This window comes from Amycolatopsis minnesotensis, from assembly GCF_039529815.1.
Lineage (GTDB): Bacteria > Actinomycetota > Actinomycetes > Mycobacteriales > Pseudonocardiaceae > Amycolatopsis > Amycolatopsis minnesotensis.
Genome location: NZ_BAAANN010000033.1, coordinates 1 through 54,767 on the forward strand (window position 1 = coordinate 1; position 54,767 = coordinate 54,767).

Below are 54,767 nucleotides of genomic sequence, written 5' to 3' on the forward strand. Positions count from 1 at the left end.
CTGGAACACCCGCTGCCACCCGTTCACCTGGACCAAGACCGCCGATCAGATCCTGCCCCACGCCACCCGTCAACGAACCTCAGACGCGCGACACTAGCCGCGGAAGACGCCTTCTCGCCGGGAGAGCCGCTGGTAGAGGGTGTGCTGGATGGACTCGCGCACCTGGTCGGTCAGCGTGAACACCAGCATCGGGTCGTCGACGTCCTCGGGGGCGAACTGGTCGGTGCGGATCGGCTCGCCGAACTCGATGTGCCACTTCGTCGGCAACGGGACCGCGCCGAGCGGGCCCAGCAGCGGGAAGAACGGCGTCACCGGGAAGTACGGCAGGCCGAGCAGCCTGGCGAGCGGCTTGATGTCGCCGATCTTCGGGTAGATCTCCTCGGCGCCGACGATCGAACACGGGATGATCGGCACGCCGGTGCGCAGCGCGGCCGAGACGAAGCCGCCGCGGCCGAACCGCTGCAGCTTGTACCGCGACGAAAACGGCTTCCCGATCCCCTTGAAGCCCTCCGGCCACACGCCGACCAGCTCGCCGGAGCGCAGCAGGCGCTCCGCGTCGGCGTTGCAGGCGAGGGTCTGGCCGGACTTGCGGGCGAGCGCCCCGACGAACGGGACCCGGAACACCAGGTCGGCACCGAGCCCGCGCAGGTGGCGCTGACCGGGGTGCTCGTCGTGCACGGCGACCGCGGTCATCAGCGCGTCGAGCGGGATCGTGCCGGAGTGGTTGGCGACGATCAGCGCGCCGCCCTCGGACGGCAGGTTCCCGACACCGTGCGCGCTGACCCGGAACCACTTCTCGTACAGCGCGCGCAGCGGCGGCAGGACCAGCGTCTCGGTCAGCTCGCGGTCGAAGCCGAACTCGTCGACGGTGTAGTCGCCGGTGAGCCTGCTCTTGATGAACGACAGCGCGGAAACGAGCGCTTCGGGGAGGGTGTCGGCACTCAGCGCCGACGGGACCTCGGCAGGCCGCTCCCGCTCGCTCGGCGCGCTGGGGAAGGCGACCACCGGGGCGTCGGCGCGAGGTTCGTCGGCGACCGGCTCGGCCGCCTTCTCCCTCCCCGGTCCGTGCAACGGGATGATCTGGGCTTCGGCGCTGCCTGACACGTCTTCCGCTCCCACGTTCCAGCTGCGGCTCACCGGGCGGCCGCCTGCCCGGTCGCCGCGGCGACCAGTACCTTCCCGGCCAGACCGGCGAGCCGGTCCCCGTCGAGCACCGGGTGCAGCCCGCGACCGGAGATGTAGTCGTCGAAGGCCGCCTTCGTCGTCCACCTCGGCGTGTAGCCGAAGGTCTCCGTGAGCCGGGTCGTGTCGACCACGCGCCCGAAGTTCAGCAGCCGCACCTGGTCGGCCGAGAAGTCGACCACCCGTGCGCCGCGGAGCAGTTTCGCGACCGACGGCACGACCCCCTTCGGCACCGGCAGCTCCACCCGGCCCGCGCGGCGGATCGCCTGTGACAGCGTCAGCACCCCGTCGGCGGCCACGTTGAACACCCCGGCCCGCTCGGTCAGCACCGCGCGTTCGAGCACGTCGAGCGCGTCCGACGAGTGCAGGAGCTGCAGGCGGGCGTCGTAGCCCAGCACGGACGGGACGACGGGCAGCGCGAAGTACCTGGTGAGCACGGTGTCCACGGCGGGCCCGATGAGATTGCCGCAGCGCAGCGTGGTGATCGTGATGTCGGGACGGCGGCGGGCGAGGCCGCGCACGTACCCCTCCATCTCGACGGCGTCCTTCGCGTATCCGCTCGACGACGCCGGGATGAGCTCGGAGTCCTCGGTGAACACCGCCTGCGAGCGGGCGCCCGCGCCGTAGACCGCGGCGCTGGACTTGACCACGAGCTTGCCCACCCGCGGCGAGCGCTGGCACGCGGCGAGCAGCCGCATGGTGCCGATGACGTTGACTTCCTTGATCGCCGTCCGGCCGCTGGGGCCGGCGGGGTGGCAGGTCGTCGCGGCGTGCACGACGGTGTCGACGTTCGCGGTGCTGATCACCTTCGCGATGAGCGGGTTCCGGATGTCGGCTCGCACGAACTCCGCGCGGCCCATCCGCTGCAGCACCGGCCTGCCCGGCGGCACCGTGTCCACCCCGATGACGCGTTCGAACCCGGGGTTGTTGCCCAGTCGTGCCAGCAGCTTGCCCCCCAGCTCACCCCCGACTCCGGTGACGAGCACGATGTTGGACGGCATGCGACCCCCTGAGGGCGGTGGAAAGGCGGGTTGCGGCGGCGACAGCTCTGTCACGCGGGGTGGACGAGCCGGTACCGAAAAAGGGAATCGTGCCGGCCCCTGCGAAATGTTACCTCGGGGCAGGGGTAGTGCCGCCGGGCCTTACATGCTATTAACCCGCGACCGGGGAACTCACCCGAATGCCTGAGAGCCCGCCCACACCAGTGGACGGGCTCTCAAGAAGGCGCAGTCTCAAGACGACGCTTCGTGCGGACGCTGTCACGCGAAGTGCGCGGCGCGCCGAAGCGTCACTTGCCCTGCTTGCGCCGCTGCATCCGCGTGCGGCGCAACAGCTTGCGGTGCTTCTTCTTCGACATGCGCTTGCGGCGCTTCTTGATCACCGAGCCCACAGGTGCTCCTTAAGTCTCGTCGTCTTCTCACGCGGCCCTGCGCGGATTCCAACGGATGGAGCGCTTCAGGCACGAGCGGTGTACCAGGTTACCCGCGCCTTCGCGCCCCAACCCGATGGGGTGGGCCTAACCGACGTCGAAATAGGCGCCCTGGAGGTATTCGTGCACCACCTTTTCGGGCACTCTGAATGATTTGCCGACGCGAACGGCCGGCAGTTCACCCGAGTGCACCAGGCGGTAGACGGTCATCTTGGAGACCCGCATCATCGTGGCCACCTCGGCGACCGTCAAGAACTGGACCTGCCCTAGTGCGGGCACGTCCTCCTTCTTGTTCGGCGGCATAGTTCACCGTGCCTTCTCCACGTGCCGCGCCGCTCGGCTTCCCCACCGGCGGTATCGACACGCACGTGCTCTACGTGAGGGTAGCGGGACATACGTGACTCGTGCGACGCCTGTCACCAAGATGAGCCCCTACCAGCACAATTGAACGCTCAACCACCACGCTCAGCGCTTGTCCGGCTGGTCTTCGTGCGCCTTCCCGAGTTCGACCGACCGGTCGCGGGCCGCCTCGATCGCGGCGATCAGCGCGGCGCGGACGCCGTGGTTCTCCAGCTCGCGGATCGCGTTGATGGTGGTGCCCGCCGGCGACGTGACGGCTTCGCGCAGCGTGACCGGGTGCTCACCGGTGTCGGCGAGCATCTTGCTGGCCCCGACCGCCGACTGGATGATCAGCTTCTCCGCGACCGCACGCGGCAGGCCCAGCAGGATACCGGCGTCGATCATGGCCTCGACCAGGAAGAAGAAGTACGCCGGACCCGATCCGGACAACGCCGTGACGGCGTCCTGCTGCGACTCCGGCACCCGCACGACCTTGCCGACGCAGGCGAGCAGCTCTTCGACCAGTGCGAGGTGCTCCGCGGTCGCGTAGCGGCCGGGAGAGATCGCGCTCATCGCCTCGCCGACCACCATCGGGGTGTTCGGCATCACCCGGACGACGGGCACGCCGTCCGCCAGCCTGCGCTCGTACAGCGCCGTCGGCAGGCCCGCGCACAGCGACACGACCAGCGACGACGGCCCGAGCAGCGGCGCCAGCTCGACGAGCACCGGGTCGATGTCCTGCGGCTTCACCGCGACCACCAGCACGTCCGCCCGCTTGGCCGCTTCGTCGACCTCGACGGCCTCGACGCCGTACCGGCTCGTCAGCTCGGCCGCCCGTTCGGGATGCCGCTCGGTGAACAGCAGGTCGCCGGGGCGCCTGCCGCCGTGCAGCAGCCCGGACAGCAGCGCCTCGCCGATCTTGCCCGCTCCCATGACCGCGATCACGCTCACGGCGTTCTCCTTTCCCTCGCATTCCGGTGCGGAACGACGCGCCGGGCGCGCCCGGCGCGCTCCGGCGCGGCCAGTGTCCTACTCGCGTCCGGCGCGTTACGGCGCGGGTGCCAGCGCGAGCTGGCGCGCCTGGCAGACCAGGCGGCCCGCCGAGTCGACGACCGTGGCGTCGGAGTCGAACCACGACTCCTGCACCGAGCGGCAGTCGATCCGCACCCGCAGCCAGCCCGGCGCGGGCCTGGCGCGCAGGATCGCGCTCAGGTGCACCGTCGGCGACCAGCCGACCCGGCCGAGGTTGAACACCACCGGCGGGTTGACGTCGCTCGCGACGAGCGCGAAGTACGGGTCGGGCTCGCCCTGCCGCGGGCGCGCCCACAACCGGATCATCGGCTCGGCGGAACGCCCGTTGAGATATCCGGCCGTGGCCGCGTCGATCCGGATGTCGCAGCCGTTGGCGAGGTTGAACGCGGCCGCTCCCGCGTCGGCCCGCGCGGTGATCGCCGAAACCGGCGGCTCCGCGGGCATCTGCGGCAGGTCGCTCCAGTCCGGGCGGCGGACGGGCAGCCTGCCCGCGGTGACCCGCCCCTCGACGCAGCTGCGGCCGCGCTGCTCCAGCCGCACGGACACCACGGTGGCGCGCCTGCCGAGCTTGCGGACGTCGGTGCGCAGCAGCACCGGCCCGACCGCGGGCGGGTGCAGGAACTCCGCGCTGACCACCAGCGGGTCCGCGGTGGGCTCGCCGCGTTCGGTCAGCAGCGTCAGCGCGGCCTTCGCGAGCAGCGACATCAGGAACCCGCCGTGCGGGTGCCCGCCGATGGACCATTCCGGGCGCAGGTCGGCGGTGAGCGTGCCGTCGCCGAGCGACCGGACCCGGCACGCCGTGGCGAACGGCAGCGGGCCGCTGTTCAACGCGCTCACGAACGGCTGGCCAGTGCGCGGAGGAAGAACGCGGTGTTCGCGGGCCGTTCGGCGAGCCTGCGCATCAGGTACCCGTACCACTGGTCGCCATACGGAACGTAGATTCTCACTGTCTCACCATTCGTTGCCAGCCTGAGCTGCTCTTCCGGCCGGATGCCGTACAGCATCTGGAATTCGTAGCTGCCCGGTTCGCGCCCGTACCAGCGGGCGCGCTCGCCGACGATCTCGACCAGCCGCGGGTCGTGCGTGGCGAACATGGGGTAACCGCGGCCGGCGAGAAGTGTGTTGGCGCAGCGCACGTACGACCTGTCGACCGCGTGCGCGTGGTCGAACGCCACGTTCACGGGCTCCGCGTAGGCGCCCTTGCACAGGCGGACCCGCGCCCCTTCGGCGGCGAGCGCGGCGGCGTCGTCCTCGGTCCGGCGCAGATACGCCTGCAGGACACCGCCGGTGGACGGCCAGGTGTGGCGAAGCTCGGCGAGGACGCGCAACGTCGCGTCGGTCGTCGTGTGGTCCTCCATGTCGAGGGTCACGGTGGTGGCGCACTGCTCCGCGGCGGCGCAGACCCGCCAGGCGTTGTCGAGCGCGAGCTTTTCGCCGAGCCGCAGGCCGAGCGACGAGAGCTTGACGCTCACCTCCACACGGCCGGAAAGCCCCTCCGAGTGCAGCCGGTCGAGCATCCGGAGGTTCGCCTGCACGTTCTTCTCGGCGTGTGCCCTGCCGTGCACGTCCTCGCCGAGGTGGTCGAGCGTGGCGTGCAGGCCGGAGGCCGCGAGCTCGCGCACCGCCGCCACCGCGTCGTCGCCCGTCTCCCCCGCGACGAACCGGCGGACGAGGTCCCTGCTGCCCGGCGTGGCCGACACCACCTGCCGGATCACCTCGTTCCCTGCGGCGGCGAGGATCAGTGATCGCAGCGGGTTCACGGGCTCCAACCTTACGTGTTCACAGACCGGAAAAGCAGGCGCCCATCCCCAGTATCGGGCGCTAAATGATCTTGAGACAGCCTACTGCCCGAGGTGCAGGCGCGCGAAGAGCAGAGCCTCGGCGAGATCCTTCACACGGCGTGCCGCCTGCGCGGCGCGGCGCGTGTTGACCTCGAGCACGATCTGGCCGTCGAACCCGCGCGCGGCGAGGCGCTCCAGCAACTCGGCGCACGGCTGGTCGCCGCGGCCCGGCACGAGGTGCTCGTCGGACGGGATGCCGCTGCCGTCGGCGAGGTGCACGTGCGCGAGTCGCTCGCCCATGCGGTCCGCGAGCGCGAGCGCGTCCATCCTGGCCGCGGAGGTGTGCGAAAGGTCGAGCGTGTAGTTCGCGTACCCGACGTCGGTCGGGTCGATCGAGGGCCGGAACGCGGACACGCGCGCGTTGCGCCCGCCGCCGGGCGGCCGCACCTTGAACATGTTCTCCACCGCGACCGCGACCCCGCTGGCCGCTTCCAGCTCGGCGACGAGGTCCGCGAACCCTTCGCCGTAGCGGCGCTGCCAGCGGAACGGCGGGTGCACGACGACCGTCTTGGCACCGAGGTCGACCGCCGCGTCCACGCTGCGGCGCAGCCGGACGACCGGGTCCGGCGACCACACGCGCTGGGTGATCAGCAGTGACGGCGAATGCACCGACAGCACCGGCATCCCGGTGCGCCGCGACCACCTGCGCAGCTCGGCGACGTCCTGGCTGACCGGGTCCGCCCAGACCATCACCTCGACGCCGTCGTAGCCGAGCTGCGCGGCGAGCTCGAAGCCCGATCCGGCACGCAGCGGCCAGACGGACGCGGTGGACAGGCCGACCGGGACCGGTGCGTGTGCGTTCACCCGCGCATTATCGGGCCAGCAGGAGCAACGCGGCCGGGGAGACCGTCACCACCAGGCCCACGAGCACCGCGAACACGGTGGTCTGGATGTCGTCGGCGCGCCGGATCTTCCGCACGATCCACACCAGTGCGACCACCACGAGCAGCGCGGCGACCAGCGCGGCCGCGGGAAGCTGGCCCCACAGCCAGTTGAACCCGAGCCACACCGCGGCACCGCCGACGACGCCGACGGCGAGCTGCGCGGCCATCGCGAGCCACTGCTTCGCGGGAGAAGCCTCGTCCTCTTCGACCGGCTCCTCGTCTTCGGCGTAGTCGTCGGCGTACTCGCCGTCGTAATCCGCGTTCTCGCCCTCGTACTCGAGGTCGTCCTCGGCGTAGTCGCCTTCGTAGGCGTACTCGCCCTCGTACGGTGCCGCGTCCTGGTCGTCCGCGAGATCTCGGACGTCGTCGGCGAGGGAGTCGTGGTAACCGGTCGGCGGCAGGCCGTCCTCGTCGGCGAGGTCGTCCTCGTCCGGGTACGCGGGTTCACGCGGCGCGGGGCGCGCGGGCGCGAACGGCGGCGGCGCGACGTACTTCGTCGACGGCCCCAGCCCGGCGGGCGGATCGTCCTCGTCCGGCTCCGCGGCCGGCCCCGGTGGCGCCACCGGGGCGATACCGACCTCGGTGTCCTCCGCCTGGACCTTCTGACGGCGCTGCCGCCAGCCGGCCAGACCCGCGGGCGCTTCGCGAGGCGGCGCCGCCTCGACGGCCCCCGCTTCGTCTTCGGGGAGCGCGGGGAACTGCTCGGTGTGCGGCTCCGGCGCGTGCGGAGGCTGCGGGCGCCGGTTCAGCCGCTGCATGCGCGACCGGGCGGCGCCGCCCGCGCCGGGGTCGATCGGCGGCGCGGGGAACAGCCCGCTCTGGTGCTCCGGGGGCGGCACCGCGAACTGCCCGCTCTGCTGGTCCGCGGGGGGCGCCGGGAAGTGCCCACTCGCGTGCTCGACCGCGGGCGGCGCGGGGAACAGCCCGCTGGGGTGGCGCTCACCGGGCGCGGGGGCCTGCTCGTCGCCGTCGAGCCCGTCCAGGCGTGCGGCGAGGCCACCGGACGGCGGCGCGGGCGGGGGTTCCGGCGACGTCTGCCGCGGGCGGGGGTTCGGGCCGCGGCGGTTCTCCTGCGGGCCGCCGGGCGGGGGCGGCGGCTGCCTGCGGCCGCGCGGCGGCACCGGCAGCTGCTGCGAAGTCCGCGCGCCGGGGGGCGGCGGCGGTGGCGGGGCCGGTTCGTCCGCGGGATCGGGCATCGGCATCGCCGCCGAGTCCTGCGGGCGCTGCGGCGGGCGCTGCGGCCTGCGCAGCGGGCCGGATTCCTGCGGCTGCGGGCGCGGCATCGGCGCCATCGGCGCCGAGTGCTGCTGGCCCGCGGCGGGCGGGGCCGGGGGCGGCGGCGGTGCCGACTGGGCCGACTGGGGCGGCTGTTCGCGGGGCGGCATGCGGCGCGGACCGCCGTTGCGGCGGTTCGGCGGCGGCGGTGTGTCGCCGTCGCGGGCCACCCTGTCGATGATCGCCTGCGGCGCGGTGTCACCGATGTCACGCGGGCGGCTGGGCGGGGCGTCCTGGCCCTCCCGGGCGTCATCGTCATCGGCTGCCCTGCGGCGACGACGGCGTCCTCCGCTGTCGACCTGCCCACCGTGCTGCGCGAGCAGCTCGGCGACGGTCTTCTGGGGTTCGCCTCCGTTGTCTTCAGTCATGCGTCTGTCCAAAACACGTGATCAGCGTGGAACTCCCGGGCCGGGAGCACAGCGGCACCGGCCGGACGGCTGCCCGGCTCGTGAGGTCTCGCATTACTGCCACCCTTTCACCGTGCCCGCTGCGTATCGGTCGCGTCCAGTCCCGTGCTGCCACCGGTCTGATTCCGCGATGAGTTGCCGCGGGCGCCCACAGCGGCTTCCCCCGCACCGTTCGAATGGTCCAGTCGCCGAAGAATGACACCCTCTCGTAGCGCCCAGGGGCAAATTTCGAGCTCGTGGAGTGACAACGCTCGCATGGTGGCCTGAGCCACCAGCGCCCCACCCGTGAGCTGCCCCGCGCGGCTCGCGCTGACGCCTTCGAGCTGCGCGAGGTCGCCGGACGGCATGCGCGAGATGAACGCGATCAGCTGGCGCAACGCGGTGTCGGTGAGCACGCGGCGCACCCGCGGCCCCGAGGCCGACGGCGCGGCGCCGGTCAGCCTGGCGAGTGACCGGAACGTCTTCGACGTGGCCACGACGCGGTCCGGCTGGCCGAGCCTCGCCACCTTCTTCGCGAGCCCGGCGAGCTGCTCTTCGAGCCACGACGACGTGGCGATCAGCTCGGACCTGGTCGGCGGGTCGTGCCGGAACCGGGTCCTGGTGGTGCGCCCGGCACCGAGCGGGAGCGACTCGGCGAGCGCGGGCTCCTCGTCCATACCCATCGCGACCTCGAGCGAGCCGCCGCCGATGTCGAGCACCAGCAGCTGGCCGGCGGACCAGCCGTACCAGCGGCGCACCGCGAGGAAGGTGTGCCGCGCCTCGTCCACGCCGGACAGCACCTTGAGCTCGACGCCCGTTTCGTCGGCGACCTTCCTCAGCACCTTCGCGGAGTTGTCGGCCTCGCGGACCGCGGAGGTCGCGAACGCCATGAGCTCCTCGCAGCCCAGCCTTGCCGCCGAGACCTTGGCCGCCTCCACGGCGCGGACGAGCTGGTCCGCGCCGTGCTTGCTCAGCTCGTTCGACTTGGTGATCTGCTCGGCGAGCCGCAGCACGGTCTTCTCGGAGTGCATCGGCGTCGGGTGCGCACCGCGGTGCGCGTCCACCACGAGCAGGTGGACGGTGTTGGAACCGACGTCGAGGACCCCTAGGCGCACAGGGGGCTACGGTACCCGCCGCCCGTGGAGGGCGGAAAAGCCTGGGATCACGTCTCGAACTTGTAGCCGAGACCGCGCACCGTGACGAGGTGGCGCGGCGATCCCGGATCGGGCTCGATCTTCGACCGCAGCCGCTTGACGTGCACGTCCAGCGTCTTGGTGTCGCCGACGTAGTCCGCGCCCCACACCCGGTCGATGAGCTGGCCGCGGGTGAGCACCCTGCCGACGTTGCGCAGCAGGTACTCGAGCAGGTCGAACTCCTTGAGCGGGAGCGAGACGTCCGCGCCGTCGACCGTGACGACGTGCCGCTCGACGTCCATCCGCACCGGGCCCGCCGCGAGCACGAGCGGTGCCAGCTCGCCCTCGGTGCCCGGTTCGCCGCCGCGCCGCAGGACGGCGCGGACGCGCGCGATCAGCTCGCGCGCGGAGTACGGCTTGGTGACGTAGTCGTCGGCGCCCAGTTCCAGGCCGACGACCTTGTCGATCTCGCTGTCGCGCGCGGTCACCATGATGACCGGGACCGCGGACCGCTGGCGGAGCTGCTTGCACACGTCGGTGCCGCTCATCCCGGGCAGCATGAGGTCGAGCAGGACGATGTCGGCGCCGTTGCGGTCGAACTCCTCGAGCGCCTGCTGGCCGGTCGCCGCGACGGCGGCGGTGAAGCCCTCCTTGCGCAGCAGGAACGCGAGCGGGTCGGCGAACGACTCCTCGTCCTCGACGATGAGCACCCTGGTCACAGCTTTCCTCCATCTGTGCTGTCCGGTCCCGAGCCAACGAGCCGGGATGTCCGGTCGGGCGTCTTCTCCTGCCTTGGCGCAGGGGGGATCTGCTTGCCGGTTGCGGAGCGGGTGGTGCCCGCCTCGCCTGCTTCGGACCCCAGGTGGGCCGGGATCCGGAGAGTGAACGTGGAGCCGGTCCCCTGCTTGCTCCACAGCCGCACCTCGCCGCCGTGGTTCGCGGCGACGTGCTTGACGATCGCGAGACCGAGGCCGGTGCCGCCGGTCGCGCGGGAGCGGGCCTTGTCGGCGCGGTAGAAGCGCTCGAAGACGCGCTGCTGGTCTTCCTCGGCGATGCCGATGCCGCGGTCGGTGACCGCGATTTCGACGCCGGGAACAACACCGTCGACGAACCGCCTGCTGATCGAGACGGGACTGCCCGCCTGCGAGTAGGCGACGGCGTTTTCCAACAGGTTCGACAGCGCGGTGACGAGAAGTGTCCGGTCGCCCTCCACGAGCAGGCCGCTCGGGCCGTCGGTGGTGACGGTGATCTCGGCGGACTCGGCGGAGATCCGGGCGCGCCCGAGCGCTTCGCGGACCACGGCGTCGACTTCGACGACGTTCAAGTCCGGCAGGCGCTCGGCGCCCTGCAGCCGCGACAGCGCGATGAGCTCGGTGACGAGCTGGCCGAGCCGCGTGGACTCGCGGAGGATCTTGCCGCCGAAACGGCGGACCTCTTCGACGTCCTCGGCGGCGTCCAGCACGGCCTCGGTGAGCAGCGCGATGGCACCGACCGGGGTCTTCAACTCGTGGCTGACGTTGGCGACGAAGTCGCGGCGGGTCGCTTCGAGCCGGACGGCGTCGGAGTGGTCGACCGCCTCGACGACAGTGAATCCCTCGCCGAGGGGTCGGACCTCTGCCAGCACGGCCTCCGGCTGGCGGCCCCGAGCTTCGAGGGGTGAAAGGTCGATTTCGAGTGCGTCGTCGGTTTCGACCACCTGCTCCGCCGCCTTGCGGGCCCGTCCGTCGGCCTGGTTGTCGCGGACCATCCCGAGCGTCTCGGCGCGCGGGTTGTGGACCACGACGTCGCCGAACCGGTTCAGCACGGCCACGCCGTTGTTGGACGACCGGATGAGCCGGTGTAGGAGCTCGGCCACGGTCGGCCCCGCGGGCTGGTGCCGGTCGGCGCGGCGGCGGAGCTTCGCGATCAGGAGCCCGGCGACCACACCGACCACCAATGATCCGATGGCCAATGCGAGTGAGGCAGGCACGGTCACGGGGGAATCGTAAGCGCGGGGGTAGCCTGTTGGCCTAGTCCTGGAAGCGTTCTCGTGATGGCCGTGACACCTTCGAAGGACTTGTTCTTCCCCGATTCAGGCCCCGTTCACGTTCCGGTCGCTCTGCGTCGACATCGGACGGTGTGCCTTCATCAGATCGAGTCGAGCCGCGCGAACTCCTCGTCACTGAGTTCGAGCCCCGCGGCGGCCACGTTCTGCACGAGGTGCGCCGGGTCGCCGGTGCCCGGGATGGCCAGCACGTTGGGTCCCTTCGCCAGCGTCCAGGCCAGCCTGACCTGCGCCGGGGTGACACCGCGCGCACGGGCGACCGCGGCCACCTCGGGATGCTCTTCGCCGCTCGCGATGGCGAAGAACGGCACGAACGCGATACCGAGCCTGCCGCATTCGGCGAGCAGGGCGTCGTCCTCGCGCCGCGCCTGCAGGCCGTACTGGTTCTGCACGCACACCACGGGCGCGATGGCGCGCGCCTCGGCCAGGTGCTCCGGACCGACGTTCGAGATGCCGAGGTGCCGAACGAGGCCCTCGCGCTGGAGGTCGGCCAGCGCGCCGAACCGGTCGGCCAGCGAGCCCGCGCCCCGGTCGAGACCGGTCCCGATCCGCAGGTTGACCACGTCGAGGTGATCGCGGCCGAGCTGGCGCAGGTTCTCCTCGACCTGGCCGCGCAACTGCTCCGGCCGCGCCTCCGGCAGGAACGCACCCGACGGGTCGCGACCGGGGCCGACCTTCGTGGTGAGCACCAGGCCGTCCGGGTACGGGCGCAGCGCGCGGTTGATCAGCTCGTTGGCGGAGCTGAGCGGGGAGAAGTAGAACGCCGCGCTGTCGATGTGGTTCACGCCGAGGTCGAGCGCCGTCCGCAGGACCTCGACGGCGTGCTCGCGGCCCGGGATGCGCATCGCGCCGAAGCCGAGCCGGTTGACCGTCAGGTCGCCGAGCTGCCAGGTGCCCGCGGCGTCGGCGGTGATCGTGTTCGTGTTCGTCGTCATGGCTCCCAGGCTTGCCGCGTGCCGGCGGCGCCGCCGGGATTGGCAGGATGCTGCCAACCTTGCCGCCACGCGGCGGGCAGGACGAGACTGATGACGTGAAGCCGCTCGAAGACGTGGCCGTGCTGCGCGGCGAAGAGGAGCTGTTCGCCCGCGCCGGGCACCTGTTCACCGGCGCGACCGAGTTCGCATGCGCGGCGAACGACATGCACACCTGGGCGGTGGCGCGGTCGCGGGTGCGGATACCGCCCCCGGCATCGCGGCCCAAGCTCGTCCGCAAGCTGTACCGGCCGGCCATGCTGCTCGATCCGGCGCTGTCACAGCACCTGCGGGAGCTGGAACGCGAAGGCGCACAGATCAGGATCACGCCGGACGAGATCAACGAAACGATCATCATCGACCGGCGGCTGGCGATCCTCGCCGGCGGCTTCGCGGGCCAGGACCGCACCTACAGCGTGATCACCAGGCCCGAGGTGGTCAACAGCGTCACGTCGCTGTTCGACTCGGCCTACCGCGGCGGCACCGAACTCGCCGTCTACGACCGGCGGTTCGCGGAGCTGCGCTCGCTGGCGCCGCGCATCCTCGAGCTGCTGAGCTCCGGCTGCAAGGACGAGACCGCGGCGCGGACGCTCGGCCTCGGCCTGCGCACCTACCGCCGCCGGGTGGCCGAGCTGATGGCCGCGCTCGGGGCCACGTCCCGGTTCCAGGCCGGGGTGCGGGCCCGCGAGCTGGGCCTGGTCTGAGCCTTACTTGCCCTGGTTCGCGACCGCGGCCGCGGCTTCCTTCGCCGCCGCCGGGTCGAGGTACTCGCCCCCGGGCGTGATCGGCCGGAGGTCCTCGGTCAAGTCGTAGCGCAGCGGGATCCCGGTCGGGATGTTCAGGCCCGCGATGGCGTCGTCGGAGATGCCGTCGAGGTGCTTCACGAGCGCGCGCAGCGAGTTGCCGTGCGCGGCCACCAGCACGGTCTTGCCCGCGCGCAGATCGGGCACGATCGCGGACTCCCAGTACGGCAGCAGCCTGGCCACGACGTCCTTGAGGCATTCGGTGAGCGGCGCCTGGTCGCCGAGCGGGGCGTAGCGCGCGTCGGCGTCCTGGCTGAACTCGCTGCCGCGCTCGATCTCGGGCGGCGGGGTGTCGTAGGAGCGGCGCCAGAGCATGAACTGCTCGTCGCCGAACTCTTCGCGGACCTGCTTCTTGTCCTTGCCCTGGAGCGCGCCGTAGTGGCGTTCGTTGAGCCGCCAGTCGCGGCGGACGTCGATCCAGTGCCGGTCCGCGACGTCGAGCGCGAGGTTCGCGGTGGCGATCGCGCGCCGCAGCAGCGACGTGTGCACGACCTCGGGCAGGAGGCCGCGGTCAGCGAGCAGCTGCCCGCCCTTGCGCGCCTCGTCCTCGCCCTGCGCCGAGAGCGGGACGTCGACCCACCCGGTGAACAGGTTTTCCGCGTTCCACGTGCTCTGCCCGTGCCGCAGCAGCACGAGGGTCCCAAGTTCGGCCATGGCCGCCAGCCTGCCAGAATCGCCGCCCGGTCCCGCAGCGGGTGCCCGAACCCGCACCCGAGTGCCCCATCGCGGAGTCCGTTCCCTCACGAGGCTGACAGACCGTCTACCTAGAGTGTGCCAACGTGGCCGATAGTCGTCACTTCCGTCCCGCGACCGGCGAGTATTCGCTCTCCCGAACCTTCGGGGCGCTGCACTCCGTCAACCTATCATCGGAACTTCACTCGAATGGAGTAACGGGTAGTCTTGTGATTACGGGGTGCCTTCTGCCAAGTTGACTACATCCCGCTCGGCTGGATTCCACGCACTCCCCAGCCGGGCGGGTTACGACCGCAGCTCGTCTCCCCCTGCCGGGCTGCGGCCCGCCGGCCCCGTTGGCATCCCCCTCGTCACCGGGTCCAGAAGCGGCGGGAGCGTCAGCGGGGCGGCTCGAGTTCGCGACTCCCCCTCCCTCGAGCCGTCCCGCCTTTTCTGTGTTCTTTATCGGTCGTCAAAATTTGCGCTGCCAGGGCGCGGCTCCCAGCTCGACCCGCCGGTTGGTCGCGGGGTGCGCCCTGCCATCGCAAATTTAGAGGGCCCAGGGGCCCTGCGACCGACTGCACGCTCCCGCCGCGCGGGGCGCGTCGGATTGCCGGTGCGGGGCCGGGTCTTGCATGGCCGCGCCTTCGGCGCGGACCTCGCGGCACTCGGGGAGGTAGGCGGGCGAGTGGGGTTTCGGTAGGCGCGCGAGGTGGGGGTGTCCCGCCGGGTGCATTTAGCGGGCTAAATGTCGTTGGTGGGGGTGGTGGGTGGCGGGGTGGCGGGCTTTTTGCGGCGGTGGTGCCAGTAGAGGGCGGCGGGGATTAGGAGTAGCGCGAGGAACGGGGCGGCGGCACCCAGCCCGGTCAGGACACCGGAGCCGAAGGTGAGGAAAGCGCTCCAGCCATTGGCCAGGCCCGAGGTGAAGCCGCCGGGAGCGGAATCCGGTTTCGGCGCGACAGGCAAGCCGACCGAAACCGAAATTGTCGCCATATCGACTTGAGCGGTCAGGGAATCCTGCTTCGCTTGCAGCGATTCCAATTCGGTTTCGCGGGTGGTGAGTTCGGATTCCACCGACGCGACCTCGCTGACCGAACCGGCGCGGTCGAGCAGCGCGCGCACCCGTTCGACGCTCTTGCGCTGCGACGCCAGCCGCGACTGAACGTCCACGACCTGCTCGGTGACGTCCTGGGCGTGCTGGGCCTTGTGCACGACCGCGCCCAGCTTCGCCAGCTCGTCCAGCGTCGAATCCAGCTTCGCGGCGGGCACGCTCACGCTCAGCGAGGCCGATTTGCCGTCGGTGCGCTCCTCGCCGACGAACCCGCCCGCCACCATCGCGGCACGGCGCGCACCCTCGCCCACCGCCGCCGGGTCCGGTGCGGTCAGCGCGATGGTCGCGGTCTTCGCGAGTTTCCGGTCCGCGGCCTGGCCCTGGCCCGCGGCCGGTTTTCCCGGCGCGGGCGCCTTCCCCGGCGACTGCGCCTGCGGCGCGGCCATCTCGTTTTGGACGCCGCTACCGGAGTCGGCGGTTCTCGACGCCTGCTCGCCGCTCGTGCACGCCGCCAGCGCGACGGCGAGCACGCCGCACGCCAGCACCGCGCGCGTTCTCCTGATGCTCATGCTTCTCCCTCCAGTGGTGGCGGAGGGACGGAAACCGGGGCACGCCCGGTTGCACGCGGCAGGTCAGGATTCGGTCAACGAGCCCGGTTCGTGACCACCCTCGGGCTCGACGAGGTGCTTGAACGCCTGGAGGTTCGCCAGCGACTCGCCGCGCGACACCCGCCAGTCCCATTCCCGTTTGATCGAGGTGGCGAACCCGATTTCGAGAAGGATGTTGAAATCCCCGTCCGCCGCTTCGAGAACCTGGCCGAGCAGTTTGTCCAGCTCGGCCGGGGTGACGGTTTCCAGGCCGAGCCTGCCGACCAGGTAGATGTCCCCGATGGCGTCCACTGTGTAGTGAACACCGTAAAGCTTCGCGTTGCGGCGCAACAGGAACCGGTAAACGTCCTCATGCGACTCGTCGGGTCGGCGGCACACGAAAGCTTCGATCGAAAAAGCGTGCTCGCGCGCGATCAGCCAGACGTTGGTCTGCAGTTTCTTGGTACCGGGCAGTGTGACGAAATAGCGCCCTTCGCCCTTTTGCTCGTACTTCAGCCCGGCTTCATCCAAAGTGGACCTGACGACGGTGTCCACCGTCATACCGCGACCTCCTGCGACGCACTGCGGAACGAACTGGTCGCCTCAGCGTAGGTTTTCAGCAGCTTCTCCGTCGTGCTGGCCCACGAGAACCGGCGCGCGTGCGCGATCGCGTTCTCGGCGAACTCGGCCATCCTGCCCGGCCGCCTGACGAGGCCGGCGAGCGCTCCCGCCCAGTCGTCCGCGGTGTGCGTCGGCACCAGCAAGCCGGAAACGCCGTGCACGACGGCCACCGGCAGGCCGCCGACCTCGGCCGCGACGACCGGCGTGCCGCAAGCCTGCGCTTCCAGCGCGACCAGCCCGAACGACTCGTTGTAGCTCGGCACGGCGACGATGTCGGCGGCGCGGAACACGTTCGCCAGCGACGGCACGGGCTGCGGCGGAAGGAACCGGGTCTGCTCCTCGATGCCGAGCGAAACCACCAGCTCCCGCAACGCCCTTGGCTGCTCCATCCCGCTGCCGGACGGGCCGCCGACGATCAGCACCACCAGCCGCGACCGCAGCGACGGATCGCGTTCGAGCATCCTGGCCGCCGCGCGCACCAGCACGTCCGGCGCCTTCAGCGGCTGGATCCGCCCCGCGAACGCGAGCACCACCGCGTCGCGCGGCAGTCCCAGCGCGTCCCGGGCGGCCGCGCGGGGCCCCGGCGTGAACCGGCGAAGGTCGACGCCGGGGGAAACGGTGTGCACCATTTCGGGATCGGCGCCGTACATGCCGATCAGCTCGCGAGCCTCGACGGCCGTGTTCGCGATGAGCCGGTCCGCTTCGGCGACCACCTGCTCCTCGCCGATCACGCGCGTCCTCGGCTCGGGGGTGTCCCCCTCGGCGAGCGCGGCGTTCTTGACCTTCGCGAGCGTGTGCGCGGTGTGCACGAGCGGCACCCCCCACCGGTCGCGCGCCAGCCAGCCGACCTGCCCGGAAAGCCAGTAGTGGGAGTGGATCAGGTCGTAGTGCCCCGGCTCGTGGAACGCCTCGGTGCGCAGCACGCCCGAGGTGAACGCGCAGAGCTGCCCCGGCAGCTCGTCGCGGCCGAGCGGTTCGAACGGGCCGGCCTGGATATGCCGCACGAGCACGCCGGGCGCCAGCTCGGCCACCGGCGGCTGGTCCGACGAGGTCGCCCTGGTGAAGACCTCGACCTCGACCCCGCGCCGGGCCATCTCGGTCGCGGTCTGCCGCACGTAGACGTTCATGCCGCCGGCGTCCCCGGTACCGGGTTGCTCCAGCGGCGAGGTGTGCACGGACAGCACCGCCACCCGGCGCGGCGCATGACGAGACACGGGGTGCAACGAGATCGTCACCTGGTCACTCCTGGTCAGCGTGCGAGCAGTCCTCCGGCGAACTGCCGCAGTGCCGAGGTGAACTCGGCCGCCTCCTCGACGAACGGCAGATGCCCCACACCCTGGAACCAACGCCCGCGGGCCCCCACTATCTTCCCTGCCGCGTATTCCCCGGCGGACACGTCGACGACCGCGTCCTCCGTACCGTGGATGACCAGCGCCGGGACGTCGACCGCGGCCAGCACGTCCGCGCTGTCGACCTCGCGGCGGAACAGCGCGGCCCGCACCGCGGGCGGCACCGACAGGCACGAGCCGAGCAGTGCCTGGGCCAGCGCGCCGGGCACTGGCCGCGAGGCCATGCCGTCACACAACGTGGTCAGCGCGGGCAGCGCGACCGCGATGTCCTCGGAAAGCGCGTCCGGCAGCGCCGCGCGCATGGCCTGCCCCACCTTGCCGCCCGGCCTGCCTCGGCCCAGTTCGGTGATGGCACCAGCCAGCACGATCCCGGCGATGCCCTCGGTGCCGTGCACGCGCAGGTAGTCGGTGAGCACGAGGCCGCCGTAGGACCAGGCCACCACGATCGCGGGCGCGCCGGCGAACTCCAGCACCGCGGCGAGGTCCGCCGCCCACAGGCCCGGATCGTCGTAACCCTCGACCGGCACGTCCGAGGTCCCGTGGCCGCGCAGGTCGACGGCGACGAGCCGGTAGCGCTCGGCGAGCCCGGGATCGGCGAGCTGGGGCGAGAAGGCCAGCGAGGACTGCGCCCAGCCGTGCACGAACACGATCGGCCTGCTCTGCTCGGCGCCGACGACGCGCACCCCGAGCCGGACTCCGCCGCCACCGACGACTTCGGTCTGCATCCGCGCCGCCGCTACAGCGCCGACTTCGACTGCCAGGTCTTCCAGTCGAGCAGCCAGTCCATCACGTCGGAGGTGGTCACCGCGTTGAGCTTGGAGCCGGTGACCTCGACCGGGTCACCGATCATCGCGCTGTCGAAGTAGGCCTTCGCGTCCTTGTCGAGCAGGTTCACGCACCCGTGCGAGTTGTTCGTGTTCCCGATCGCGGACGCGTTGTCCTGGTTCTCGTGGATGTACTCGCCGTGGTTGGAGATGCGGCAGGCCCACTTCTTGTTGACGTTCGTGTAGCCGTAGCGCGCGTTGTCGAAGCGCGCCGTCGGCTCCTTCGTCATCACGATGAACGTGCCGTTCGGCGTGTTCCGGTCGGTGACCGAGTCGAGGCCGTTGCTCGCCGGGTAGCTCGCCGACTCCTTGCCGTTGCGGTACACCTTCATCACGTGGTCCGGGGTGTTGATCTTGACCACCTGGTTGCGGCCGATCTTGAACTCGGTGCTCACGTCGTCCTTGGCGTACATCCCGCCGCCGAGATCGATGCCGTAGACCTTGGCGGTGACCTTCACGCTGGTGCCCGCGGGCCAGTACTCCTTCGGCCGCCAGTCGGCCTGCTTGTCGGAAAGCCAGGCCCACTCGCCTTCGACCTTCTGCGACGGCTCGACCACCAGCGCCTTCTGCGCGGCGGCCTTGTCCTTCACCGGGGAGGCGAACTTGACGCTGATCGGCATCGCGACCCCGACCTCGGCGTCGTCGCCGGGGTTGAGCGTGACCCTGATCTCCTTGGCGGGCTTCACCGTGTCGAACGCACCGGTGAGCTGCGCTTCCTTGGAGTCGGTGCCGGCGGCCTTCGCGGCGTAGGTGTAGCTCTTGCCGTAGCCGAGCTGGCCCTTGCTGGTCCAGGTGGTCTTCTCGGCGTCGAAATCGCCCTCGACGACCTTGCCTTCGGCGTTCGTGACCTTGACGTCGGTGAACTTGCCTTCGGCGACCTTCAGCACGACCGGCTGGGACACCGGCGCGTCCTTGGCGCCGACCACGGGCGTCGCGGTGATCTGGGCCTTCGGCTGCTCTGGCACGTCCCCGCCCGCGGCGCCGCCGGTACCCGGTGCCGCCGAATCGTCGCTCGAGCAGGCGGCGACCAGGACGGTCGCGCTGGTGGCGAGTGCCGCCTTGAACACCGTGCGCCGTTCGAACACCGGGGACCTCCTAGCTTTGGACGCGGCCGCATACCGAACACCGCCCGCAAACGCTTCGACGTTACCTGGACGTGCCTGCCGCCTCAGCGGTTGCCTTGTTCGTCCGGCTCGTCCCAGCCTGCCATGCGGACGGGCGCCAGGGGACGCCCGTCCGGGTCCGCCACCCGCATCGGGGATGCCGCGTTCATCACATCGCGCAGTTGATCAGCAGGGGTTCCGGGTGCAGAGAGACGCCGAAGCGCGCACGGACGCCGTCACGGACTTCGGCGGCGAGTGCGAGCAGGTCGGCGGTGGTGGCGGAGCCGCGGTTCGTCAGCGCGAGCGTGTGCTTCGTCGACAACGACACCCGCCCGCCGGGGCCCCGGTGCCCCTTGCCGAACCCGGCGCGTTCGATCAGCCACGCGGCGGACAGCTTCACCCCGCCGTCGGCCGGGTACCGCGGCATCGCGACATCGTCGCCGACGACGGAAGCGACGCGCGCGACGACGTCGGCGACGTCCGCCTCGGCGACGATCGGGTTCGTGAAGAAGGAGCCCGCGCTCCAGGTGTCGTGGTCGTCGGCGTCGAGCACCATGCCCTTGCCGCGGCGCAGCCCGAGCACGGCTTCCCGCACGTCACCGGTGGGCACGCGCTCGCCGACCTCGACGCCGAGCGCCCTGGCGAGCTCGGCGTACCGGACCGGCTGCGAAAGCCCGTCACCGTTCAGTTCGATCCGCACGCCGAGCACGACGGCCGCGTCGGTGCCCTTCAGCACGCTCGTGCGGTAGCCGAGGCCCAGCTCGTCGCGGGACATCGTGCGAACCTCGCCGGAGCGGCGGTCGAAGCAGCGGACCGACACCAGCGAGGCGCCGATCTCGAATCCGTACGCGCCGACGTTCTGGATGGGCGTCGCGCCGACCGACCCGGGAATGCCGGACAGGCACTCCACCCCGCCGAGCTTCTCCCCGACGACGCTGGCGACGAAGTCGTCCCAGTTCTGGCCCGCCGCGATGTCCGCCACGACCGTGCCCGCCGCGTCGCGGTCGAGCGTCCAGCCTTCGGTGGCGATCCGCACGACCGTGCCGTCGAACCCGTCGTCGCCGACGACCAGGTTCGACCCGCCGCCGAGCAGGAGCAGCGGCGTACCCGCCCGGTCCGCTTCCTGAACAGCGCTCAAGAGCGCGTCGTCGGTGGTCGCCGTGACGAACCGGCGTGCCGTGCCGCCGAGCCGCAGTGTCGTGTAGCTCGACAGGGGCGCCCGGGTGGGAGTTTCGACTGTGCTCACGTCCTGGAACGGTACTGTCTGCGCTCATGGGTTCCCGTATCGAGCACCGCGCAGAGTTCCCGCAGAGCGTCGCCGAGGTCTACGCCGCGCAGAGCGACGCCGACGTCCTGCGCGCGCGGCTCGACCGGCTCGGCGGCAAGCACGCCGGACTTCCCGAGCACGAGAAGACCGGCGGCGGCGCCCGCTACCGGCTGGTCCAGGGCATCGGCGCGGAGCAGCTCCCGCAGGCGGTGCGGACCCTGCACAAGGGCGACCTGATCGTGCACAGGGCGCAGACCTGGACCGCGGCGGGCGACGGGTACACCGGCACCGCGACCGCCGAGGTCGACGGTGTGCCCGGTGAGATCAAGGCCCGCACCGAACTGCGCGAAGAAGGCGGCGTGACGGTGCTTCGCACGAGCGGCGAGGTCAAGGTCCGCATCCCGCTGGTCGGCGGCAGGCTGGAAAGCGTCATCGCCGAACAGGTCACCAAGCTGCTGCAGCGCGAAGCCGAGTTCACCGCGCAGTGGCTGGCCGACAACGACTGACGGGCGGGCTGACGGGCGGACTGACGCGCGCGCTCGGCGCACCGACCCGCGGCACGACGAACCCGAACCGGCTCCGGCGGGTGGACCGGTGGCTCACGAGCTCGCCCGAAATCGGCACGCTGCTCCGCCGCGCGGCGGAGCCGCTCGTCGTCGACCTCGGGTACGGCGCGTCGCCGGTGACGACGGTCGAGCTGGCGCGCAGGCTACGCATCGCCCGCCCCGACCTGCGCGTGCTCGGCCTCGAACTCGACCAGGACCGGGTCGACGCGGCCCGGCACGCCGCGGATCCGCCCGCGCTGGACTTCCGCCGCGGCGGGTTCGAGCTCGCGGGCACTTCGCCGATCCTCGTGCGCGCGTTCAACGTGCTGCGCCAGTACCCGGAAGACGAGGTCGCGGGCGCGTGGCGGCTGCTGCTCGACCGGATGGCACCCGGCGGGCTGCTCGTCGAAGGGACGTGTGACGAAATCGGCAGGCTGTGTTCCTGGGTGACGGTCGCCGAAGACGGGCCGAGAACGCTCACGCTGTCGTACCGGCTCGCCGAGCTGGAGCTGCCGTCGACCGTGGCCGAGCGGCTGCCGAAGGTGCTCATCCACCACAACATGCCTGGTGAACGCGTGCACGGGTTCCTGCGGACGCTCGACGCGTGCTGGCTTGCCGCGGCGCCGCACCGCTCGTTCGGCGTGCGGGCGCGGTGGGCGCAGACGATCGCGCTGCTGGCGGACCGCGGCTGGCCGGTGCTGACGAGGAGGACGCGCTGGCGGCTCGGCGAGCTGACCGTGCCCTTCGCCACCGTGCGGCCGTGAGGGCTGGACTTCTACGCGCTGTTCACGTCCCGCATGCCGCTGGGTCACCCGGTGGCGACCTGGGGTGATCACGATGATCGCGTGGAGCTGCTGAACGAGGTCACCGGCCTGCTCCGGAGCACGCTGGACTCGCCATGGCTGTGGCTCGCGCTCTTCCTGGTCGCCGGGCTCGACGCGCTGCTCCCGTTCATGCCGAGCGAAACGGCCGTGGTGCTGGTCGCCGTGCTGCTGGGCCAGGACCCGCCGCGGCTGGCACTGCTCGCCGTGGTGGCCGCCGCCGGCGCGTTCGCGGGCGACTGCGCGAGCTACTGGATCGGCCGCACCGCGGGCGAACGCGTGCTGGCGGGCATGCGGCGCGGCGAGAAGACGCGGCAGCGCTACGACTGGGCGAAGGCGCGTGTCGACGAGCACGCGCCGCTGCTGATCGTCGGCGCGCGATACCTGCCGGGCGGCAGGGTCGCGAGCGGGCTCGCCACCGGGAGCCTCCGTTTCCCCTGGCGCCGCTTCTGGGTGTACGACCTGTGCGGCGCGGGGGCTTGGGCGGTGTACAGCACCGTCGTGGGGTGGGTCGGCGGCGCCGGGTTCGCCGACGAACCGGCGAAGGGCCTGCTGCTGGCGGGCGCGCTCGCGCTCACGATGCTGGCCGCGTTCGAAGGCGCGCGGCGGTTGCGCGGGTGGCTACGCTCGCGGCGTGGACCACGAGACGTACCTCGACGCGATCCGAACACACCTCACGGCCTTCCACGCGGCGGTGACCGGAGCGGGGCCGGACGCACCGGTCCCGACGTGTCCGAAGTGGACGGTCAGCAGGCTGGTCGGCCACCTGGGCAGGGTGCATTCCATGGTCCGCGAAGCGGTGGCGCACCCGGACGCCGGGAAAGTGAGCCCCGAGCCTGCTCCTGACGGCTGGGACGCGGTGCTCGCCTGGCAGCAGGCCAAGAGCGCGGCCATGCTCGACGCGCTCGGCGCCGGGCCCGACGTCCCGGCGTGGCTGCCGTTCCCCGGTTATGCGAAGACCACCGGCTCGTGGGCACGGCGGCAGGCACACGAATGCGCGATCCACCGGCTGGACGCCGACGCGGCGAACGGGGGCGGAACACCGCCGTTCGATCCGGCGTTCGCGGCCGACGGCACCGACGAGATGCTGACCTCGCTGCTGCCGTTCCGCGCGTGGGCGGACTCGGCCGCGACCGGATCGGTGCTGGTGCACGCGGCGGACGCCGGGCGGGTGTGGACCCTGGAGCTGCGGAGCGGCGTCCGGCCCGTGGTGGCCGACGGCACTTCGGCCACGTTCGACGCCGACGTGACGATCGCGGGCACCGCGGACGCGGTGTACCGGCGGCTCTGGGGCCGCCCGTCGGCCGCGTCGGTCATCGGCGACGCTTCCTTGCTCGAACCCCTCGCGGCACCGTGACGAAACCAGGAAGGATGGCGGCCATGCCGCACCAGTACGTCATCACCTTCGGCTGCCCGGACCGGAGCGGGATCGTCGCGGCGATCTCCACCTTCCTCGCCGAAGCGGGTGGCATGATCGCCGAAGCCGCCTACCACACCGATCCGGACACCGGCTGGTTCTTCACGCGCCAGGTCGTGACGGCGGGTTCGCTGCCGTTCGACGTGCACGAGCTGCGCGACCGGTTCGGCGCGGTCGCGCGGTCGATCTCACCGGAGTCGGAATGGCGGGTCACCGACACCGGCGAGCGCCGCCGCGTGGTGATCCTGGTGTCCAAGGACGGCCACTGCCTCTACGACCTGCTCGGCAGGGTCGCCGCGGGCGAACTCGACGTGGACGTGTCGGCGGTCGTCGGCAACCACCGGCCGCTCGGCGACATCACCAGGGCGCACGGCATCCCGTTCCACCACGTGCCGTTCCCGAAGGGCGATCCCGAGGGCAAGGCCGCCGCGTTCGCCGAGGTCGCCGCGATCGTCGGCTTCCACGACCCGCACGCGGTGGTGCTGGCGCGGTTCATGCAGGTGCTGCCCGCCGATCTCTGCGCGGCGTGGGCGGGGCGCGCGCTGAACATCCACCACAGCTTCCTGCCCTCGTTCGTCGGCGCGCGGCCCTACCACCAGGCGCACGCGCGCGGCGTCAAGCTCGTCGGCGCGACCTGCCACTACGTCACGGCCGACCTGGACGCGGGCCCGATCATCGAGCAGGACGTCACCCGCGTCGCGCACGGCGACTCGGTTTCCGACATCGTGCGCAAGGGCCGCGACATCGAGAAGATCACGCTCGCCCGCGGCCTGCGGTGGCATCTCGAAAACCGCGTGCTGGTGCACGGGACCAGGACCGTCGTCTTCTGACCCCGGTCTTCCGGACGCTCAGAGCCGCACGAGCATCTTGCCGGTGTTCGCGCCGCCCAGCAGGTCGAGGAACGCCTGCGGGGCGTTGCGGATGCCGTCGACGACGGTTTCGGAGTACTTGATGCTGCCGTCGCGCACCAGCGGGGCGACCTCGGCGAGGAACTTCGGCTGCAGGTCGAAGTGGTCGCTCACGAGCATGCCGCGCAGGGTGAACCGCTTCGCGATGACCTGCCCGAGATTCCTCGGCGCCGGCGTGGGTTCGGTGGCGTTGTACTGGGAGATCATCCCGCACACCACGATGTGCCCGTGCAGGTTCAGCGAGTCGATCGCGGCTTCGAGGTGCTCGCCGCCGACGTTGTCGAAGTAGACGTCGATGCCCTCGGGCGCCGCTTCGCGCAGCTGATCGGCGACGGGTCCGTCCTTGTAGTTGAACGCCGCGTCGAAACCGAGGTCGTCGACGAGGTGCCTGACCTTGCCCGCGGAGCCCGCGCTGCCGATCACGCGCCGGGCGCCGTTCACTTTCGCCAGCTGGCCGACGATCGAGCCGACCGCGCCCGCCGCGCCGGAGACGAAGACGGTGTCGCCCGCTTTGAACGCGGCGACGTCGAAGAGGCCGCTGTACGCGGTCAGCCCCGTCATGCCGAGCACGCCGAGGTAGGCGTTCAGCGGCGCCGCGTCCGGGTCCACGCGGACGGCCGCCTTCGCGTCGAGCACCGCGTGCGTGCGCCACCCGAGCTGGTGCAGGACCACGTCACCGGGCTTGAAGGTGTCCACCGCGGACTCGACGACCTCACCGAGCGCGCCGCCGTGCATCACCTTCCCGACCTCGTACGGCGCCGCGTACGACTTCGCGTCGCTCATCCGGCCCCGCATGTACGGGTCGACGCTGAGCACGAGGTTGCGGACCAGGATCTCGCCCGGCCCCGGCGCGGGCACGCCGGTGTCCACGATGGAGAAGTCGTCGAGGGTCGGGGCGCCTTGGGGGCGGGCGGCGAGCCGGATTTCGGTCGCCTTGGCCGGTGCGTTCACCAGTAGCTCCAGTGGTAGTGGTTCCTGCGGTTACGCTCGTGCCAACGCGTTAAACGGGGCGCGAATTCCGGTTGTGGCGAGTGCTACACCTCGCCGGCGAGGTTCGCCAGCACGCCGTCGTAGATGCGCTTGAGCCCCTTCGGCGCGAACGTCTTCTCGAAGAAGCCGCCGATTCCCCCGGCGCCGTTCCACGTCGTCTCGATGCGCACCAAGCTGCCTTCACCCGCGGAGCGCACGGTCCACGTCGTCACCATGCTGGAGTTCGCGTCGGTCTCGACGAGCGTGCCGGGCTCCGGCTCGGTGACCGTCGCGGCGACATCGCGCACGCGCTTTTCGGTCGCCTGAAGCTTCCACGAAGCCTTGGTTCCCGCGCCCGTGCCACCCTCGGCGACCTGGTAGTCGCGGTAGTGCTCGGTCAGGATCTTCGACCGCGTCCCGGCGTAGTCCGCGACGAGCGCGCGCACCTTTTCCACCGGCGCGCCGATCACGCGTTCCGCGGTGGCTGTGACCTGGGCCATCTCACTCCCCGTTCCGTCTTGCCTACTCGACACGCCCACGATTCCACACCGCCGCCGGAGCCTTCACGCGCGTCCAGCCCGCCCATTAATGAAAATGGTTTCACTGTCGGCTACGGTGGCGAGCATGGCGAACGCGGCAGGGCAGGCGGGAACGGCGCGGTTGTGGACGCTCGGCGACTACGCCACGGTGGGCGACCGGTGGTCCGCCGCGGGCGCCGCGCTCGCCGAACGGACCGTCCGGCCGGGTGACCGCGTGCTGGACATCGCGACCGGAACCGGCGTGGTCGCGATCGCCGCCGCCCGCGCGGGCGGCGTGGTCACCGGGCTCGATGTCACCCCAGCCCTGCTCGAAGTGGCCACGGCTCGTGCGGGCGACCTGCCGGTGCGCTGGCGTGAAGCGGACATGGCCGCCACCGGCGAGCCGGACGGTGAGTACGACCGCGTGCTGTCGGCGTTCGGCGCCATGTTCGCGCCCGACCCGGCGGCCATGGCGGCGGAACTGGTGCGGGTGTGCCGCCCCGGCGGCACCATCGGGCTGACGGCCTGGCTGCCGGACAGCACTTTCGGACAGCTCCGCTCGCTCTACACCGACGTGCGGCCGGAACGGGAAGCCGGCCCCGACACCGAACGCTGGGGAGATCCGGCCCGGCTGGCCGGGTTCTTCGCCGGTCAGCCCGTGCGGCTGGACACGGCCGTCGACACGGTCGACGTGCGCTGGCCCTCGTTCGAGGACGCGGTCACCGAGATGACCACCATGGTGCCGGGCATGGTCGCCGCGCGCGCCGATCTCGAGTCCACAGGGGACTGGGACACCGCGTACCGGCGGCTGCGTGAGATGCTGGCCGCGGGCCGCGAGGACGACCGGGGTTTCGTGCTCCCGGTCGGGTATCTGACCGCCGTGGCGCACCGCGCGTGAAGGCCTGGCAGGAGGAATGGGACCGCCTGATGGCGGTCTACCAGCCACGCCGGGACGAAGGCGTGACCGCCGCGTTCGACCTGATCGACGCCGTGGTGGATGGCGGGCGGCCGGAAATCCTCGACCTCGGCGGCGGCACCGGATCGCTCTGCCGAAGCGCCTTGGCGCGCTGGCCGGGTGCCGGGACGACGCTCCTGGACCTGGACCCGGTGCTGATGACGATCGCGCGCGAGACCTTGCCGCCCGCGGCCCGGCTCGTGACGGCCGACCTGGACACTGCGGCGTGGACCGGAGCCCTGCCGCACCGGGAGTACGACGCCGTGGTGGCGGTCATGGCGCTGCACTACCTGCCGCCCGGCCGGGTGACCGCGCTCTACGCCGAGATCGCGGGCGTGCTGCGCGGCGGAGGGCTGCTGGTCGTGCTCGACCACATGCCCGATCCCGGGCTGCCCGCCCTGTCCGGCCGTCTGCGGCACCGCCTATCCGATGCGGATGCATCGAATTGGAATTCGTGGTGGACCCGTGCCGCCGCCGATCCGGTGCTCGGTCCCGCCGCGGCCGCCCGCACCGCCCTGCTGGCGGACCGCCCGTCGGCGGAATGGACGCCGCCCACGGCATGGCACATCGACGCGCTGCGCGCCGCGGGCTACGCCGAGGCGGGCACCGGCTGGCGCCACGGGACGCATGCCGCCGTGGTCGCCGTCGCCGGTACCGCCGGAAAGCGCTGAGGAACTACGCCAGGCCCTTGTCCTTCAGCCAGTCCTTGGCGACGTCGGCGGCCTGCTCACCGTCGGAGTCGACGCGCTTGTTCAGTTCGCGCAGTTCCTCCGTCGTCAGCTTCGCGCTCACCGCGTTGGCCGCCGCCGCGAAGTCGGGGCCGCGCTCGTCGAGCACCTTCCTGTTCACCGCGGGCACGACGTTCTCGGTCGGCACGATGGTCAGGTCGTCCTGCAGCGCGGTGAACTGCGGGTCGCCGACCAGCGGGTTCACCGAGTCGACGGTGACCGCGGTGATCGTGCCGTTGCGCAGTGCCTCGATCCGGGGGCCCGCCTCCTGGATCGCCTGGAAGCTCGCGTTGAGCTTGTAGACGTCCTTGAAGCCGAGATAGCACGGAATGCGCTTCTCGCACTCGGGACCGCCGCCGAGGATCACCTTGTCCAGCTTCTTGAGATCGCTGATCCTGGTGAGCCCGTGCTGCTTGGCGAGATCGGCCTTCACGATGAAGGTGTTCTTGTTCTCGGCCTGTGCGTAGTCCAAAAGGGACACTCCGGACGGGGCGAGCAGTTCGGTGAGCTTCGCGTGCTCGGACTTGGCGTCCTTCGGCGCTTCGGCGTTGAACCCGGTGGTGATCGCGGCGCCCTGGTACTCCGGCAGGAACTGGAGCTCACCGGACTTCAGCGACGGGTAGATGAGCTCGCGCGAACCGATGTTGAGCTTGCGCTGCACCGGGTAGCCCTTGGCTTCCAGCGCTCCCGCGTACACCTCGGCGAGGATCTGGCTGTCGGTGAAGTTGAACGACGCGACGACGATCGGCGCGCCACCCTTGCTCTGTGCCGCGGGCTGGCCGCTGCCGCCGTCGCCCCCGCCACCGCACGCCGCCAAGCCGAGTGCCGCGGCCGCGGCCGCCGCGGCCACACGAATGTTCCTGGTCCAGCGCATGAGGTCTCCCATCTGGAATGAGGAACAAGACACTAACCCCGGGCACCGACAGAATCCACGTGCTGAAACGGTTTCTCAGCAATCGGAATCCGTCGGCCCGCGGCCGTACACTCACGCGGTGCGGGAGTTCTCGATCGCCCAAGGCGGCAGACCGATCTTCGAGTGGCGCTGGGTCGAGCGCAACGCCGAAGCGATCGTCACGCGGCTCACCGAGCACGTCTCGCTGACCGCCGCGGCGCTGGGCATCGGGCTCGCGGTGTCGATCGTGCTGGCCGTCGTTTCCTTGCGGTACCGCTGGTTCGCCACCACGGCGAACGGTTTCGCCGGTGCGCTCTACGTCATCCCCAGCCTCGGCGCGTTCGCGTTGCTGCGGCCGTTCTTCGGGCTCACGTTCACCACCGCGGTGCTCCCGTTGGCGAGTTACACGATCCTCATCCTGATGCGAAACATAGTCACCGGAATCCGGCAGGTGCCTGCCGAAGTCCGGGAAGCCGCGGTGGGCATGGGTTTCACCCGCGGCAGGCTGCTCGCCCAGGTGGAACTCCCGCTCGCACTGCCGGTGATCATCGCGGGACTCCGCGTCGCGGCGGTCACCACGATCGGGCTCGTCACGGTGACTTCGATGCTCGGCATGGGCGGGCTCGGGTTCTTCATCCGCGCCGGGATCCAGACCACCACGCCGAACCCGACGCCGATCATCGTCGGCATCGTGCTGTCGATCCTGCTGGCGGTACTGGTCGATCTCCTGCTGTGGCTGGCAGGACGCGCGCTCGCGCCGTGGGCGAGGAAGGTGCGTGCCCGATGAGCATCATCGACGAAACGGTGCGGTGGCTGTCCGAACCGAACCGCTGGAGCTGGACGGACCCGGCGGGCATTCCTTATCGGACGGTCGAGCACCTCGAATTCTCGTTGCTGTCGCTCGCGGTCGCGGCGCTGCTGACGATCCCGCTGGCACTCGTGCTCGCGCACTACCGGCGCGGGGAGTTCCTCGCGTCGAGCGCGGTCAACATCGGCCGCGCGATCCCGAGCTTCGGGCTCATCATCCTGTTCTGGTTCCTGGCCAGCAGATGGGACGTCAGCACGACGTTCTGGCCGCTGCTGCTCGCGCTGGTCGCGCTCGCGCTGCCGCCGCTGTTCACCAACACCTACGCGGGCGTGACGTCACTGGAACAGGACACAGTGGACGCCGCACGCGGCACCGGCCACACCGAACTCCAGATCATGCTGCGCGTCGAGCTCCCGCTCGCGTCGCCGGTGATCCTGGCCGGCCTGCGGGTCGCGTTCCTGCAACTGGTCGCCACCGTGGCGATCGGCGCGATCGTCAACGACGGCGGCGGCCTCGGCCGGTACATTGTGGACGGTTTCGCACTCGGTGCGGGCGGATACGGTGAAATCGTGGCGGGCGGCATCGCGGTCATCGCGCTGGCGCTCGTGTGCGAAGGCGTGTTCGCCTTGATCACCCGGTTCGCGGTGCCGCGAGGACTGGCGCTGCAGCACCGGGGCCGCTCGGAAAACCCGCACGCGGTCGCCCCCGATCCGAGCTGAAGCACTTGCCGCCGGTTTTGCCCACCGCGATCGAACGGACCGCGTTCGAACGCGGCCGGGCCGGGACCCGGCACTGGACAGATCCCGGCGCGACCGCGATCCGGTCAGATACCGTCCGAAAAGATGAACTTCCGGACTTCCACCCCGAGGCCCTTGATCTTCGTGTCCGGGATGAGCGCGGCCAGTTCCCGCGCGCGTTCGTCCGATTCGGCGTCCACCAGGTAACAGCCACCGGCGAACCGCTCGGTGCCGAGGAACAGCCCCTTCGACACCCCGGACTCGGACACCACGACGGCCTCCGCGGGGTCGTTCAGCGCGAACGTGCAGACGAACTCGCCGCTGGCCTTCGTCGCCTCCATGAACGCGCCGTGCCCGTTCGTGATGTCGTCGTTCTGCTCCTTGGTCAGGTTCGCCAGCACAGTGGGGTCGATGTGCATGGTGAGCAGGTACTTGGTCATGTCGGCTCCTCGGTTCCGCGGCGCCCCTTCGGCGCCTTTCGCGAGCAAGTCGGAGCCGCGGCCCGTGCCTCTACATCACGCGTCGAGAAGTTTCAGTCTTTTTCCGAGCCGCTCGAGATCGGGGCCGAGCGGCCGGTCCACCAGCACCGGGTCGACCGTTTCGCCGACCCACGCGTACACCGCGTCCACCCCGGGCGCCGCCGTGCCGCCGCCGCGGAGGTGATCGGCCTGGAACGCGGCGATCAGTTCGCACGCGGAGATCACCGTGAGGTGCTCCACCGCCGCGCGTAGCTGCTCCCCCGCGGCGGGCGCGAACGCCTGCACGTCCTCCTGGCCCGCGGACGTGTCGGCCGACCCGAGCGTGGCGGGTGCCGCGAGCCGCCGCAGGGCGTGCAGCTCGCCCGCCGCGCGCTTGTGCAACGGGGAGAGCCCCGCCTGCGGACCCGGTTCCGCGGCGAGTTGCGCCGGCAAGCCGGTGAACCGGTCGTCCAGCACGCGGTGCAGCCGCTGCACGCCGATCTCACCGAGGTGGACCAGCGCGGCGGTCACGGCGTCCATCCGCAGGCCGAGGTCGACAGCGTGGAAACCGGTCGTCGAAACGAACCCGCCGTCGATGAACGCGGGCGAGTCCGCGGGGACGCCGATGGCGCGCTCGACCGTCTCCGCGAGTTCGCGCAGCACCCGGCGCGCGTGCGCGATCGCACGCGGGCCCACCCGCGCCGATACCGGGACCTGCACCACGTCCTCGCGCACCGCGGCACCTTCGACCAGCGCGAAGACCTCGCCGAGTACATCGGTGAGCACGGAATCGGTACCGCCTAGTGCCGGGTCGTACCCCGCCAGCGGCGCACCGAGGATGTCGGCGGCACCCGCCGTGCACAGCAACGTGACCTCGACCGCGCGCGCGGCGTCGACACCCCGCAGCACGGCATGCGCCCTCGCCAGCGGAGCGCCCTGGATCAGGCTCACGCCCTCTTTCGGCCCGGGGACGTATGGCTCGACGCCGCGCCGGGAAAGCGCGTCCGCGGCGGGCACCTCGTCCTCGCCGTCCAGCACGGTCCCGATCCCGGCGAAGGTCTGGAACGCGTGCGCGAGCGGGATGATCTCGCCCGCGCTGCCGAGCCCCGCACGCGGCACGGCCGGTACGAATCCGTCGTTCAGCCGCTCAGCGAGGAAACGGACTAGCTCAGCGCTCACGCCCGCCCCCGGCGCCAGGAAGTCCTGGAGCCGCGCCGCGAGCAGCGCCCGCACGTCGCGTTCCGGCAGCCACGGCGGCCCGCCGACCGCGCGCCCGATCAGCAGGTTCCGCTGGTGCCGCGCCTGCTGCTCCGGCGTCAGCGGCACGCCGGCGAAGCGGCCCATGCCGGTGTTCACGCCGTAGACGGGCCGCGTGCCGCTCGCCAGTGCGGCGAGCACGGTCACTCGGCCTGCCGCGAGCACGTCGAATTGAGCACTGCTCAACTCCACTCGCGCGCCGTCGGCGATCGCGCGGACGTCCACCGCTGCCGCACCCTCCGGGAGTTCGCTCATCGGTACGGCAGCATCGTGCCGGCGTCGGCCTGTTCGGCCCTGCCGAGGATCAGGTGCGCGACCGCGAGATCCGTCGTGGACAGGCCGCGGTGCCAGAACAGCACGCGTTCCCGGTCGTTCTCCCTGCCCGGCCTGGTGCCCGCGACGACGTCACCGATCTCGGCGTGCACCCGCTCCTCGGTGAGCAGGCCCGCGTCGAGCTGTGGCCGCAGTGCGCCGAACGCGGGGTTGCCGGACCGCGATTCGCGCCAGTCGTCGACGACGACCTTGTCCACCACGTCGAGCAAGCTGAGTTCCAGGGCGCTGATCGTGCCGTAGGGCACCAGCAACGCGCCCGGCCGCACGAACTCCTTGCGCAGCAGCGGCTCGGGCGAGGTCAGCCGGGACGCTTCGACCAGGATGTCCGCGCCGTCGAGCGTCTCCTCCCAGGTCGCGCACGCCCGGACCGGTTTGCCGAGCCGCGCGGCGAGCCGTTCCGCGAAGTCCGCGCGCGATTCCGGCCGCTTGCTGGTCACCCGGATCTCGTCGAAGTCGAAGAGCGAGTCCAGCAGCACCACGTTCCACCATGCCGTGCCGCGCGCGCCGACGTGCCCGAGCACCTTCGCGTCGCGGCGGGCGAGGTACTTGGCGCCGACCGCGGTCATCGCGCCGGTGCGGGCGTCGGTGATCATCGTGCCGTCCACGATGGCACGCGGCATGCCCGTCTCCGGGTCGAGCAGCAGGATCAGCGCCATTTCGCTGGGCAAGCCGCGTTCGAAGTTCGAGACGAAGTCGCCGACCACCTTCACACCGCTGACCCGCTTCGCCGACAGGTGCCCGCGCAGGACGTTGAAATGCCCCTTGCCGCCGTTGTCCGGCACGAGGTGCGTCCGCGGCTCGAACACCACGCGCCCGGTGCCGTGGTCGGCGAGCACGTCCTCGACCGCGCCGACGATGTCCGCGCCGGTGATGCCGAGCGAGTCGATGTCGGCACCGGAGAGGTACCGCATCCACACCTTCGTCATCAGCGCGCGAGACCGTCGATGACCTCCGCACCGGGCAGTGCCGCGGCGACCGGGCCGGGGATGAACAGCTTGCTGCCGCGGATCCCGCTGCCGATGACGAGTTCGGGCGCTTCGGCGACGGCCTTGTCGATCAGGATCGGCCAGTCGGCCGGCAGCCCGACCGGGGTGATGCCGCCGTACTCCATGCCGGTGAGCGAAACGGCCTCGTCCATCGGCGCGAAGGATGCCTTCCGGACGTCGAGACGGCGCTTGATGACGCCGTTGACGTCGGCACGAGTGGTCGCGAGCACGAGCGCGGCGGCATAGCGCACTTCGCCCGAGCGCTTCCCCGCGACGACGACGCAGTTCGCCGAAGCCGTCAGCGGCGACGAGTACGCCTCGCAGAAGGCCGCGGTGTCCGCGAGTTCGGCGTCGATGGCGGCGACGCCCACCGCGTCACGATCGGCGAGTGCGGCGAGCGCCTTGGCCACGGGTTCCGCGAGGAGGTCCGTGTGCTGGGCCGCGGGCTCGACGGTCAGGGTTCCGGCGATGGTCCAGGTGGTCACGCGGCCAGCGTACTTACCAGTTCCGGCCGCCGCGCTGGACCTCGATGAGCTTCGGCCGGACGTCCACGATGTAGACCAGCGACGCGACCATGCCGGCAAGCCAGAAGATCGTGCCGTTGCCCCAGAACCCGGTCAGGCCCATGATCAGCGTGGCGCCGCCGGTGATCGCGAGCCACAGCGGCTTCGTCTTGCGGTCGGCTGCGGCGTAGGCGTCGGCGCGCTGCAGCAATGCGTGCACGAACGCGAACAACGCCGCCAGTGTTCCGAGCTGGTCGATGACCCAGCAGATCCAAAAGGCGATGGGCGGCACGCCCTCAGCCTACTTGAGGTGCTGCGGACAAAACGGGCCCCCGGCACCTCGAGCAGGTGCCGGGGGCCCGGTGCGGGGAACGCCTACTTCTCGGTCTTCGGCGCGGTGGTCTTCTTCGCCGTCGACGCGGTGGTGGTGCGGCGCGTCGTGCTCGCGGCACGCGGGGCCGTCTTGTTGGCGGCCTTGCGGGCCGCGCTGCGGGTCTCGTGGGCGACCTCGTCGCCCGCCTCTTCCACCTTTTCCGCGACCTCGGAGGCGACCTCGGTCACCTTGCGGGCGGTCTTCTCACCGGCGGAGCGGGTCCGCTTGGTCACCTTGCCGAGCACGCCGTCGACGCGCTCACGGGCGTCGCCGGTGACCTCGTCGACGCGGTCCTGCGCGGTCTGCAGGGCGTCCTCGAGCTGCTCCAGTGCCTTCTTGACCTGCGGCTGGGCGGCGATCTTGTCCCACGCCTGCTCACCGGACTCGGCCAGCTTGTTGTACAGCTTGATGGCGGCCTCGGTGTACTCGTCGATGACCTTGCGCAGCTCGGCCGGGTCGAGCTTCTCGCGGAGGCTCTCGACGTCGGTCGGGAACTCCTCGAGGTTCTTGCGGGCCGCCTCGCTGCCCTCGTTCACGCGCTCCTTGGCCTTGCTCACGGCGTCGACGACGGCCTGGCTGGCCAGGTTGCCGGCGCCCAGCGCGGCGAGCAGCGGCGTGCGCACCTGGTCCAAGGCGGTGTTGACGGCCTTGCGAACGTCTTCGGTCTTGGGTGTGGTCATGGTTTGTTCACTCCTCGGAATGGGACGGCACCGTTGAGGGGCGGATCGGATGCCGCGGTGTTTTCTTGCGCGGTGTTTTCTTGCGCGGTGTTTTCGCGGGTCGAGCGCGTCGCCTGGTTCTCCCTGCGGAACGACTCGTAGACATCGAGCAGGACCTGCTTCTGCCGCTCGGAAAGCTCGTTGTCCGACCGGATCGCCTCGGGCACGGGGCCACCGGTCGGCAGGTCCAGGATGCCGGCCTGGACGTACAGGGCCTCCGCGGAAATCCGGAGCCCCTTGGCGATCTGCTGCAGGATCTCCGCGCTGGGCTTGCGCACCCCGCGCTCGATCTGGCTCAGGTAGGGGTTGGACACGCCGGCCAGTTTCGACAGCTGGCGTAGCGAGATCTTCGCGGTGCTGCGCTGCTGCCGGATGTACTCGCCGATGTCGGAGGCGATGTCGGCGACCTTGTCCATCGGTCCGGTCGCCGGGTTTGCCGACTCGCGCGGCTCTGTCATCCGGTCACCTCCTTACGACCACACCGACGGTACGCGAGCGTGCTAGCAGTTGCAAGCACTCTGCTTGCAACTATCGGGTGTGTCTCGTGTCACCGCGATAAGCTGGGGAAATGGCCACGATTCGTCGTCGGCGCAGACTCGTCGACTCGCTTCGCGAGGACGGCGCGCTGTCCGATCCGACCTGGGCCCAGGCGTTCCGCGCGGTGCCGAGGCAGCTGTTCCTGCCGCGGTTCTTCGTGGCGGACGGGGATCGCTGGGCGGCCGTCCGAGCCGGCGACGACGGCTGGCTCGACCACGTCTACCGCGACCGCGTCCTGGTCACCCAGCTCGACGATTCGCCGGAGCTGTGGGAAGCCGCGCGCGTCAACGGCCCTGTCACCGGCGTCCCGACCTGCTCGTCGAGCATGCCGTCGATCATGGCGATCATGCTCGAAGAGCTTCGCGTCCGTGACGGCGACCGGGTACTCGAGATCGGCACCGGAACCGGGTACAACGCGGCCCTGCTGTGCGCGCGGCTCGGCGACGCGAACGTGTCCACAGTGGATATCGATCCGGCTCTCGCGTCCTCGGCCCGCGCCGCGCTCCATGCGGCCGGTTACCACCCGGCGTGCCAAGCGGCCGACGGCGCGCTCGGCATGCCGGAAGAGGCGCCGTTCGACCGGGTCCTGTGCACCTGCGCGGTGTCGCCGATCCCGCCGGCCTGGCTCGCGCAGACGAGACCCGGCGGGCTGGTGGTGACCACGCTGCACCGCCCGATCGGCGCGGGACTCGTCCGCATCGTCGCCGGGCAGGGCGCATGCGGCGAGGGACGAGTGCTCGCCAGGGACGGCCGGTTCATGCCGATGCGCGCGCATCGGAAACCCGGACCCGACGCCGTTCTAGCGGCTCGGGAAGACGGCGAGCGAACAGCGCGGACGACGGACCTGCCGGTGTCCGAAGTGACGGACCCATCGAGCCCGTTCGAGTTCTTCGCGGGCCTCGCGCTGACCGGGGTCACCCCGCGACACGGTGCCGACGCGGTGACGTTCACCCATCCCGACGGGTCGTGGGCGACGCGCACCGGGAACACCGTCGAACAGGGCGGCCCGCGGCGCCTCTGGGATGACGCCGAACGAGCCAGGGACGAATGGAAAGCGCTCGGGAAGCCGACACGCCGCAGGTTCGGCGTGACGGTCACTCCCCAGCGTCAGAGTTTTTGGCTCGACAGGCCGGACGGCCCGAGCTGGCCGCTCGACGGATGAGCCGCCCACCGGTCGAGCACCCACCGCTCCGCGTGGTCGACCGCCGCTTCGATCGGTTCCTCGGTCGTGTCGAACACCTCGACCGGCGGGTCCATCGTCGCCGCGGTGTCCCGCAACCACGCGGCGAACTCCAGCATCTCGGCGACCCTCGGTTCCGACCACTCTCGCCACGCGGGCCGGGCGAGCAGCCGCCGCCGGAGCGTCGCGTCGTCACCGACCAGCGCCAGGTAGTGGATGCTCGAAAACAGCACGCGTTCCGGCCGCGTTTCGAACTCCGGCGGCGCGACCGTGCCGCACAGCACGACCGGCCTGCCGCTCTGGTGGATCATCGCGGCGAGCCGGAGCCACGCGGACCGGAACCCGGGATGCCCGTCGACGTCGTCGCGAAGGCCCGCCGTCCACAGCACGTCCTGTTCGAGCACCACGAACCGGTCGGCGAGGCGCTCGGCCAGCAGCGGGCCGACCGTCGACTTCCCCGCGCCGCTCGGCCCGGTCAGCGCGAACAGCGGTAGCCGCCGGAACGGCCACCGATGCCCGCACCTCGCGCACGACAGCACGTCGTCCACGACGACCGGCCGGTCCGCGCGATCGCCGCACGCCGGGCAGATCTTCAGGTCGAGCACGTGTCAGTCGAAGAGGTTCTCGAGGAAGCCGCCACGGCGCTTGCGGTGCCCGCCCCTGCCGTACGGCCCCGGCGAGTCCGAATACCCGCCGCGGTAACCGCGCGGCGAATCCGCGTAGCCACCGCGGTACGGCCCCGGCGAATCGCCGTGCCCGCCGCGGTAGGGGCGCGGCGAGTCACCGTGTCCGTACCGCGTGGTCGGCGCGTGCCCTCCCTGATGGGCGTGCGGCTGGTACGGCGGCGGTGCCTGATTGGCGTAGTAGGCGCTCTCCGCGCCGGCGATCTGCTCGAGCTCACCGCGGTCGAGGAAGATGCCGCGGCATCCCTCGCACTGCTCGATGTGCACGCCGCCCTTGTCGACAGTCTTCATGACGTTTTGACACTTCGGACAAATCACGTATATCAGCCTACGCATGTCCGTCCCGGTGACGTCAACACGCGCACAAGCAGAACGGGTGACCCGCCGGATCGGCGTAGACGCGGAAGCGCTTCGGCTCGTCGTCGAGCAGCTTGGCCCCCAGGCCGAGGACGCGCTCCTGCGCCGCGTCGAGATCGGGAACCTCGAGGTCGAGGTGGAACTGCTGCGCACGCTCCAGTGACGGCCATTCCGGCGGGAGGTACCCGTCGACGCGCTGAAAGGCGAGCACCGCGCCACCCGACGGGTTCGGCAGGTCGACCCATCCCCCGTCTTCGGACACGTCCAGGTTCGCGGGCCAGTCGAGCACAGCCGCGTAGAACCGGGCCAGCGCGGTGGGATCGGGGCAGTCGAGCACCACGGAACCGAGCTTCGGGATTGCGGCGGTCATGCATCCTCCTCGCGTTCGCTTCATAACCAGCGAAACGATTATGAGGGTTACGTCGGAACGCCGCAACCGACCTAGCGCGGCCGCCGCGGCAACGACACCGCGGTCGCGCACGCCAGCAAGATCACGCCGACCCCGCCGATCACCCAAGAACTCCACACCGGCGCTCCCATGCCGACCAGAATCCCGGAAACCCCGAACGACGAATGCCACGCCGCCTCGGTGACCGCGGAACCGAAACCCTGCACGAGGAACAACGCGGCCAAGACCCACAACGCGGTCCGCGACCCACGACCGGACATCACCGACACCACCGATCCTCCATTCCGATGCATTTGCATCACTACGGCACGCTAACATCGTATCGATGCACATGCATCACTACGGGAAGGACCTGATCGGCCCATGCCAAAACACGTCGACCACGACGCCAGGCGGCACCGGATCGCCGACGCGGTGTGCGACCTGATCGCCGACCGCGGCATCGAGGGCGTCACCCTCCGGGACGTCGCCGCGCGAGCGGAGGTGTCGATGGGCGCGGTCCAGCGCGCCTTCCCCACCGGGGACCTGATGCTCGGATTCGCGCTCGACCACGTCATCGCGAAGACCCAGGAACGCGGCGCTCGCCGCATCGACGCGTCCGGCAGCAAGGGATCGGCCAAGACGCTGCTGACGATCACGCTGCAGGAAATGGCCCTCGCGGGCGCCGGGCGGCGTGCCGACGCCGCGGTCTGGTTGACCTTCGCCGCCGCGGCAGCGGTCCGCGAAGACTTCGCGGCAGTGCTCCGCGCGCACCACGAGAAGGGCCACGAGCTACTGGCGTGGCTGATCGGCTACGGCCAGGACACGGGTGAAGTTCGCCCCGATCTGGACGCGGCCGACGAGGCACGAGCGGTCCAAACGTTCGTGGACGGCATCACGCAGCACTTCGCACTCGGGTTCGTCACCACGGAATCGGCGCACCGGCTCATCGACGACCACCTGCGCGGCTGGTGGGCCTCCCGCGATGCGGAAACCCGGTCTTGACAGGACCTACACTGATGTGGTGAGCGAGCGACCCGAACACCCGGACGTCGCGCTGGTGATCGCCTTCTTGAACACCCTCGACGTGGAGGAAGGCACCGACGCACTGCACTCCGCGGAGTCATGGCAGGACTGGGCGGCGGATCGCGGCCTGACGCCGGGCCCCCTGACCGGCGCGCGCTCGACCCGTGCGGCACTGCGGTCGGCGGCAGGCGATCCCGATTCGACGCCGCGGGAAGCAAGCGCGGCCATCGAGGTGCGGGTGAACGCCGATGGGCCCGTCTTCACCACGACGTCGGCCACCGGCGCGGTGCTGAGCGCCGCCGCACGGCTGTCCGTGCTCGGCCTTTGGGACCGGGTGAAGATCTGTCCCGCGGACGACTGCCGCTGGGCGTTCTACGACCAGTCGCGCAACCACTCGCGCACCTGGTGCTCGATGCAGTCGTGCGGCAACCGCGAGAAGGCACGCGCCTGGCGCGAACGCGCGGCGGCCGAGGCCAACTGATCCACTCCGAGGTTACGTCCGGTGGTCGTTGGTAACAGAGGGAGATAGGCAAGCCTTCTCACCTAGATGTTGTAACCCCGGAGGGTTACCCACAGATTGGGGTGTGGACAACCCGGCCACCTGTGGATAACTCCGGTGCACAGCTGGTCGAACCGTGCACAGGCTGGGGATGTCAAGGAACCAACGGGTGAACACCCCGGGGCTCAGAACAACACCTGGCCAACCCCGTAGATCACCAGCCCGGCGAGCGCGCCGACCACCGTCCCGTTGATCCTGATGAACTGCAGATCGCGCCCGACCTGCAGTTCGATCTTGCGCGACGTCTCCTCCGCGTCCCACCGCTCGACCGTGTCGGTGATGATCGTGGTGATCTCGCTCGAGTAGTTCGAGACGACGTAGGCGGCGGCACCTTCCACCCAGCCGTCGACCTTCTCGCGCACCGAATCGTCCGACTTCAGCCGTTCACCCAGCGTGCGCAGACCTTCACGGACGCGTTTGCGCAGCTCACTCGACGGGTCTTCGGCGGCGCCGAGCAGCATCTCCTTCGCGGTCGCCCACGCGGACCCGATCAGCTTCTGCACCTCGGCGTGCTCGATCACCTGCGCCTTCACCTGCTCGGCGCGGGCCATGGTGTCCGGATCGGTCTGCAGGTCCTGCGCGAACTCGCCGAGGAACTTGTCCAGTGCGAGGCGCATCGGATGGTTCACGTCCGTCTTGACCGCCCACGCGAACGACAGCACTTCGCCGTACACCTTGTCCGCCAGCATTTCGTCGACGAACTTCGGCGACCACGACGGCGCGCGGTCGGAAACCACCCGCAGCATCGCGCTGTGGTTGTCGCGCACCCATTCGTAGGCGCGATCGCACATCAGGTCGACCAGCTTGTGGTGCGCGCCGTCGGCGAACACCCCGGCGAGCAGCTTGCCAAGCGGCGGGCCCCACGGCTTGTCCACGACGCGCCGCACCACGGCCTGCTCCATGACGGCCTGCACGTCTTCGTCCCGCAGCACGGTCACCGCGCCGCGGACGACGGTCGCCAGCTCCGAGGTGACCCGCTCGGCGTTCTCCGGCTGGGAAAGCCAGCCACCGAGCCGCTTCGAAATGTCGACGCGGCGCAACTTGTCCCGTACCACCGTCTCGGACAGGAAGTTGCTGCCGACGAACTCGCCGAGGCTGTTGCCCAGCGCGTCCTTCTTGTTCGGGATGATCGCGGTGTGCGGGATCTTCAGCCGCAGCGGATGCCGGAACAGCGCGGTGACCGCGAACCAGTCGGCGAGCGCGCCGACCATCCCCGCTTCGCCTGCCGCGCGGGCGTACCCGACCCAGCCGGGCCATCCCGCCGTCTCCGCCCACCTGGCCAGCAGGAAGACCACGGTCGCGCCGAGCAGGAACGCCAGCGCCACCAGTTTCATCTTGCGCAGGGCGATCCGCTTGGCCTCTTCGCCCTGCGGGCCGCCGGGCGGGTCAGCCGGCTTGACGGGCTCGCGCGTCTGGCCGATCGACCGCTGCTCTGCCGGCTGCTGCGCTGCCGAGGTGAGTTGCTCCACAGGGCCATTGTCCGTGAGGATGCGTTCTCGTGCGTCAACCCGCTCTGGTCTCCCGCCTGCAACCGTTCAGTTCGACCATCTTCGCCGAGATGACCGCGCTCGCCGTTCGCTCCGGCGCCGTCAATCTCGGCCAGGGTTTCCCGGACAGCGACGGACCGCCCGCCATGCTGGAAGCAGCGAAGGACGCCCTGTTCGGGGGTGCGAACCAGTACCCGCCCGGCCCCGGCAGGCCCGAGCTGCGCGCGGCGATCGCCCGCCACCGCGCCCGCTACGGCGTCGACTACGACCCGGACGGCGAGATACTGGTCACCGCGGGTGCGACCGAGGCCATCGCGGCGAGCCTGCTGTCCCTCACCGAACCCGGCGACGAAGTCATCGTGATCGAGCCGTACTACGACTCGTACGCCGCGGCGGTGGCACTCGCCGGCGCTTCCCGCCGGACCGTTTCGCTGGTCGAGGACGACACGGGACGGTTCGCGCTCGATCCCGGCGCGGTGCGCGCCGCGATCACGCCCCGGACGCGCGCGATCCTGGTCAACTCGCCGCACAACCCGACCGGCACGGTGTTCACCCGTGCCGAGCTCGAAGCGCTCGCCGCGCTGTGCGTCGAACACGACCTCATCGCCATCACCGACGAGGTGTACGAGCACCTGGTGTTCGACGGCGGCGAGCACATCCCGCTGGCGACGCTGCCGGGCATGCGGTCGCGGACCGTGTCGATCTCCAGCGCGGGCAAGTCGTTCAACTGCACCGGCTGGAAGATCGGCTGGGTGTGCGCGACGCCCGAGCTGGTGTCCGCGGTGAAGGCTTCGAAGCAGTTCATGACGTTCGTGTCGGGCGGGCCTCTCCAGCCCGCCGTCGCGTATGCGCTCGATCACGAACTCGAATGGGTCGAAGGTCTCCGGCAATCGCTCGCCGCGAAACGGGACCGGCTGTCCGCGGGGCTGGCCGACGCCGGATTCTCGGTGCGGCCGTGCGCGGGCACCTACTTCGTGTGCGCCGACATCAGGCCGCTCGGCTTCACCGACGCCACCGAGCTGGCGTTCCAGCTGCCCGAGCGGGCCGGGGTGGCCGCCGTGCCGGTCAAGGCGTTCACCGACCGGCCCGAGGGCTGGGACCACCTGCTGCGCTTCGCGTTCTGCAAACAGGACGACGTGCTCGACGAGGGTGTCGCCCGCCTGCGCAACCTGGGCTGACGCTTCACCAGCCGTCGATGCCTTCGGCGAGGAGCAAACGTCGAAGTCGCTTCAGGCACCTGGTTCGCATCGGTCCGACGGTGCCCGGCTCCACGCCCAGCTCAGCGGCGATCTCCGCGTAGGTCGGGACCGGGTCGCGCACCAACAGCTCAGCGATCCCCCGATACGGCTGCCGCAGGCGGAGGATCGCGTGGTGCAACACGCGATCGCGGTCGGCGAGCACGGCGACGCGCTCGGGAGTCTCCGAATCCGCGGCCTCCCCCGCGAGATCGGGCACCACGATCTCCCGCCGTCGCCGTACCAGCGCCAGCGCGTGACGCCGCGCCGTGGTGGAGAGCCAGGCGGGCAATGACGCCGGATCCTGAATCGTTTCCATTCGGCGGAAGAACGAGACCCAGGTGTTCTGCACGACATCCCACACGTCGGCTTCGCAGAGGCGGAAGCCTCTGGCCACCGCCAGCACCGTACGGGAAAGGTCCCCGAATGGCAGCTTGCCGAACTCCCCCACTTGAGGTATCTCCGTAGTCCGCACGCCGTCTCCCGTTCGCCGCTCGGCCGCCCCGTTGGCGACACGACGTGATTGAGACGGCACGCTTCGCGAAACGGCTCCCCATAACCTCAGGTCAGCGGCCTAACGAGGAGTAGGATGCCGCGAACGGCCGAGCCGGGATACACCCTCAGTGATCAACATCGGAATTGTGTCCACCGAAGTCGGTAGGCCCATTCCGCCTTCCGGGGTGGATCCGTCGCCGTCGAGGTGAAACACTCGCCAGCGATGCTAGAAATAGTGCAGCTTCGGGGGAACTGCGACCTGGCCAGATGAGACCGCAGCAAGATCAGACTCGGGCGACCAACGCACGAGTTCCAGGCCCGGACGGTGGTGGTGGCGGTGAGCAGCGCGAATCTCGTGCCTCGCTCCGGACCAGCGCTGTCCCGCGTACTCGCCCGGCTGCTGGTCACCGCTGGTTTCGCCTGCGCCGCCTGGCTACTCGGCGCCCTGCTGACCGGCCATGCGTCGGCTGACGAGATCGACTCCGGCAACTCCGGCAGTGGCCAGACCGGCACGGTGTCGGCCATGCCCGCGCCGCCGGACCAGCCCGCCGCCGCGCCTGCGCCGCAGCCCGTTCCGGACGAACCCGCGACGAGCCCGAGCACTCCGCCGGTCTCCGGCACCCCGGACACCTCGGCACCTACGCCTGCCGAGGAACCCTCGTCCCGCAAGACCAGCAAGCCCGCGGTGAATGATCAGCGGGAAAACCAATCGCCCGCACGAATCCGCACGGCGACGCCGAAGCAGCAGAACGACGGCGGACTGATCGGCGGCCTGGTAGGGGGTCTGCTCTCCACGGTCACCGACACCGTCTCCACCGTCACAGACACCGTCGGCGGGCTGATCGGCAGCGTCAGCGACGCGGTGGTCGCCCCGATCACCTGCCCGACGACACCGCGTCCGTCACCGGGTAACGGCAACCCCGGCACCGGTGACGACGGCATCCTACCCACGCTGCCGTTGTTCGACGGCGGCAGCAGCGGCAGCGGCGGCACGGTCACCATCGCCGTGCCCGGCGCCCGGCCCGGCCACTCACCGTTCCCTGATCTGCCCGACAGCGCCCCGGCGCCGGACTCCACGCCAGCCGTACCGCCACCGCCACCGGCACCGCCGGTGATCGGCGCCGCCGCCATCGGGCCCGCACCCACTCGTACCGCGGCGTCGGAGTCGTTCCACCCCGGCGTCGAGTACGTCACAGCTGCGGTCAGTCACACCGTCACGCTCGCGGGCAAGGTCATCGTCAAGGCGGACCAAGATCAAAGTGGCGGTTCTGGCGGCGGTCAAGCACCGGTCGCCCCCAGCGCACCGTCGGCGCCGACCTGCGCCACGGGCACCGGACACGACAACGGCGGCGGCCACCGTCACCCGTTCGCCATCACCGGCTCCGCAGCGGACCACACCCAGCTCGAGCTGATCGGCACCAGTCGCGACCATTCGGCCGACGGTGCGGGCAGGGACGCAGCCCTGCCGACGACCTCACCCGACTGACCCCGGAACCACTCCGCCGGGGAGAACCGTATCCAAACCAAGATCAACTTCTTGGTTCGCGTTCGCTGCGACTTCCCTGGCACTGTCCCGACTTTTCTTCTCTCCCAGGGGTTTTCGTCATGACTTCACGACTTCCCGATCGGCCGACCGCGCCCGGCCGGGTCGGGTCCTGGTCCCGGCGCCGCGTTGCCCCCGCGGCGCCGGGACCGACACCAGGCGCACATCGGGCGTTCCTGTTCACCGCGCCGAACAGGGACACCAGCCCGATGCGCGCCTGAGTCGCTGGCGCTTCCCGGCACGTCGAGGGGCTGTGCCGGGAAGCAGCCGCGGCACCCATAGCCGGTGCGCTGAGCGTGACGCCGTTGGACCTCCCTGGAGCAACGGATCCGCTCAGCGCACCGGCTGTTTCACGTCACCGGCAGGTCCACCCCGCCCGCGGCGCCCGCACGGATCGACCGCACGGCCGTGCTGAGCCGGCGAACCCCTTCGTGCAACCGCTCCGGCGGCAATCCGTACGGCAGCCGCACCCACCGCTCGAGCCCTCCGTACGCGCCGAACCGTGCCGCGGGCACGAGCTGCACGCCGTGGGTCCCCGCCGCGACGGCCAGCCGCGTGCTCATCGGCTCCGGCAGCCTGCACCACAGGGACAGGCCACCTCCTGGCACGCGGAACGACCACTCCGGGCAGTACCACCGCAGCGCGCCCACGAGCGCGTCCCGGTTGGCCGTGAACTCCTCACGTCGTCCGCGCAGCATCGATCCCGGGTCCGCGAGCAGCTCCGCGAGCACCAGCTGTTCGAACACCGGCGAGCCGAGGTCGATCATGAACCGGGCCGACGCCAGCCGCGTGATGATGTCGTCCGAAGCACGCAGCCAGCCGATACGCAGGCCGCCCCAATGCGACTTCGACGACGACCCGATCGTGATCGCGAACTCGGGGGCGTACGCGGCCAGCGGCGGCGGCGCCTGGTCATCGCCGAGATCCAGTTCCACCAGCGTCTCGTCCACCACGAACGGCGTCCTGGCTCGGCTCAGGACCGAACCGAGGCGCTCACGGCCTTCGGTGCCGAGCCGCAGCCCGGTCGGGTTGTGGAAGTCGACCACCAGGTAGGCGAGCCTCGGTGACGACTGCCGCACGGCGGCCTCGATCCCGGTGATGTCCCAGCCTTGATCGCCCGCCGCATCCAGGGCCACCGGCACGGGGATCGCGTGCGCGGCCCTGATCGCCTCCAACGCGTTGGGATAACTCGGGTTCTCCACCAGCACGCGATCGCCCGGCCCAGCCAGCATGCGCAGCGCGAGCACGAATCCGTGGTGCGCCCCATTCGTGATCATCACCTGGTCCGGCGTCGTCGGCAACCCGCGTTCGGTGTAGCGGCGGGCGATGCGGTCACGCAGCACGAACAGGCCGCGGTCGCTGTAGCCGTGTTCACCGAGATGGTCCGCCAAGGCAACACGAGCGATGTCGAGCGCGGGAATGATGCCACTCGCCGCCGACGGCGACGCACGGGTGAAGTCGATCGCATCGACTCCCTCCGGCAGTGACGGCTCAAGCCCACCCGTGCGACGCGCGGCAACCCAGGACCCGGCGCCGCGACGGCTCTCCACCATGCCGCTTTCCCTCAACCGGTCCCACGCGGCGCCGATGAGCGTTCTGCTCGTCCCGAGCTCTTCGGCAAGCTGACGTTCGGCCGGAAGTCGAGTGCCGACGGCGAGCTGGCCGTCCAGCACCTGCAGCTCGATGGCCGCGGCGAGGTCAGCCGCGCCCTGCCGTGAACCACTGCTACGCCACGAACCAAGCATGGCAGCCAATCGGCGGGCCGATATCTGTCCACCCTGCGGGATCAGTGAACTCACCAGACCAATTCTTCCATATTGGTCATGTTCTTTAAGGCCGCTGTAACCCCATAGTGGAGTCGTGACTCAAGTCGATCTCCGCCCGGTGACCCCCTCCAGAAACCCCGCACGACGCTTCCCGCAGTTGCTCGGCGGGCTCGCGCTCTACGGCGCGAGCATGGCGATGCTCACCAGGAGCGGCATGGGCCTGGACCCGTGGGACGTGCTCACCGACGGCTTCACGAAAATCACCGGCTGGACGTTCGGCACCGTCACCGCGGCCGTCTCCGTCGTCGTGCTGTTGCTCTGGATCCCGTTGCGGCAGCGCCCGGGAATCGGCACGGTCCTCAACGTCCTCACCATTTCCGTGACCGTCGACCTCGTCCGTGCCGTGCTGCCCGACCAGCACCAACTGGTGTGGCAGCTAGTGCTGATGATCGGTGGCGTGCTGCTGAACGGCCTCGCCACCGCGACGTATGTCGGCGCGCGGCTCGGTCCCGGCCCCCGCGACGGCCTGATGACGGGGCTGTCGGCCCGCACCGGATGGTCGGTTCGGCTCGTCCGCACTGGCATCGAGGTGGCTGTGCTCGCCACCGGCTGGCTGCTGGGCGGCACCGTCGGCATCGGCACGGTGGTTTACGCCCTCAGCATCGGCGCGATCACCCAGGCGCTGTTGCCGCTCGTCGCGTGGCGTGAACCGGAACTGTGACCCGGACGGCGGGCACTCGCCAGAACGGGCCGGCCCGGCTTAGTGTCTGCCGGTGCCGAAGATAGAGGTTGCCGAGCGTGCGGGCGTCGGCGTCGATGGGGCCGCCCGGCCGACTGAAGACCACGTGGTGCGGCTGGACAACGCCGTGTTGTTGCTCGACGGAGCGACGTCACCGCACCCTGACCTGCCGAGCGGTGGCTGGTACGCGGGGCTGTTGTCCGCACAGCTTGCCGACGAACTGTCGAGCAACCCGGAAGGCGATTTGGCCGACCTGCTCGCGAAGGCCATCGCCGGCGTTGCCGCGCAGCACGATCTTCGACCGGGAAACGCGCCCTCGAGCACCGTCGCGATCGTGCGCTGGACCGGAGACCGCGTGGACGGTCTCGTACTGGCGGACAGCCCGATAGTGGCGTTCGGCCGCGTCGGCTCGGGCGGTACGGATGTCGTAGCCGACAACCGAATCATCGAGCTCCGCGACCGGGGGCGGTTGCGCACCGGCGCCGATGTGCGCTACCAACGGAACTCGCCGGGCGGGTTTTGGGTCGCCGAAGCCGTACCCACCGCGGCACATCGTGCCGTTCGCCGTACCTGGCGGCGCACTGATGTCGACGCGATATTGCTCGCCACCGATGGCGTCGCGGTCGGCGTCGACGACTACCGCCTCTTCGACTGGCGTGAAGTCCTCGCCCTCGCGCAGGCCAAGGGCATGACAGCGGTTCTCGACGCGGTGCGAGAAGCCGAAGAGTCGGACCCGAACGGCACCAGGTGGCCACGCGCGAAGCGACACGACGACCAAGCGCTGGCGCTGGTCACCTTCGCCGGCACAGTGGTGTAAACCCCACCAAATATCGGGGAGTCTCCCCGATAACGCGACAGGCGTTCCTCGGCCAACCTTATATGTATGGGGCAAATGAGGGTGCAGGTCGCGTGGAACACGAGCGCGGCACGGACGAGAGTGTGGGTCGCGGTTTCGGCCGCGACCATGGCGTGGGGCACCTTCACCATGGTGCTCATGCACGCGGTCAGCAACCGCGACCCGCTGCTCGACACCTTGTCCAGCTACGCGATTTCCGGGCAGGGAGCGGCAATGCTCGCCTCCAGTGTGCTCGCGCTGGCCGTCAGCTCCATCGCGCTACTGGGCGCATTGGTGTCGTGCGGCATCCGTGCCTCCCGGACTTGCGTCGCACTGTTCGCGATCTGGACGACGGGCCTGATCCTCGCTGCGATATTTCCGGCGAGCTACCCGGAACGACCGGATCCTGTCAGTGGCCAGATCCATCAGTACGCGTGTCTCTTCGCGTTTCTCAGCCTCCCCGGCATCGGATTCACCATTCTGGAACGCGTCGCGGATGCTCGCGTTCGGAAACGGACCCGCTTCAGCGTTTGCGCACTCGCCTTGTTCGGGCTGAGCTACCTGTTCAACACGCTGCGCGACATGCCCGTCGTAAGCGACCTGTCGGCCTTGCTCCCCGTCGGCGTCATGCAGCGCTTCGCGCTCGCCGCCGACCTCGCACTGCTGTGCGCCCTGCTGCTTCACGCATTTCGCGCTGTCGCTATTCGAGATGACATCGTTGCTGGTCAGGTGGTTGTTACCGGGCAGGCTGGTGATCGGACCCCGCCGCCCGCCAGGTAGTTTTGAGCGGCATTCACACCAGGTCCGATCTGGGGAGCAACCCACCATGAAGATTCCGTTGCGGACGATGCTGCCCGCGCTCACCACCGTCGCCGTGCTCGCGGGCTGCTCGAACGCCTCCGAAGCCGGGCCTGCGGCATCGTCCAAATCCGCCGCTGCTCCTCCGTCGAACTCGGCGCCAGCCCAGCCGGGCAAGCCATGGAGCGACGAGCTGAAAAACGCCGAAGCCGGCGACAAACTCGGCGGCACCGGATCCACCTGCCCGTTGCCCGTCACGTTCGACGTGGCCAAAGGCTGGAAGCCGAAGCCCGTCGACGCGGGGAACGGCAGCGGCCTGGACGCACTCGCGCACCAGGGCGGCTTCACGCTCAAGTGCGAGATCGATGGAAAACCGGCTGGCTTCCTCGGGTTCCTGCGGATCTGGGCAGAGGATGCGCCGGGCAAGTCACCGCGGCAGGCACTCGAAGCGTTCGTGACGGGCGACCGCAACGTCACGGAGAAGACCTACCGGGACTCAGGCCCGCTTCAGGGCGTCGAAGTGACGTACCTCAAGGACAACAAGGCACTGGAAATGGTGTCCCGTGCCCGCGCGCTGGCGGTCTCGACGGCTTCCGGCGTGGTGGTAGTGGCCCTGGGTGGCCTCGACGAGGATGAACACCAGCAGATGCTGCCCGCCTACCTCACGGCGAAACAGTCCCTCGCCACCAGCTAGCGGACCCGGTCATCGCGGCGTACCGTTCGTTCGAACGAACGAGAAGTCGGGGGCCGCGATGACCGAGACGCCACCAGTCGACGCCGATGTGAACTTCACCAGCCTCGCCAAGCAGGGAGAACTGCTGACCGAGGGCGTCGTCAGCTCGACCGATCTGACCGAGAGCGCGCTGGCCAAGGCCGAAACCAGCCAATCGACGCTGAACGCGTTCCGCTGGCTACGCCGGGAACGCGCGCTCCTGGATGCGGCAGAAGCCGATCGCAGGCTGGCCTCGGGTGAGCATGGACCGCTGCTCGGCGTCCCGATCGCCATCAAGGACGACCTGGACATCGCGGGGCTGCCGACCGCATTCGGCTGCCGAGGCGAGTTCGCTCCCAAAGCTGCGGACTGCGAAGCGGTACGCCGCCTGCGCGCGGCGGGTGCGGTGATCATCGGCAAGACCAACACGCCGGAAATCGGTCAGTGGCCATTCACCGAAGGCGCCGCCTTCGGAGCCACCCGCAACCCGTGGCACGGTGACCACACGCCCGGCGGGTCCTCGGGCGGCTCCGCGGCGGCCGTCGCCGCCGGTATCGTGGCCGCGGCTCTCGGTTCGGACGGCGCCGGGTCCGTGCGCATCCCTGCTGCGTGGACCAACCTCGTGGGCATCAAGCCGCAGCGGGACCGGATCTCACCTGCTCCGGAACCGGAGTTGTTCCACGGGCTGACCGTAATCGGCCCGCTGGCCAGAACGGTCGCCGATGCGGCGCTGTTGCTGGATGTCGCGGCTGACACCGGTGGCAAGTACCAGGACGCGGCCTCACGCGTTCCCAGCCCACTTCGCATCGGGTTGTCCACTCGGATTCCGTTCACCGCGACGAAGACCGAGCTCGACCCAGAAGTCCGCGCCGCCGTGGAACGACTCTCGAGAACGCTTCGCGACCTCGGGCATGAAGTCGTGCCCGTCGAACCGGCCTATGGCCTCATCGGGCTCACCTTCCTTCCGCGCTCGCTCACCGGAGTGCGGGACTGGTGCCGTCGTGTCCCTGACCAGCGACAGCTCGATCCCCGCACGCGTTCCAACGGAAGGCAAGGTTCCGTTCTCGCGGGTCCTGCCCTGCGAGCCGCACGCGCGATGGAACCCCTATTACGGAAACGGATCGGTGGCGTCTTCCGCCGGGTCGACGTGGTGCTGGCGCCGACAACCGCCACGCCGCCGCCTCGGATCGGCAGCTTCGAAGGGCTCTCGGGCTGGGAAACGGATCAGGCAATGATCGCCGCATGCCCGTACGCGTGGCCCTGGAACGTACTCGGCTGGCCGGGCGTGAATGTTCCTGCGGGATTCGCGGCATCCGGCCTCCCCCTCGGCGCACAATTGCTCGGGCCATCGGATTCGGAAGAGCTTCTGATCAGTCTCGCCGCGCAGCTGGAGACAGCGGAACGCTGGTACGAGCGCAGCCCGGCAACCGCATGGTGAACACCCGCGAGTCGATCCTGCGGGCCGCGTTGCGAGTGATCGGCGAACAAGGGGTGCCCGGGCTGACGAACAGGCGAATCGCGACCGACGCCGGTGTTTCACTGGGCACCCTGACGTATCACTTTCCGAGCCAGACCGAGCTTCTGCGGCAAGCGATGCTGCTCTTCGCCGAGAACGAGACGGTTAAGCTTCGAGGCCTGGTCAGTGCCAACAAAGCCAGCGACATCACCGTTGAAGAGGCGGCAGCAGCGGTGGAGCGGGTACTCGAGCGGATGACGTTCGGCACCGACGAAATCGCCCCGCTCGAGCTGTACCTCCAGGCGGGCCGGGACCCAGACCTCCGCGACGCGACCCAACGCTGTTTCGCCGCCTACGACGAACTCGCGTTGACCGTGCTACGCGCGCTCAACGTGGCCGAGCCGCAGCACATCGCGCCGGCGGTCGTCGCCCTGATCGCCGGGCTGCAGTTGCGGCGGCTGGCGACTGGCACGAAGACCGGCTCACCCGCCGCGGGAGCATTGACAATGCTGATTCGAGGCGCAGACCACCCCAAAGACGTAACCTCGTAGAAAATCCGGGAAAACCGGTGAAACGAGCGATCATCTCAGCGACAGTTATGGAATGACTGAATCTGGGGTAGACCGAGAAGACACCGCCGTCGCGGAAGCGCTGCGAAGGTGCGTCACCGAAACCAACCAGGTGCACGCCCGCGCCCTGCGGCTCCTCGCCAAATTCGTGGAAAGCGAGCAAGACCAGGGCACGCCGATCGAGGCCGCCCGCATCCTGGGCGTCACGGAGCGCGAAGCGAACCGGAAGATAGCACTGGCGCAAGCACTGTTGTCCTACCTTCCCAAGACGCTCGAAGCGTTGGACAAAGGCGAGATCAGCGAAGAGAAAGCGATGGCTGTGTTCACGGCGACTCAATGCCTCACCGAGCCGAAGGCGCAAGAAGTCGACAGCGTGATCGTGACCAAGTTCCCCGGCCGAAATCTCTCGACACTGCGACGTGCGGTCAATGTGGTGGTCGCGAAGGCCGACGCCGCGGCCCACGCTGAACGTTCACGCAAAGCGCGTACCGAGTCGATGATGAAAATCAGCCACGGCGCCAACGGCACGTCGACGCTTCGGGTACGACTGCCTGCCGAAGAAGCGATGGCGCTCTACTCGACCTGTGATCGCGTCGCACAGGATCTCAAATCCCAAGGGGACACGCGGCCGGTCTCCCAGCTGCGCGCCCAAACGCTCGTCACGCGCTGCCTCGATGGCGAAGACCGTGACGGAGTCGTCAAGGCCGACGTTCTCGTCCACATCGATCAAAGCACGCTCGAAGGCGAACGAGACGACCCCGCTCACCTCGTCGGCTACGGACCCATCGCAGCGGCTGTCGGTCGCGAAATCAGCGCAAGTCCCCATGCCACCCAACGCACGACCGCGGATCCCCGACCCAGTACCGAGCGTGTACTTCACCGCAGGACGCCAGCCAATCCCCAAGAAACCGGGCGGTCCGCACGAATCCGGCTGCATCCGCCGGTACCGTCACAGCGCAACCGCTCATCCTCGAACTCTCCTCGCGGCACTGCGGCCGATTCCCGGAACCGGCCTTGAGGATGCTCTGAGTTCGAGGCGCGCGGGACGCACTCAGCGGCTCGTGCGGCAGCGCACTATGCGTCCTTGCTTCGCGCGTAGTGCTTGCGCGCCTTCGCCCGGTTGCCACAGCGCGCCATCGAGCACCACTGCCGGTTGCGCTTCGGTGAGACATCCGCGAAGCGAAGACCACAGTCTTCCGCGGCACAGATGCGAAGGACGACGGCAGCGACCGCGGTTTCGATTGCGTCCACGGCAATGATCGCCAACGCGTTTCTTACCGGATCGGCAACAGATCTCGGGCGCAGGCACGGCTTGCCGTCGCGGTCGTAGCGAAGCTGCGGCGGCACAGGTGGTACCGCGGCCGCGGCTTCATTGATCAGGCGCACATCCTCGGCGGGTGGTCGGCTACCCATGGGCGCACGGAGAACGCGATCGACGGCTTCACGCAGGGTGCGTATGTGCGCGAGGTCAACATCCGCGACGTCGGGACGGGTGGCGAGACCCGCTTGCCAGAACCACTCGCCGACCGCTGCGGAGCTGGTCAGAAGCTCGGTTCCGCCGGTCTTCCTGTCCCGCAGCGTGTTGACGAGGTCGATGCTGACCCTGCCGCCGTCGAAGACCCAATCCGCCATGGATGGATTCTAACCCTTGCCATGGGTTAAGCCTGCTTCTAATCTAACCCCCTCAAAGAGTTAGGGAGGTGTACATGCCAAGCTCGACGGCGGCTGTCAACGGAATCCGCATGCACTACCGGCATGCGGGCATGGAGCAGGGGAAGACGCCGGTGGTCCTCCTGCACGGGTGGCCGCAGACCTCGCATTGCTGGCACCGGATCATCGACAAGCTCTCTGCGGAACGTCCGGTCATCGCACCCGACCTGCGCGGCTACGGGCTCAGCGACAAGCCACGAGCGGGCTACGACAAGCGAACGATGGCGGCGGACGTTTCGGAACTGGTGGCCAAGCTCGGATTCGGCCAGGTCAGTGTTGTCGGGCACGATCGTGGTGGGCGGGTGGCCCACCGATGGGCTCTGGATCGACCGGAACAGGTCGCACGGCTTGCCGTGCTCGACATCGTGCCGACGCGAGAGGTGTGGCGCCGGCTGGATCTCGGAATCGCGACCGGGTACTGGCATTGGTTCTTCCACCTCCAGCCCGATCTGCCAGAACGGCTCGCCGGAGCCGATGTCGCGGCTTACCTCGGGTACTTCTTCGAACGCTGGACCTACCAGCGGCAAGGGCTCGACGCGGCGGCGATCGACGAGTACGTGCGGGCGTTCTCCGCACCGGGCGCACTTCGGGCGGGCTTCGACGACTACCGCGCGTCGTTTCCCGACGATGCCGAGGCCGACGATGCGGACTTCGACGCGGGACAGCGGCTGACCATGCCGGTACTCGCGCTCTGGGGCAGCGAAGGATTGCCCGCGAAGATGCCGGCGTTGGAGATCTGGAGCGAGTACGCCAACGACGTCACGGGTGGGCCGATCGAGGAGTCCGGGCATTTCGTCGCCGAGGAGCAACCCGAGCGGCTGCTGGCGCGGCTTCACCCGTTTCTCCGGGGTTGAAGACGTGGCAGCGCTGCGGGCCGTCCGGGCGAATGCGAAACTCCGGGGGTCGGACCGGTACGACCTGGGAGCGCGACATGACACGGTGGATCATGCTGGCGGTCGGCGTCGTATGCGCCGTGATCGGAGCGGTGTGGATCTTGCAGGGCGTCGGCGTGATCACCGGCAGCTTCATGACGGGGCAGAAGCTGTGGTTCCTGATCGGGCTCGGCGCCTTCCTCGTGGGAGTGGTTCTGCTCGCCGCGACGATCCGGAAGCCGCGACGCCGGGTGGAGTGAAAGACCCGCCGTCGGCGAACACGGGCGAGAAGGCAGGTGCCGGACAGCGAGCCACGCGGCCGTTGGGTCGCGATCTGACATGCGACCAGGAGCTTGGGCGCTCGTCACCAGCACGAAGTACGCACTCGTCCACGAGTCCCCCCGGTCCGGAGCTACCAGGTTTCCTTGGGGTGCCGTCACATCAGCGGCGCGGGGTGGCCATCACACCCTTTCGTGGTGGCGACATGAGCGCAACGGCCAGCGTTCGAGGGACCGCAGCTTCGGAGGCACTCGTCGGCCAGTCAGCTTCGGCGGCGCAACAGCTCGGCTCGGGCCTGCGGGCTCGTGCTTCGTCCGCACCGGTGAACCGCGGACGGCCGGTGTCGGCTTGCGCTGGTGCTCATTCGCGCGCGAGTGCTTCCCAGCCGCGTAAGAGCAGTTCGGCCGCGTCGACGACTACGTCGTCGGACGTCCCTTCGGGGCAGATGAACCGTTGGAGCAGCAGCCCGTCCTCCAGGGCGTGCACTATCAGGGCGAGGAACGCGGGGTCGGCGGGCGGGAGTGTTTCGCGGAAGCGGTGTTCGATGCCGGTCTTGATCGCCGTGCGGGCGACTCGCTCCCCTTCGGCGACCATGGGCCGCGCCGACGGGTTGCGGAGCGCGTACAGGTTGAGTTCGGTGCGCAGCGTGAACCACTCGGCGAGGTTTTCCGCGCGGTCCGCGTGCCATGCACGCAACCGGTTCAGCACCTCTGCGGCGTCGGAGGCGCCTGCTGCCAGTGCCGAGACCTCGCGGACGTCCTGGTGCCGGCGCCGTTCGAGGAGGGCGGCGACCAGTTCCGGCTTGTCCGCGAAGTTGCCGT

General features: G+C 70.1%; 62 protein-coding genes and 1 pseudogene (1 of these 63 running past the window's edge). 24 read left to right on the top strand and 39 right to left on the bottom strand.

The genetic code is table 11. The annotated features are described in order from the left end of the window. Window positions 1–93: 93 nt before the first annotated feature. The 13 genes from ABD256_RS32820 to ABD256_RS32880 all read right to left on the bottom strand — a co-directional run bounded on the left by ABD256_RS32820 (window position 94) and on the right by ABD256_RS32880 (window position 12,480). Window positions 94–1,104: a lysophospholipid acyltransferase family protein gene (locus ABD256_RS32820; protein ID WP_344428015.1), complete on the bottom strand. Its 1,011-nt coding sequence runs from the start codon at window positions 1,102–1,104 to the stop codon at window positions 94–96. Between the two features lie 29 nt (window positions 1,105–1,133). Next, window positions 1,134–2,183, bottom strand: a complete 1,050-nt coding sequence (locus ABD256_RS32825) for an NAD-dependent epimerase/dehydratase family protein (RefSeq protein WP_344428018.1) — start codon at window positions 2,181–2,183, stop codon at window positions 1,134–1,136. Between the two features lie 287 nt (window positions 2,184–2,470). Continuing rightward, window positions 2,471–2,572 (bottom strand): 30S ribosomal protein bS22, encoded by a 102-nt coding sequence (locus tag ABD256_RS32830; protein ID WP_017986394.1) that lies wholly within the window; start codon window positions 2,570–2,572, stop codon window positions 2,471–2,473. Between the two features lie 126 nt (window positions 2,573–2,698). Beyond that, window positions 2,699–2,914, bottom strand: a complete 216-nt coding sequence (locus tag ABD256_RS32835) for a helix-turn-helix domain-containing protein (protein ID WP_215548164.1) — start codon at window positions 2,912–2,914, stop codon at window positions 2,699–2,701. A gap of 162 nt (window positions 2,915–3,076) precedes the next feature. Then, complete coding sequence (gene proC / locus ABD256_RS32840) at window positions 3,077–3,901, bottom strand: pyrroline-5-carboxylate reductase (protein ID WP_344428037.1); 825 nt, start codon at window positions 3,899–3,901, stop codon at window positions 3,077–3,079. A 96-nt stretch (window positions 3,902–3,997) separates the two neighbouring features. Next, window positions 3,998–4,819, bottom strand: coding sequence for a thioesterase family protein (locus ABD256_RS32845; protein ID WP_344428040.1), 822 nt, complete (start codon window positions 4,817–4,819; stop codon window positions 3,998–4,000). Further along, window positions 4,816–5,742 (bottom strand): proline dehydrogenase family protein, encoded by a 927-nt coding sequence (locus ABD256_RS32850; RefSeq protein ID WP_344428043.1) that lies wholly within the window; start codon window positions 5,740–5,742, stop codon window positions 4,816–4,818. Before ABD256_RS32850 ends, ABD256_RS32845 begins: the two co-directional genes overlap by 4 nt. A gap of 81 nt (window positions 5,743–5,823) precedes the next feature. Further along, window positions 5,824–6,627, bottom strand: coding sequence for a sugar phosphate isomerase/epimerase family protein (locus ABD256_RS32855; RefSeq protein WP_344428046.1), 804 nt, complete (start codon window positions 6,625–6,627; stop codon window positions 5,824–5,826). A 7-nt stretch (window positions 6,628–6,634) separates the two neighbouring features. Then, window positions 6,635–8,350 carry a hypothetical protein gene (locus ABD256_RS32860; protein ID WP_344428049.1) on the bottom strand — a complete coding sequence of 572 codons (1,716 nt, stop codon included), beginning with the start codon at window positions 8,348–8,350 and terminating at the stop codon, window positions 6,635–6,637. 107 nt (window positions 8,351–8,457) lie between these two features. Beyond that, window positions 8,458–9,483: a Ppx/GppA family phosphatase gene (locus ABD256_RS32865; RefSeq protein ID WP_344428052.1), complete on the bottom strand. Its 1,026-nt coding sequence runs from the start codon at window positions 9,481–9,483 to the stop codon at window positions 8,458–8,460. A gap of 47 nt (window positions 9,484–9,530) precedes the next feature. Beyond that, the gene (locus ABD256_RS32870; RefSeq protein WP_215548171.1) at window positions 9,531–10,220 is read right to left on the bottom strand and encodes a response regulator transcription factor; all 690 of its coding nucleotides are present in this window, start codon (window positions 10,218–10,220) and stop codon (window positions 9,531–9,533) included. Further along, window positions 10,217–11,476 (bottom strand): sensor histidine kinase, encoded by a 1,260-nt coding sequence (locus tag ABD256_RS32875; protein ID WP_344428055.1) that lies wholly within the window; start codon window positions 11,474–11,476, stop codon window positions 10,217–10,219. The genes ABD256_RS32870 and ABD256_RS32875 overlap by 4 nt, the downstream gene beginning before the upstream one ends. 152 nt (window positions 11,477–11,628) lie before the next feature. Continuing rightward, the gene (locus ABD256_RS32880; RefSeq protein ID WP_344428058.1) at window positions 11,629–12,480 is read right to left on the bottom strand and encodes an aldo/keto reductase; all 852 of its coding nucleotides are present in this window, start codon (window positions 12,478–12,480) and stop codon (window positions 11,629–11,631) included. 95 nt (window positions 12,481–12,575) lie between these two features. On the opposite strand from ABD256_RS32880, the gene ABD256_RS32885 reads away from it, so the two are divergent. Next, window positions 12,576–13,220, top strand: a complete 645-nt coding sequence (locus ABD256_RS32885) for a DNA-binding response regulator (RefSeq protein WP_344428061.1) — start codon at window positions 12,576–12,578, stop codon at window positions 13,218–13,220. A 3-nt stretch (window positions 13,221–13,223) separates the two neighbouring features. Here the strand turns inward: ABD256_RS32885 and ABD256_RS32890 are convergent, their stop codons facing one another. The 7 genes from ABD256_RS32890 to ABD256_RS32920 all read right to left on the bottom strand — a co-directional run bounded on the left by ABD256_RS32890 (window position 13,224) and on the right by ABD256_RS32920 (window position 20,772). Further along, complete coding sequence (locus ABD256_RS32890) at window positions 13,224–13,973, bottom strand: phosphoglyceromutase (protein WP_344428063.1); 750 nt, start codon at window positions 13,971–13,973, stop codon at window positions 13,224–13,226. A gap of 762 nt (window positions 13,974–14,735) precedes the next feature. Further along, window positions 14,736–15,611 carry a DUF4349 domain-containing protein gene (locus ABD256_RS32895; protein WP_344428065.1) on the bottom strand — a complete coding sequence of 292 codons (876 nt, stop codon included), beginning with the start codon at window positions 15,609–15,611 and terminating at the stop codon, window positions 14,736–14,738. A gap of 63 nt (window positions 15,612–15,674) precedes the next feature. After that, window positions 15,675–16,190, bottom strand: a complete 516-nt coding sequence (locus tag ABD256_RS32900) for a type III secretion system chaperone family protein (RefSeq protein ID WP_344428068.1) — start codon at window positions 16,188–16,190, stop codon at window positions 15,675–15,677. Further along, window positions 16,187–17,485, bottom strand: a complete 1,299-nt coding sequence (gene mshA, locus ABD256_RS32905) for a D-inositol-3-phosphate glycosyltransferase (RefSeq protein WP_344428071.1) — start codon at window positions 17,483–17,485, stop codon at window positions 16,187–16,189. The genes ABD256_RS32900 and mshA overlap by 4 nt, the downstream gene beginning before the upstream one ends. 14 nt (window positions 17,486–17,499) lie before the next feature. Then, on the bottom strand, window positions 17,500–18,324 hold the full coding sequence (locus tag ABD256_RS32910; RefSeq protein ID WP_344428074.1) for an alpha/beta fold hydrolase: 825 nt from the start codon (window positions 18,322–18,324) through the stop codon (window positions 17,500–17,502). An 11-nt stretch (window positions 18,325–18,335) separates the two neighbouring features. Further along, on the bottom strand, window positions 18,336–19,508 hold the full coding sequence (locus tag ABD256_RS32915; protein WP_344428077.1) for a L,D-transpeptidase: 1,173 nt from the start codon (window positions 19,506–19,508) through the stop codon (window positions 18,336–18,338). Window positions 19,509–19,695: 187 nt separating this feature from the next. Beyond that, window positions 19,696–20,772 carry a UDP-N-acetylmuramate dehydrogenase gene (locus ABD256_RS32920; protein ID WP_344428079.1) on the bottom strand — a complete coding sequence of 359 codons (1,077 nt, stop codon included), beginning with the start codon at window positions 20,770–20,772 and terminating at the stop codon, window positions 19,696–19,698. A gap of 26 nt (window positions 20,773–20,798) precedes the next feature. Here ABD256_RS32920 and ABD256_RS32925 point away from each other — a divergent pair, with 26 nt between their 5' ends. The 5 genes and pseudogenes from ABD256_RS32925 (at window position 20,799) to purU (ending at window position 24,406) form a co-directional block, all read left to right on the top strand. Next, the gene (locus ABD256_RS32925; RefSeq protein WP_344428082.1) at window positions 20,799–21,299 is read left to right on the top strand and encodes a DUF2505 domain-containing protein; all 501 of its coding nucleotides are present in this window, start codon (window positions 20,799–20,801) and stop codon (window positions 21,297–21,299) included. Further along, window positions 21,278–22,102, top strand: a complete 825-nt coding sequence (locus ABD256_RS32930; RefSeq protein ID WP_344428085.1) for a class I SAM-dependent methyltransferase — start codon at window positions 21,278–21,280, stop codon at window positions 22,100–22,102. Before ABD256_RS32925 ends, ABD256_RS32930 begins: the two co-directional genes overlap by 22 nt. Before the next feature lie 189 nt (window positions 22,103–22,291). After that, window positions 22,292–22,657, top strand: a pseudogene (locus ABD256_RS32935) (DedA family protein); the annotation flags it as partial. A 196-nt stretch (window positions 22,658–22,853) separates the two neighbouring features. Further along, window positions 22,854–23,516: a maleylpyruvate isomerase N-terminal domain-containing protein gene (locus tag ABD256_RS32940; RefSeq protein WP_344428087.1), complete on the top strand. Its 663-nt coding sequence runs from the start codon at window positions 22,854–22,856 to the stop codon at window positions 23,514–23,516. 14 nt (window positions 23,517–23,530) lie between these two features. Beyond that, window positions 23,531–24,406 (top strand): formyltetrahydrofolate deformylase, encoded by an 876-nt coding sequence (gene purU / locus ABD256_RS32945; RefSeq protein ID WP_425546561.1) that lies wholly within the window; start codon window positions 23,531–23,533, stop codon window positions 24,404–24,406. Between the two features lie 18 nt (window positions 24,407–24,424). On the opposite strand, the gene ABD256_RS32950 is transcribed toward purU, so the two are convergent. Next, window positions 24,425–25,435, bottom strand: coding sequence for an NADP-dependent oxidoreductase (locus ABD256_RS32950; RefSeq protein ID WP_344428093.1), 1,011 nt, complete (start codon window positions 25,433–25,435; stop codon window positions 24,425–24,427). Window positions 25,436–25,518: 83 nt separating this feature from the next. Beyond that, a complete protein-coding gene (locus ABD256_RS32955) occupies window positions 25,519–25,953 on the bottom strand; it encodes an SRPBCC family protein (protein ID WP_344428096.1) in 435 nt (144 codons plus the stop codon). A 124-nt stretch (window positions 25,954–26,077) separates the two neighbouring features. On the opposite strand from ABD256_RS32955, the gene ABD256_RS32960 reads away from it, so the two are divergent. Next, entirely contained in the window at window positions 26,078–26,869 is a 792-nt protein-coding gene (locus tag ABD256_RS32960; protein ID WP_344428099.1) for a class I SAM-dependent methyltransferase, read from the top strand. Continuing rightward, window positions 26,866–27,597, top strand: coding sequence for a class I SAM-dependent methyltransferase (locus tag ABD256_RS32965; RefSeq protein WP_344428102.1), 732 nt, complete (start codon window positions 26,866–26,868; stop codon window positions 27,595–27,597). Before ABD256_RS32960 ends, ABD256_RS32965 begins: the two co-directional genes overlap by 4 nt. Before the next feature lie 4 nt (window positions 27,598–27,601). Here ABD256_RS32965 and ABD256_RS32970 read toward each other — a convergent pair whose 3' ends face one another. Next, window positions 27,602–28,528 (bottom strand): ABC transporter substrate-binding protein, encoded by a 927-nt coding sequence (locus tag ABD256_RS32970; protein ID WP_344428105.1) that lies wholly within the window; start codon window positions 28,526–28,528, stop codon window positions 27,602–27,604. Window positions 28,529–28,646: 118 nt separating this feature from the next. Here ABD256_RS32970 and ABD256_RS32975 point away from each other — a divergent pair, with 118 nt between their 5' ends. Both ABD256_RS32975 and ABD256_RS32980 read left to right on the top strand, forming a co-directional pair. Next, window positions 28,647–29,333 (top strand): ABC transporter permease, encoded by a 687-nt coding sequence (locus tag ABD256_RS32975; protein WP_344428108.1) that lies wholly within the window; start codon window positions 28,647–28,649, stop codon window positions 29,331–29,333. Beyond that, window positions 29,330–30,073, top strand: a complete 744-nt coding sequence (locus ABD256_RS32980) for an ABC transporter permease (protein ID WP_344428111.1) — start codon at window positions 29,330–29,332, stop codon at window positions 30,071–30,073. The genes ABD256_RS32975 and ABD256_RS32980 overlap by 4 nt, the downstream gene beginning before the upstream one ends. Window positions 30,074–30,177: 104 nt before the next feature. Here the strand turns inward: ABD256_RS32980 and ABD256_RS32985 are convergent, their stop codons facing one another. The 7 genes from ABD256_RS32985 to ABD256_RS33015 form a co-directional block, all read right to left on the bottom strand. Beyond that, window positions 30,178–30,531, bottom strand: coding sequence for a YciI family protein (locus ABD256_RS32985; protein ID WP_344428114.1), 354 nt, complete (start codon window positions 30,529–30,531; stop codon window positions 30,178–30,180). 75 nt (window positions 30,532–30,606) lie between these two features. Then, window positions 30,607–32,061, bottom strand: coding sequence for an aromatic amino acid lyase (locus ABD256_RS32990; protein WP_344428117.1), 1,455 nt, complete (start codon window positions 32,059–32,061; stop codon window positions 30,607–30,609). Further along, window positions 32,058–33,065, bottom strand: a complete 1,008-nt coding sequence (locus ABD256_RS32995; protein WP_344428120.1) for an ornithine cyclodeaminase family protein — start codon at window positions 33,063–33,065, stop codon at window positions 32,058–32,060. The genes ABD256_RS32990 and ABD256_RS32995 overlap by 4 nt, the downstream gene beginning before the upstream one ends. Next, complete coding sequence (locus ABD256_RS33000; protein ID WP_344428123.1) at window positions 33,065–33,610, bottom strand: YbaK/EbsC family protein; 546 nt, start codon at window positions 33,608–33,610, stop codon at window positions 33,065–33,067. Before ABD256_RS33000 ends, ABD256_RS32995 begins: the two co-directional genes overlap by 1 nt. 13 nt (window positions 33,611–33,623) lie before the next feature. Continuing rightward, window positions 33,624–33,920, bottom strand: a complete 297-nt coding sequence (locus ABD256_RS33005; RefSeq protein WP_344428126.1) for a DUF2516 family protein — start codon at window positions 33,918–33,920, stop codon at window positions 33,624–33,626. An 83-nt stretch (window positions 33,921–34,003) separates the two neighbouring features. Further along, window positions 34,004–34,681, bottom strand: coding sequence for a hypothetical protein (locus ABD256_RS33010; protein ID WP_344428129.1), 678 nt, complete (start codon window positions 34,679–34,681; stop codon window positions 34,004–34,006). Further along, window positions 34,678–35,136 (bottom strand): helix-turn-helix domain-containing protein, encoded by a 459-nt coding sequence (locus ABD256_RS33015; protein ID WP_344428329.1) that lies wholly within the window; start codon window positions 35,134–35,136, stop codon window positions 34,678–34,680. The genes ABD256_RS33010 and ABD256_RS33015 overlap by 4 nt, the downstream gene beginning before the upstream one ends. Before the next feature lie 152 nt (window positions 35,137–35,288). On the opposite strand from ABD256_RS33015, the gene tgmC reads away from it, so the two are divergent. Next, on the top strand, window positions 35,289–36,419 hold the full coding sequence (gene tgmC / locus ABD256_RS33020) for an ATP-grasp peptide maturase system methyltransferase (RefSeq protein WP_344428132.1): 1,131 nt from the start codon (window positions 35,289–35,291) through the stop codon (window positions 36,417–36,419). Here the strand turns inward: tgmC and ABD256_RS33025 are convergent. The 4 genes from ABD256_RS33025 to ABD256_RS33040 form a co-directional block, all read right to left on the bottom strand. Beyond that, window positions 36,365–37,042 carry a P-loop nucleotide/nucleoside kinase family protein gene (locus tag ABD256_RS33025; protein WP_344428135.1) on the bottom strand — a complete coding sequence of 226 codons (678 nt, stop codon included), beginning with the start codon at window positions 37,040–37,042 and terminating at the stop codon, window positions 36,365–36,367. The genes tgmC and ABD256_RS33025 overlap by 55 nt on opposite strands. A 3-nt stretch (window positions 37,043–37,045) precedes the next feature. Beyond that, window positions 37,046–37,456 carry a TFIIB-type zinc ribbon-containing protein gene (locus tag ABD256_RS33030; RefSeq protein WP_344428138.1) on the bottom strand — a complete coding sequence of 137 codons (411 nt, stop codon included), beginning with the start codon at window positions 37,454–37,456 and terminating at the stop codon, window positions 37,046–37,048. 16 nt (window positions 37,457–37,472) lie between these two features. Further along, window positions 37,473–37,847, bottom strand: coding sequence for a VOC family protein (locus ABD256_RS33035; RefSeq protein ID WP_344428141.1), 375 nt, complete (start codon window positions 37,845–37,847; stop codon window positions 37,473–37,475). A 71-nt stretch (window positions 37,848–37,918) separates the two neighbouring features. Continuing rightward, window positions 37,919–38,146: a hypothetical protein gene (locus tag ABD256_RS33040; protein WP_344428143.1), complete on the bottom strand. Its 228-nt coding sequence runs from the start codon at window positions 38,144–38,146 to the stop codon at window positions 37,919–37,921. A 103-nt stretch (window positions 38,147–38,249) separates the two neighbouring features. On the opposite strand from ABD256_RS33040, the gene ABD256_RS33045 reads away from it, so the two are divergent. Continuing rightward, the gene (locus tag ABD256_RS33045; protein WP_344428146.1) at window positions 38,250–38,870 is read left to right on the top strand and encodes a TetR/AcrR family transcriptional regulator; all 621 of its coding nucleotides are present in this window, start codon (window positions 38,250–38,252) and stop codon (window positions 38,868–38,870) included. 19 nt (window positions 38,871–38,889) lie between these two features. After that, complete coding sequence (locus ABD256_RS33050) at window positions 38,890–39,372, top strand: CGNR zinc finger domain-containing protein (protein ID WP_344428149.1); 483 nt, start codon at window positions 38,890–38,892, stop codon at window positions 39,370–39,372. Between the two features lie 203 nt (window positions 39,373–39,575). On the opposite strand, the gene ABD256_RS33055 is transcribed toward ABD256_RS33050, so the two are convergent. Further along, complete coding sequence (locus ABD256_RS33055) at window positions 39,576–40,871, bottom strand: DUF445 domain-containing protein (RefSeq protein ID WP_344428332.1); 1,296 nt, start codon at window positions 40,869–40,871, stop codon at window positions 39,576–39,578. 77 nt (window positions 40,872–40,948) lie between these two features. On the opposite strand from ABD256_RS33055, the gene ABD256_RS33060 reads away from it, so the two are divergent. After that, window positions 40,949–42,115, top strand: coding sequence for a pyridoxal phosphate-dependent aminotransferase (locus ABD256_RS33060; RefSeq protein ID WP_344428152.1), 1,167 nt, complete (start codon window positions 40,949–40,951; stop codon window positions 42,113–42,115). Between the two features lie 4 nt (window positions 42,116–42,119). Here the strand turns inward: ABD256_RS33060 and ABD256_RS33065 are convergent, their stop codons facing one another. After that, window positions 42,120–42,623: a sigma-70 family RNA polymerase sigma factor gene (locus tag ABD256_RS33065; protein ID WP_344428154.1), complete on the bottom strand. Its 504-nt coding sequence runs from the start codon at window positions 42,621–42,623 to the stop codon at window positions 42,120–42,122. Window positions 42,624–43,004: 381 nt separating this feature from the next. Between ABD256_RS33065 and ABD256_RS33070 the strand changes: the two genes are divergently transcribed. Beyond that, window positions 43,005–44,153 (top strand): hypothetical protein, encoded by a 1,149-nt coding sequence (locus tag ABD256_RS33070; protein WP_344428157.1) that lies wholly within the window; start codon window positions 43,005–43,007, stop codon window positions 44,151–44,153. 407 nt (window positions 44,154–44,560) lie between these two features. On the opposite strand, the gene yczR is transcribed toward ABD256_RS33070, so the two are convergent. Then, window positions 44,561–46,009, bottom strand: coding sequence for a MocR-like transcription factor YczR (gene yczR, locus ABD256_RS33075; protein ID WP_425546562.1), 1,449 nt, complete (start codon window positions 46,007–46,009; stop codon window positions 44,561–44,563). Window positions 46,010–46,070: 61 nt separating this feature from the next. On the opposite strand from yczR, the gene yczE reads away from it, so the two are divergent. From yczE to ABD256_RS33110, 7 genes are all read left to right on the top strand, one after another. Further along, window positions 46,071–46,697: a membrane protein YczE gene (yczE, locus tag ABD256_RS33080; RefSeq protein ID WP_344428159.1), complete on the top strand. Its 627-nt coding sequence runs from the start codon at window positions 46,071–46,073 to the stop codon at window positions 46,695–46,697. A 52-nt stretch (window positions 46,698–46,749) separates the two neighbouring features. Next, the gene (locus tag ABD256_RS33085; RefSeq protein WP_344428162.1) at window positions 46,750–47,532 is read left to right on the top strand and encodes a PP2C family serine/threonine-protein phosphatase; all 783 of its coding nucleotides are present in this window, start codon (window positions 46,750–46,752) and stop codon (window positions 47,530–47,532) included. Between the two features lie 75 nt (window positions 47,533–47,607). Further along, complete coding sequence (locus ABD256_RS33090; RefSeq protein ID WP_344428165.1) at window positions 47,608–48,330, top strand: DUF998 domain-containing protein; 723 nt, start codon at window positions 47,608–47,610, stop codon at window positions 48,328–48,330. A 46-nt stretch (window positions 48,331–48,376) separates the two neighbouring features. Continuing rightward, a complete protein-coding gene (locus ABD256_RS33095) occupies window positions 48,377–49,042 on the top strand; it encodes a lipoprotein (protein ID WP_344428168.1) in 666 nt (221 codons plus the stop codon). Window positions 49,043–49,100: 58 nt separating this feature from the next. Further along, window positions 49,101–50,498, top strand: a complete 1,398-nt coding sequence (locus ABD256_RS33100) for an amidase (protein ID WP_344428171.1) — start codon at window positions 49,101–49,103, stop codon at window positions 50,496–50,498. Continuing rightward, complete coding sequence (locus tag ABD256_RS33105) at window positions 50,495–51,067, top strand: TetR/AcrR family transcriptional regulator (RefSeq protein ID WP_344428339.1); 573 nt, start codon at window positions 50,495–50,497, stop codon at window positions 51,065–51,067. The genes ABD256_RS33100 and ABD256_RS33105 overlap by 4 nt, the downstream gene beginning before the upstream one ends. A 52-nt stretch (window positions 51,068–51,119) precedes the next feature. Continuing rightward, window positions 51,120–52,103: a DUF222 domain-containing protein gene (locus ABD256_RS33110; RefSeq protein ID WP_344428174.1), complete on the top strand. Its 984-nt coding sequence runs from the start codon at window positions 51,120–51,122 to the stop codon at window positions 52,101–52,103. Between the two features lie 56 nt (window positions 52,104–52,159). On the opposite strand, the gene ABD256_RS33115 is transcribed toward ABD256_RS33110, so the two are convergent. Then, the gene (locus tag ABD256_RS33115; protein WP_344428177.1) at window positions 52,160–52,717 is read right to left on the bottom strand and encodes a CGNR zinc finger domain-containing protein; all 558 of its coding nucleotides are present in this window, start codon (window positions 52,715–52,717) and stop codon (window positions 52,160–52,162) included. A gap of 74 nt (window positions 52,718–52,791) precedes the next feature. Between ABD256_RS33115 and ABD256_RS33120 the strand changes: the two genes are divergently transcribed. Further along, window positions 52,792–53,649, top strand: coding sequence for an alpha/beta fold hydrolase (locus tag ABD256_RS33120; RefSeq protein ID WP_344428180.1), 858 nt, complete (start codon window positions 52,792–52,794; stop codon window positions 53,647–53,649). Window positions 53,650–53,726: 77 nt separating this feature from the next. Continuing rightward, window positions 53,727–53,927 carry a hypothetical protein gene (locus tag ABD256_RS33125; RefSeq protein ID WP_344428183.1) on the top strand — a complete coding sequence of 67 codons (201 nt, stop codon included), beginning with the start codon at window positions 53,727–53,729 and terminating at the stop codon, window positions 53,925–53,927. Between the two features lie 379 nt (window positions 53,928–54,306). Here ABD256_RS33125 and ABD256_RS33130 read toward each other — a convergent pair whose 3' ends face one another. Next, window positions 54,307–54,767 carry the 3' portion of a TetR/AcrR family transcriptional regulator gene (locus ABD256_RS33130; protein ID WP_344428186.1) on the bottom strand. It continues 151 nt past the right edge of the window, so only the last 461 of its 612 coding nucleotides appear in the window; the start codon falls outside the window, past its right edge; its stop codon occupies window positions 54,307–54,309.

What these genes read in the sequence shown, in the direction of transcription:
- ABD256_RS33035 (WP_344428141.1), bottom strand. Translation starts at nt 37,847, where the DNA reads ATGACCGCCGCAATCCCGAAGCTCGGTTCCGTGGTGCTCGACTGCCCC.
- ABD256_RS32835 (WP_215548164.1), bottom strand. Translation starts at nt 2,914, where the DNA reads ATGCCGCCGAACAAGAAGGAGGACGTGCCCGCACTAGGGCAGGTCCAG.
- ABD256_RS33110 (WP_344428174.1), top strand. Translation starts at nt 51,120, where the DNA reads ATGACTGAATCTGGGGTAGACCGAGAAGACACCGCCGTCGCGGAAGCG.
- ABD256_RS33100 (WP_344428171.1), top strand. Translation starts at nt 49,101, where the DNA reads ATGACCGAGACGCCACCAGTCGACGCCGATGTGAACTTCACCAGCCTC.
- tgmC (WP_344428132.1), top strand. Translation starts at nt 35,289, where the DNA reads ATGGCCACGATTCGTCGTCGGCGCAGACTCGTCGACTCGCTTCGCGAG.
- ABD256_RS33120 (WP_344428180.1), top strand. Translation starts at nt 52,792, where the DNA reads ATGCCAAGCTCGACGGCGGCTGTCAACGGAATCCGCATGCACTACCGG.
- purU (WP_425546561.1), top strand. Translation starts at nt 23,531, where the DNA reads ATGGCGGCCATGCCGCACCAGTACGTCATCACCTTCGGCTGCCCGGAC.
- ABD256_RS32960 (WP_344428099.1), top strand. Translation starts at nt 26,078, where the DNA reads ATGGCGAACGCGGCAGGGCAGGCGGGAACGGCGCGGTTGTGGACGCTC.
- ABD256_RS32990 (WP_344428117.1), bottom strand. Translation starts at nt 32,061, where the DNA reads ATGAGCGAACTCCCGGAGGGTGCGGCAGCGGTGGACGTCCGCGCGATC.
- ABD256_RS32825 (WP_344428018.1), bottom strand. Translation starts at nt 2,183, where the DNA reads ATGCCGTCCAACATCGTGCTCGTCACCGGAGTCGGGGGTGAGCTGGGG.
- ABD256_RS33030 (WP_344428138.1), bottom strand. Translation starts at nt 37,456, where the DNA reads ATGCGTAGGCTGATATACGTGATTTGTCCGAAGTGTCAAAACGTCATG.
- ABD256_RS33015 (WP_344428329.1), bottom strand. Translation starts at nt 35,136, where the DNA reads ATGGACAAGGTCGCCGACATCGCCTCCGACATCGGCGAGTACATCCGG.
- ABD256_RS32910 (WP_344428074.1), bottom strand. Translation starts at nt 18,324, where the DNA reads ATGCAGACCGAAGTCGTCGGTGGCGGCGGAGTCCGGCTCGGGGTGCGC.
- ABD256_RS32895 (WP_344428065.1), bottom strand. Translation starts at nt 15,611, where the DNA reads ATGAGCATCAGGAGAACGCGCGCGGTGCTGGCGTGCGGCGTGCTCGCC.
- ABD256_RS33010 (WP_344428129.1), bottom strand. Translation starts at nt 34,681, where the DNA reads ATGACCACACCCAAGACCGAAGACGTTCGCAAGGCCGTCAACACCGCC.
- ABD256_RS33125 (WP_344428183.1), top strand. Translation starts at nt 53,727, where the DNA reads ATGACACGGTGGATCATGCTGGCGGTCGGCGTCGTATGCGCCGTGATC.
- ABD256_RS32980 (WP_344428111.1), top strand. Translation starts at nt 29,330, where the DNA reads ATGAGCATCATCGACGAAACGGTGCGGTGGCTGTCCGAACCGAACCGC.
- ABD256_RS33115 (WP_344428177.1), bottom strand. Translation starts at nt 52,717, where the DNA reads ATGGCGGATTGGGTCTTCGACGGCGGCAGGGTCAGCATCGACCTCGTC.
- ABD256_RS33045 (WP_344428146.1), top strand. Translation starts at nt 38,250, where the DNA reads ATGCCAAAACACGTCGACCACGACGCCAGGCGGCACCGGATCGCCGAC.
- ABD256_RS32860 (WP_344428049.1), bottom strand. Translation starts at nt 8,350, where the DNA reads ATGACTGAAGACAACGGAGGCGAACCCCAGAAGACCGTCGCCGAGCTG.
- ABD256_RS32955 (WP_344428096.1), bottom strand. Translation starts at nt 25,953, where the DNA reads ATGGCCCAGGTCACAGCCACCGCGGAACGCGTGATCGGCGCGCCGGTG.
- ABD256_RS32985 (WP_344428114.1), bottom strand. Translation starts at nt 30,531, where the DNA reads ATGACCAAGTACCTGCTCACCATGCACATCGACCCCACTGTGCTGGCG.
- ABD256_RS32970 (WP_344428105.1), bottom strand. Translation starts at nt 28,528, where the DNA reads ATGCGCTGGACCAGGAACATTCGTGTGGCCGCGGCGGCCGCGGCCGCG.
- ABD256_RS32880 (WP_344428058.1), bottom strand. Translation starts at nt 12,480, where the DNA reads ATGACGACGAACACGAACACGATCACCGCCGACGCCGCGGGCACCTGG.
- ABD256_RS32995 (WP_344428120.1), bottom strand. Translation starts at nt 33,065, where the DNA reads ATGACGAAGGTGTGGATGCGGTACCTCTCCGGTGCCGACATCGACTCG.
- ABD256_RS32890 (WP_344428063.1), bottom strand. Translation starts at nt 13,973, where the DNA reads ATGGCCGAACTTGGGACCCTCGTGCTGCTGCGGCACGGGCAGAGCACG.
- ABD256_RS32900 (WP_344428068.1), bottom strand. Translation starts at nt 16,190, where the DNA reads ATGACGGTGGACACCGTCGTCAGGTCCACTTTGGATGAAGCCGGGCTG.
- ABD256_RS33095 (WP_344428168.1), top strand. Translation starts at nt 48,377, where the DNA reads ATGAAGATTCCGTTGCGGACGATGCTGCCCGCGCTCACCACCGTCGCC.
- ABD256_RS32925 (WP_344428082.1), top strand. Translation starts at nt 20,799, where the DNA reads ATGGGTTCCCGTATCGAGCACCGCGCAGAGTTCCCGCAGAGCGTCGCC.
- ABD256_RS33090 (WP_344428165.1), top strand. Translation starts at nt 47,608, where the DNA reads ATGAGGGTGCAGGTCGCGTGGAACACGAGCGCGGCACGGACGAGAGTG.
- ABD256_RS33040 (WP_344428143.1), bottom strand. Translation starts at nt 38,146, where the DNA reads ATGTCCGGTCGTGGGTCGCGGACCGCGTTGTGGGTCTTGGCCGCGTTG.